At 35.8% G+C, this 57,671-nt stretch carries 50 protein-coding genes (1 of these 50 running past the window's edge); 23 read left to right on the top strand and 27 right to left on the bottom strand.

Translation table 11 applies throughout. The annotated features are described in order from the left end of the window. The 9 genes from ACRD7B_RS03385 to ACRD7B_RS03345 form a co-directional block, all read left to right on the top strand. Window positions 1-2,676: the 3' portion of a TonB-dependent receptor gene (locus ACRD7B_RS03385; RefSeq protein WP_430823059.1), read on the top strand. Its footprint begins 66 nt before the window's first position; the window shows 2,676 of its 2,742 coding nt (coding positions 67-2,742); the start codon falls outside the window, past its left edge; the stop codon is at window positions 2,674-2,676. A gap of 24 nt (window positions 2,677-2,700) precedes the next feature. Beyond that, window positions 2,701-3,873: a DUF4876 domain-containing protein gene (locus ACRD7B_RS03380; protein ID WP_430823058.1), complete on the top strand. Its 1,173-nt coding sequence runs from the start codon at window positions 2,701-2,703 to the stop codon at window positions 3,871-3,873. Window positions 3,874-3,929: 56 nt separating this feature from the next. Next, window positions 3,930-5,396 carry a DUF6850 family outer membrane beta-barrel protein gene (locus tag ACRD7B_RS03375; protein ID WP_430823057.1) on the top strand — a complete coding sequence of 489 codons (1,467 nt, stop codon included), beginning with the start codon at window positions 3,930-3,932 and terminating at the stop codon, window positions 5,394-5,396. Between the two features lie 3 nt (window positions 5,397-5,399). Continuing rightward, window positions 5,400-6,284: an ABC transporter ATP-binding protein gene (locus ACRD7B_RS03370; protein ID WP_430823056.1), complete on the top strand. Its 885-nt coding sequence runs from the start codon at window positions 5,400-5,402 to the stop codon at window positions 6,282-6,284. Window positions 6,285-6,287: 3 nt separating this feature from the next. Next, window positions 6,288-6,959 carry a hypothetical protein gene (locus tag ACRD7B_RS03365; RefSeq protein ID WP_430823055.1) on the top strand — a complete coding sequence of 224 codons (672 nt, stop codon included), beginning with the start codon at window positions 6,288-6,290 and terminating at the stop codon, window positions 6,957-6,959. Between the two features lie 118 nt (window positions 6,960-7,077). Next, window positions 7,078-8,292, top strand: coding sequence for a DUF4857 domain-containing protein (locus ACRD7B_RS03360; protein ID WP_430823054.1), 1,215 nt, complete (start codon window positions 7,078-7,080; stop codon window positions 8,290-8,292). Between the two features lie 20 nt (window positions 8,293-8,312). Beyond that, entirely contained in the window at window positions 8,313-8,840 is a 528-nt protein-coding gene (locus ACRD7B_RS03355; protein ID WP_430823053.1) for a hypothetical protein, read from the top strand. Window position 8,841: 1 nt separating this feature from the next. Beyond that, window positions 8,842-9,369 carry a PepSY-associated TM helix domain-containing protein gene (locus ACRD7B_RS03350; protein ID WP_430823052.1) on the top strand — a complete coding sequence of 176 codons (528 nt, stop codon included), beginning with the start codon at window positions 8,842-8,844 and terminating at the stop codon, window positions 9,367-9,369. 266 nt (window positions 9,370-9,635) lie between these two features. After that, a complete protein-coding gene (locus ACRD7B_RS03345) occupies window positions 9,636-11,333 on the top strand; it encodes a Na/Pi cotransporter family protein (RefSeq protein ID WP_430823051.1) in 1,698 nt (565 codons plus the stop codon). A gap of 72 nt (window positions 11,334-11,405) precedes the next feature. Here the strand turns inward: ACRD7B_RS03345 and ACRD7B_RS03340 are convergent, their stop codons facing one another. The 4 genes from ACRD7B_RS03340 to rsmA form a co-directional block, all read right to left on the bottom strand. After that, the gene (locus ACRD7B_RS03340; protein WP_430823050.1) at window positions 11,406-12,113 is read right to left on the bottom strand and encodes an SIMPL domain-containing protein; all 708 of its coding nucleotides are present in this window, start codon (window positions 12,111-12,113) and stop codon (window positions 11,406-11,408) included. A 63-nt stretch (window positions 12,114-12,176) separates the two neighbouring features. Continuing rightward, window positions 12,177-12,776, bottom strand: coding sequence for a class I SAM-dependent methyltransferase (locus tag ACRD7B_RS03335; protein ID WP_430823049.1), 600 nt, complete (start codon window positions 12,774-12,776; stop codon window positions 12,177-12,179). Window positions 12,777-12,855: 79 nt separating this feature from the next. Further along, window positions 12,856-14,226 (bottom strand): magnesium transporter, encoded by a 1,371-nt coding sequence (mgtE, locus tag ACRD7B_RS03330; protein WP_430823048.1) that lies wholly within the window; start codon window positions 14,224-14,226, stop codon window positions 12,856-12,858. 25 nt (window positions 14,227-14,251) lie between these two features. Next, a complete protein-coding gene (gene rsmA, locus ACRD7B_RS03325) occupies window positions 14,252-15,058 on the bottom strand; it encodes a 16S rRNA (adenine(1518)-N(6)/adenine(1519)-N(6))-dimethyltransferase RsmA (protein ID WP_430823047.1) in 807 nt (268 codons plus the stop codon). A gap of 143 nt (window positions 15,059-15,201) precedes the next feature. Here rsmA and ACRD7B_RS03320 point away from each other — a divergent pair, with 143 nt between their 5' ends. The 4 genes from ACRD7B_RS03320 to ACRD7B_RS03305 all read left to right on the top strand — a co-directional run bounded on the left by ACRD7B_RS03320 (window position 15,202) and on the right by ACRD7B_RS03305 (window position 19,533). After that, entirely contained in the window at window positions 15,202-16,218 is a 1,017-nt protein-coding gene (locus tag ACRD7B_RS03320) for a lysylphosphatidylglycerol synthase transmembrane domain-containing protein (RefSeq protein ID WP_430823046.1), read from the top strand. Continuing rightward, entirely contained in the window at window positions 16,184-17,155 is a 972-nt protein-coding gene (locus ACRD7B_RS03315; RefSeq protein WP_430823045.1) for a hypothetical protein, read from the top strand. Before ACRD7B_RS03320 ends, ACRD7B_RS03315 begins: the two co-directional genes overlap by 35 nt. Window positions 17,156-17,242: 87 nt before the next feature. Next, complete coding sequence (locus ACRD7B_RS03310; RefSeq protein WP_430823044.1) at window positions 17,243-18,307, top strand: HU family DNA-binding protein; 1,065 nt, start codon at window positions 17,243-17,245, stop codon at window positions 18,305-18,307. Window positions 18,308-18,432: 125 nt separating this feature from the next. Then, complete coding sequence (locus ACRD7B_RS03305) at window positions 18,433-19,533, top strand: glycosyltransferase (protein ID WP_430823043.1); 1,101 nt, start codon at window positions 18,433-18,435, stop codon at window positions 19,531-19,533. A gap of 77 nt (window positions 19,534-19,610) precedes the next feature. Here the strand turns inward: ACRD7B_RS03305 and ACRD7B_RS03300 are convergent, their stop codons facing one another. From ACRD7B_RS03300 to ACRD7B_RS03285, 4 genes are all read right to left on the bottom strand, one after another. After that, a complete protein-coding gene (locus ACRD7B_RS03300; RefSeq protein ID WP_430823042.1) occupies window positions 19,611-20,699 on the bottom strand; it encodes a 3-oxoacyl-ACP synthase III family protein in 1,089 nt (362 codons plus the stop codon). 18 nt (window positions 20,700-20,717) lie between these two features. Beyond that, window positions 20,718-21,491, bottom strand: a complete 774-nt coding sequence (locus tag ACRD7B_RS03295) for a UDP-2,3-diacylglucosamine diphosphatase (RefSeq protein WP_430823041.1) — start codon at window positions 21,489-21,491, stop codon at window positions 20,718-20,720. Window positions 21,492-21,713: 222 nt separating this feature from the next. Next, complete coding sequence (locus ACRD7B_RS03290; protein WP_430823040.1) at window positions 21,714-22,868, bottom strand: redoxin domain-containing protein; 1,155 nt, start codon at window positions 22,866-22,868, stop codon at window positions 21,714-21,716. A 145-nt stretch (window positions 22,869-23,013) separates the two neighbouring features. Then, a complete protein-coding gene (locus ACRD7B_RS03285; RefSeq protein WP_430823039.1) occupies window positions 23,014-24,141 on the bottom strand; it encodes a TlpA family protein disulfide reductase in 1,128 nt (375 codons plus the stop codon). Between the two features lie 209 nt (window positions 24,142-24,350). On the opposite strand from ACRD7B_RS03285, the gene ACRD7B_RS03280 reads away from it, so the two are divergent. The 3 genes from ACRD7B_RS03280 to ACRD7B_RS03270 all read left to right on the top strand — a co-directional run bounded on the left by ACRD7B_RS03280 (window position 24,351) and on the right by ACRD7B_RS03270 (window position 27,327). Next, window positions 24,351-26,003 carry an AMP-binding protein gene (locus ACRD7B_RS03280; RefSeq protein ID WP_430823038.1) on the top strand — a complete coding sequence of 551 codons (1,653 nt, stop codon included), beginning with the start codon at window positions 24,351-24,353 and terminating at the stop codon, window positions 26,001-26,003. A 29-nt stretch (window positions 26,004-26,032) separates the two neighbouring features. Next, window positions 26,033-26,701, top strand: a complete 669-nt coding sequence (locus ACRD7B_RS03275; protein ID WP_430823037.1) for a hypothetical protein — start codon at window positions 26,033-26,035, stop codon at window positions 26,699-26,701. Window positions 26,702-26,784: 83 nt separating this feature from the next. Next, window positions 26,785-27,327 carry a DUF1697 domain-containing protein gene (locus ACRD7B_RS03270; RefSeq protein WP_430823036.1) on the top strand — a complete coding sequence of 181 codons (543 nt, stop codon included), beginning with the start codon at window positions 26,785-26,787 and terminating at the stop codon, window positions 27,325-27,327. Between the two features lie 124 nt (window positions 27,328-27,451). On the opposite strand, the gene ACRD7B_RS03265 is transcribed toward ACRD7B_RS03270, so the two are convergent. The 11 genes from ACRD7B_RS03265 to ACRD7B_RS03215 form a co-directional block, all read right to left on the bottom strand. Further along, a complete protein-coding gene (locus ACRD7B_RS03265) occupies window positions 27,452-29,377 on the bottom strand; it encodes a methyl-accepting chemotaxis protein (RefSeq protein ID WP_430823035.1) in 1,926 nt (641 codons plus the stop codon). 46 nt (window positions 29,378-29,423) lie between these two features. Beyond that, window positions 29,424-30,155, bottom strand: coding sequence for a hypothetical protein (locus ACRD7B_RS03260; RefSeq protein WP_430823034.1), 732 nt, complete (start codon window positions 30,153-30,155; stop codon window positions 29,424-29,426). A 54-nt stretch (window positions 30,156-30,209) separates the two neighbouring features. Further along, entirely contained in the window at window positions 30,210-30,632 is a 423-nt protein-coding gene (locus ACRD7B_RS03255; protein ID WP_430823033.1) for a response regulator, read from the bottom strand. A 101-nt stretch (window positions 30,633-30,733) separates the two neighbouring features. Continuing rightward, window positions 30,734-31,384 (bottom strand): response regulator transcription factor, encoded by a 651-nt coding sequence (locus ACRD7B_RS03250; protein ID WP_430823032.1) that lies wholly within the window; start codon window positions 31,382-31,384, stop codon window positions 30,734-30,736. 9 nt (window positions 31,385-31,393) lie between these two features. After that, complete coding sequence (locus ACRD7B_RS03245) at window positions 31,394-32,656, bottom strand: PAS domain-containing sensor histidine kinase (RefSeq protein ID WP_430823031.1); 1,263 nt, start codon at window positions 32,654-32,656, stop codon at window positions 31,394-31,396. 506 nt (window positions 32,657-33,162) lie between these two features. Then, window positions 33,163-33,744 (bottom strand): TlpA family protein disulfide reductase, encoded by a 582-nt coding sequence (locus tag ACRD7B_RS03240; protein ID WP_430823030.1) that lies wholly within the window; start codon window positions 33,742-33,744, stop codon window positions 33,163-33,165. A gap of 11 nt (window positions 33,745-33,755) precedes the next feature. Further along, entirely contained in the window at window positions 33,756-34,481 is a 726-nt protein-coding gene (locus tag ACRD7B_RS03235) for a hypothetical protein (protein ID WP_430823029.1), read from the bottom strand. Between the two features lie 9 nt (window positions 34,482-34,490). Next, window positions 34,491-35,156, bottom strand: a complete 666-nt coding sequence (locus ACRD7B_RS03230) for an ABC transporter ATP-binding protein (protein WP_430823028.1) — start codon at window positions 35,154-35,156, stop codon at window positions 34,491-34,493. Then, the gene (locus ACRD7B_RS03225) at window positions 35,128-36,690 is read right to left on the bottom strand and encodes a carboxypeptidase-like regulatory domain-containing protein (protein WP_430823027.1); all 1,563 of its coding nucleotides are present in this window, start codon (window positions 36,688-36,690) and stop codon (window positions 35,128-35,130) included. Before ACRD7B_RS03225 ends, ACRD7B_RS03230 begins: the two co-directional genes overlap by 29 nt. Then, window positions 36,687-37,628, bottom strand: a complete 942-nt coding sequence (locus ACRD7B_RS03220) for a FecR family protein (protein ID WP_430823026.1) — start codon at window positions 37,626-37,628, stop codon at window positions 36,687-36,689. The genes ACRD7B_RS03225 and ACRD7B_RS03220 overlap by 4 nt, the downstream gene beginning before the upstream one ends. 62 nt (window positions 37,629-37,690) lie before the next feature. Next, the gene (locus tag ACRD7B_RS03215) at window positions 37,691-38,272 is read right to left on the bottom strand and encodes an RNA polymerase sigma factor (RefSeq protein WP_430823025.1); all 582 of its coding nucleotides are present in this window, start codon (window positions 38,270-38,272) and stop codon (window positions 37,691-37,693) included. A 234-nt stretch (window positions 38,273-38,506) separates the two neighbouring features. Between ACRD7B_RS03215 and ACRD7B_RS03210 the strand changes: the two genes are divergently transcribed. After that, window positions 38,507-38,752: a hypothetical protein gene (locus tag ACRD7B_RS03210; RefSeq protein ID WP_430823024.1), complete on the top strand. Its 246-nt coding sequence runs from the start codon at window positions 38,507-38,509 to the stop codon at window positions 38,750-38,752. 14 nt (window positions 38,753-38,766) lie between these two features. On the opposite strand, the gene ACRD7B_RS03205 is transcribed toward ACRD7B_RS03210, so the two are convergent. The 5 genes from ACRD7B_RS03205 to ACRD7B_RS03185 form a co-directional block, all read right to left on the bottom strand. Further along, on the bottom strand, window positions 38,767-41,262 hold the full coding sequence (locus tag ACRD7B_RS03205) for a TonB-dependent receptor plug domain-containing protein (protein ID WP_430823023.1): 2,496 nt from the start codon (window positions 41,260-41,262) through the stop codon (window positions 38,767-38,769). Between the two features lie 7 nt (window positions 41,263-41,269). Continuing rightward, entirely contained in the window at window positions 41,270-42,157 is an 888-nt protein-coding gene (locus tag ACRD7B_RS03200) for a FecR family protein (RefSeq protein ID WP_430823022.1), read from the bottom strand. Then, window positions 42,154-42,642: an RNA polymerase sigma factor gene (locus ACRD7B_RS03195; RefSeq protein WP_430823021.1), complete on the bottom strand. Its 489-nt coding sequence runs from the start codon at window positions 42,640-42,642 to the stop codon at window positions 42,154-42,156. The genes ACRD7B_RS03200 and ACRD7B_RS03195 overlap by 4 nt, the downstream gene beginning before the upstream one ends. A 171-nt stretch (window positions 42,643-42,813) precedes the next feature. Beyond that, window positions 42,814-43,749 (bottom strand): hypothetical protein, encoded by a 936-nt coding sequence (locus ACRD7B_RS03190; RefSeq protein WP_430823020.1) that lies wholly within the window; start codon window positions 43,747-43,749, stop codon window positions 42,814-42,816. 226 nt (window positions 43,750-43,975) lie between these two features. Continuing rightward, window positions 43,976-46,093 (bottom strand): M3 family metallopeptidase, encoded by a 2,118-nt coding sequence (locus tag ACRD7B_RS03185; RefSeq protein ID WP_430823019.1) that lies wholly within the window; start codon window positions 46,091-46,093, stop codon window positions 43,976-43,978. 278 nt (window positions 46,094-46,371) lie between these two features. Between ACRD7B_RS03185 and lipA the strand changes: the two genes are divergently transcribed. From lipA to recJ, 3 genes are all read left to right on the top strand, one after another. Then, the gene (gene lipA, locus ACRD7B_RS03180) at window positions 46,372-47,238 is read left to right on the top strand and encodes a lipoyl synthase (protein WP_430823018.1); all 867 of its coding nucleotides are present in this window, start codon (window positions 46,372-46,374) and stop codon (window positions 47,236-47,238) included. A gap of 5 nt (window positions 47,239-47,243) precedes the next feature. After that, window positions 47,244-47,951 carry a lipoyl(octanoyl) transferase LipB gene (gene lipB / locus ACRD7B_RS03175; protein WP_430823017.1) on the top strand — a complete coding sequence of 236 codons (708 nt, stop codon included), beginning with the start codon at window positions 47,244-47,246 and terminating at the stop codon, window positions 47,949-47,951. A gap of 129 nt (window positions 47,952-48,080) precedes the next feature. Beyond that, on the top strand, window positions 48,081-49,802 hold the full coding sequence (gene recJ / locus ACRD7B_RS03170) for a single-stranded-DNA-specific exonuclease RecJ (RefSeq protein ID WP_430823016.1): 1,722 nt from the start codon (window positions 48,081-48,083) through the stop codon (window positions 49,800-49,802). Between the two features lie 400 nt (window positions 49,803-50,202). Here the strand turns inward: recJ and ACRD7B_RS03165 are convergent, their stop codons facing one another. Genes ACRD7B_RS03165 through ACRD7B_RS03155 form a run of 3 tightly spaced genes read right to left on the bottom strand, consistent with a single transcriptional unit; the run spans window position 50,203 to window position 53,190 of the window. Beyond that, the gene (locus ACRD7B_RS03165) at window positions 50,203-51,387 is read right to left on the bottom strand and encodes an FMN-binding protein (RefSeq protein ID WP_430823015.1); all 1,185 of its coding nucleotides are present in this window, start codon (window positions 51,385-51,387) and stop codon (window positions 50,203-50,205) included. Window positions 51,388-51,394: 7 nt separating this feature from the next. Continuing rightward, complete coding sequence (locus ACRD7B_RS03160; protein ID WP_430823014.1) at window positions 51,395-51,691, bottom strand: hypothetical protein; 297 nt, start codon at window positions 51,689-51,691, stop codon at window positions 51,395-51,397. 11 nt (window positions 51,692-51,702) lie between these two features. Next, the gene (locus ACRD7B_RS03155) at window positions 51,703-53,190 is read right to left on the bottom strand and encodes a reductive dehalogenase (protein ID WP_430823013.1); all 1,488 of its coding nucleotides are present in this window, start codon (window positions 53,188-53,190) and stop codon (window positions 51,703-51,705) included. Between the two features lie 139 nt (window positions 53,191-53,329). Here ACRD7B_RS03155 and ACRD7B_RS03150 point away from each other — a divergent pair, with 139 nt between their 5' ends. The 3 genes from ACRD7B_RS03150 to ACRD7B_RS03140 all read left to right on the top strand — a co-directional run bounded on the left by ACRD7B_RS03150 (window position 53,330) and on the right by ACRD7B_RS03140 (window position 57,452). Beyond that, entirely contained in the window at window positions 53,330-53,761 is a 432-nt protein-coding gene (locus ACRD7B_RS03150; protein ID WP_430823012.1) for a MarR family winged helix-turn-helix transcriptional regulator, read from the top strand. Continuing rightward, window positions 53,754-54,296: a WG repeat-containing protein gene (locus tag ACRD7B_RS03145; RefSeq protein WP_430823011.1), complete on the top strand. Its 543-nt coding sequence runs from the start codon at window positions 53,754-53,756 to the stop codon at window positions 54,294-54,296. Before ACRD7B_RS03150 ends, ACRD7B_RS03145 begins: the two co-directional genes overlap by 8 nt. Before the next feature lie 228 nt (window positions 54,297-54,524). Next, window positions 54,525-57,452: a M16 family metallopeptidase gene (locus tag ACRD7B_RS03140; protein ID WP_430823010.1), complete on the top strand. Its 2,928-nt coding sequence runs from the start codon at window positions 54,525-54,527 to the stop codon at window positions 57,450-57,452. Window positions 57,453-57,671 lie beyond the last annotated feature (219 nt).

The following is a 57,671-nucleotide window of genomic DNA, read 5'->3' as shown; positions in this document are numbered from 1 at the left end:
TCAGTTGAAGGAATTGTCTTAGATGCACAGACAAAACAAGCAATCCCATATTGTAGTGTTGTTTTAAACAACGAATCATTAGGGTGTATCACTGATTTAAAAGGTCAATTTAGTTTAGCAATACCACAAGTTAATGAGGTGCGTATTACTATCAGATGTTTATCGTACCAATCGATGGATACGCTTATAAAAATTCCTACTGCCCCAATTATTATAAAATTACCACGACAAACTTTAGCATTGCCTGATATTAACGTAATCGCTAAAACCAATGCACAGATTAGTTCATCTTCATTAATTGATCAAACGGCCTTACAACATATTCAACCCTCATCGTTAACTGAAGTATTACAATTACTACCCGGAGGATTAACACAAGATCCGAATATGAGTAGTCCCAATAAAATTAGCTTACGACAAGTAGGTTCAGACAATAACACCTCTATGGGTGTTAATATTATTATTGATAAAATCCCACAAAACAATGACGGAAACCTTCAACGCTCCTTCCACAGTGATAATGATATAAGCGATAATAATACGGTTGGCATAGGTCATGATTTACGCCAAATTAGTACTGATGATATTGAAAAGGTAGAAGTAATTACTGGAATTCCTTCTGCAAAATATGGTGATTTAACTTCTGGAGCCATCATTATTACACCCAAATCGGGTTTAACGCAATGGGTAGGACGTTTTAAAACGGATATCAAAAACAAGTTATTTTCACTTAATAAAGGATTGCAAATATCAGATAGAGGAGGATATATTAATCTAGGACTTGATTACCTCGATTATACCAGTGATCCACGCAATCCACTTAATAACTATCAACGTATTACGTCATCTCTTCGTTATAAAAAACAATTTAAAATTTATGGTAAAAATTTAATTACAAAGCTTAATCTAAGGTATATAAAAACTATTGACAGTGAAAAATCTGATCCCGAATTAAATAATGGAAAAGAGGATTATTATACTGCTGATTATCAAAAAATAAATGCATCATTTAACGCTGATTATTACATTCAGAGCAAGGTGATCGATAAGCTAAGTTTTGATGTATCTTATGCAATAACACGTGATGTTCTTGAACGTAGTAAATTCATTTCTGTAAATGGACCTTTGCCACAACCAATAAGTGTTAATGAAGGTGTTCATAAGGCTGTTTATCTACCTTCTCAATATCAGGCTTACATTAAAATTGATGGCAAACCGCAAGATATCTATGCAAATCTAAACTTAGATAAAGCTTTTAAATTAAGTAGTACTCACCATAAGTTATTAATCGGGACGAATGTTTCATCCGTTAAAAATAGTGGACAGGGAGAAATATATGATGTTACTCGCCCTTTATCAAGTAGCACTAAATCAAGTCGTCCTAGAAATTTTAATGATATTCCAGCTTTAACAAAATTCTTCGTTTTTATTGAAGATGATATCAGTTTTAAGCTTGGAAATTATTCTTTTAATACAAAGATTGGACTAAGAAGTTCACAGCTTTTAGGTATTGATGCTGCTTATACTTTAAGTAATAAAGTGTATCTCGATCCGCGTATTAATGCTCGGATAAATCTGCCTGCTATTAAATCCGGACAATCCAATGTACAATTATGGTTAGGTTTTGGATACGGTGTACATACTAAGTTACCTATTACGTATCACCTCTATCCTCACGATGTTTATTCTGATATTATTGAACTAAATTATTTCTCACAAAATCCTGATTTAAGAACAATTTACACGAGAACCTTTATTGATAAGCCTGTCAACCATTTGTTAGAAGCATCTCGAAATGAGAAAAAGGAACTATCATTGGGAGTTAACTGGAATGGGTTTAATCTTAATACTACACTTTTTCATGAATACATGGATACTGGCTTTACCTCAGAAAGGGTATATCGCTCACTAACTTACAACCGTTACAATCCATCATCATTATCATCAGAAGGATTAACAGCTCCACCGACCCTAAATCAATTTGATTACAATGCGAAAAAAACATTTGATGGTATAACTAACTATACCAATGGTAGTATTGTAGACAAGAAAGGCATTGAATATTCCATGTCATTTCCTAAAATTAATACTTTATACACACAGATAAGCTTGATTGGTGCTTGGTTTAAAACCTATTACTCAAGTAAGGTTATAGATACAGATCATCCTAATGTGGTATTATTCAATGAGGAGTATCCATATGTTGGATATTATGGTGCTACAAATTATAAAAAGGAACAGTTTAATACCAACTTCAGATTTGATACTCACATTCCATTATTACGAATGATATTTACGCTTGATACACAAGCGGTTTGGTATTATAATCGAAAAATTGAATGGCAATCGGAATACCCTTTATATTATATGGATAGTGACGAAATTATCCATGATTATAAAGTAACGGATGCTGATGATCCAAGCTTACGACATTTAATGCTGTCATTCAATGATCATTATTTTGATAATGATCCAATACCCCTTTCACTGGACATGCATATAAAAATGACAAAAGAAATTGGCGAACATTTACGAGTAGCTTTTTATGTTAATCGTTTACTCAGCTATTATCAATCCTATACAGATAAATATGGTCGTCAATTGGAACGAAAATCTAATACAATCGGTGGGCCTTCAAGCCTCTATTTTGGAGCAGAACTTAAATTGAGAATATAATATTAAAACAAATATTTATTAGTTATGAAAAAAACATTTTTATTACAGCTATTACTTGCTATCGCTATTATGACCACATGTTATTCGTGTGAAGATGATGAAGTAACACCAGTAACTACTTTAGAAATTCAGGTTACTATTCCTGACGAATTAGTAGAGGAAGAAAAAGAAGGTTTAAATGTAACATTGAGCAGTCAATCGACCAATAAAACATATACTGGAGTAACAGACTTGAATGGCTATGTACAAATTGTGGTGAATGAGGGCATTTATAACCTACAAGTTAATAGTAACATGGAATATGCTACTTCCTATTTAGTTGGTTCCATCGAAAACTTAAGTGTTATTGGTGCAACACAAAAAGAATCTGTCGATTTGATGGTAAGTATTGTGAGTAACTCCTGGGTGCTTAAAGAGCTTTATTTTACAGGTTCAAGAACGCCAGAAGATAAATCATATTATAAAGACAAGTATTTTGAATTAGTTAATAACTCAGATGTTCCATTATATGCCGATGGTATTTCTTTGTGTGAGTCAGATGGGGGAACTTATAGTGATGTATATGAATGGGAATCAATAGTTAGTCTCAACGATGCTTTTGTTGCTGGTACGGTGTATACAATACCTGGGGATGGTGATGATTACCTTATACAACCAGGAGAAAGTGTCATATTAGCTGATTTAGCGATTAATCATACTTTGGAGAATGCTAATTCGTATGATTTAAGCCATGCTGATTTTGAATGGTACGATGAGCATAAATTGGATAGTGATGTACCTGAAGTGCCAAACATGATAAAGAATTTTTCATACTCAGCTTCAATTTGGACACCTCATAACCGTGGTTTCAAGTCTTATGTAATTTTCAAGGCAGAAGGTTCAATGGAAAGCTTTATCACCAATAATACCATTGAAGGTCAAACTGCATCGGGCATACCAAAGTTTCGAGTTAAAGTACCAAATGATTTGATTCTAGATGCCGTTGAGATGAGCACACCAACTAGTTTTACAACTAAAGTATTGTCTTCGTCTTTAGATGCTGGATGGGCGCATTGTGGTGATGAAGGTACAGAACGCTATGGAAAATGTGTACGTCGTAAAGTTGAAAAAGTAGTAGATGGTCGTAAGGTGTATCAGGATACAAATAATTCGACCAATGATTTTGAGGCAACTGTAACACCAATGCCAGGTAAATAATGAAAAATAAGCTATTACAAAATTATGCAATAGTAGCTTTATTTATAATAGCAAACATGCCATTTTCACTACTGTCACAATCAGTAGTGAAAGTGGCTGATTTGCAGTTTTCCAAACAAGTAGTTGATTCAGTTTGGTTAAGTAACCCAGCTATGCAGGATGGATTGTACCATTCCTCTTTTTATGATTTGCAGTTGAAATTAAATCGTTGGAAGCATTCGAAGTTGAATAATCCAATACATGGAAATAAATCCAATACATGGCAGCTAAATATCGAATCGTACAATATAAAGAACAATACAACCTTATTTAGCAAGGTTTATTACAAAAAGGGTAATACCGAAAATGTACAATGGAATAATGTGGATTTAATCGAAGAGATTGGCCCATATTGGGTGGCGGACACAACCAAAGGAACAAATGAATTTGAACATTACTTTTTTAACGGTGGTATTGCCCATCGTTTTGAGAAATTAACATTGGCAATTGAAGGGAGTTTTTTGGCAAAAATTCTTTATAAAACGGTTAATCCGAGAGTTAAAAATATATCCAATTCAATCAGAATAGTACCTGGTATTAAATATAATACAAGTCGATATTCTAGTGGATTTAGTATTGGTTTTGAAAGTTACAAGCAAGATTCAGATACCCGTATTTATGATGATAGCGGGAGAAAAGATTTTTTCTATATGCTTGAGGGATTAGGTTACTATGACTATAAACTATCACAAACAGCATCGAGCTATGGTATTTATTATGCCATGCAAAAATGGTCAGCAAACATGCAAATTCGCCCAATAGTTAAGGGTATTTATGCAAATATATTATTTCAACAAAGTATAAATGAGATGGGTATGAGTGATATTATTCCTAACATTTATCGCTTTGAGAATATTCATTTTAAAGCTGGTTGGCAAAACAAAACTGATAACTCGGAATTTCGTCTTGGACTAAAAGGCGAGCACCGGAAAGGGAACGGAAAAGAACGGGTTTACGAAACAGTGATTATTGAGCCCAATACAGATTTAACTGACAAACGATTACTTACTGAAAGTGATAATTATAGTAAAAAAACAGATGTTCTTACACTCGAAGCTATGTTGTCTTCCAAACGACAAGTGAAAGTTAAGTACATTTTAAAAGCGTTTTACCAGATGGGTCAATATAATGAAGACTATCTGGATGTGAGTGTTTTAAAATACAATTTTAATAAATGGCAAGTTAAATCATATATTCAGTACCATTTAAATGACTCATTTATTGAATTTGTAGCTAGTTATCTGAATTACAATACAACAAATGCCAGTTTAAAAGGCTTACCTGATACTAAAGTGAGCAGCGATTTAATCTTACCATATTTTCAATTTATCAGTGCGGCATATTCTCAATATCAATTCGAATTCAAATACAATTATCAGTTGAGAAACAGCAGTACAATTTGCCTGGCACTTAAATATGAAAATGCCAATTCAACACAAATAAATAATCAACAGACATCTATTCATTTAGCTTATATTTTTTAAACTATGCAAGCAATAGTACAATGTAAAAACCTCACTCATTATTATGGTAAGCGCTGTATTTATGAGAATTTAAATTTTGAAATTCCTAAAGGTCGTATTCTTGGGCTTCTTGGAAAAAATGGAACAGGGAAAACAACCACCATAAATATACTTAATGGCTATTTAAAACCGCGTAGTGGCGAGTGTTTGATGTTTGGAGAAAACTCAGCTAAACTATCGCCTGAGACCAAACAAAAAGTCGGTTTATTGATAGAAGGGCATGTACAGTATCCTTTCATGAATATTGCTGAGATAGAGAAATATTACTCAGCTTTTTATCCGAAATGGAAAAAAGAAGCTTATTGGGATTTAATGAAATTATTGAAAGTTGACCCCAAACAAAAGCTGTCGCAGATGTCGTGTGGTCAAAAATCTCAAGTGGCGCTTGGATTAATTTTGGCACAAGATGCTGAACTTTTGATATTGGACGATTTCTCAATGGGACTTGACCCAGGCTATCGTGTATTGTTTGTTGATTTTTTGAGTGAGTATGCTCGAGCCGAAGAAAAAACTGTATTTGTTACTTCGCATATTATTCAAGATATGGAGCGCTTGATAGATGATTGCATGATCATGGATTATGGCCGTATTATTCTTCAAATGCCAGTTAAAGACTTGTTGGAAAATTTTCGTCGTTACCGTTTTAAAAGTAAAGGGATAAGTGCTTTTGATCATTTAAAAGATTTATATCATCCGGTATCCATAAAAGGACAAACTGAGGTTTATTCGATGCTAAGCAAGTCAGAAGTAGCTAAGTTGCTCAGCCAAAGTGGAATTAATGATATAGAAATCAAGGAGGAGAAACTAACGCTTGAAGAAGCTTTTATTGGCTTAACCGGAAAATACTAAAAAATGGAAAAAGCACTTTTATATAAGGAATGGAAAAAGACACGCATCTTCTCCATTAGCATTGCATTGGTCGCCATTGTTTTATCGGCTTATATCATGCTGAAAGCAGGACGTTCATTTCGTATTGCTGGGATGGAGCATTTGTGGGATGTTATTGTTAATCGAAAACAATTCATTTTTAAAGAATTAAAATATTTCCCGATTGCTGCTGGTTTATGTATTGGATTTGCTCAGTATTTTCCAGAGATAGTTCAAAAACGTATTAAGCTGTCGCTTCATTTACCATTAAATGAAAATAAAGTTGTGATGTTGATGCATACGTATGGAATGGGTGTTTTGCTATGTGTATTTTTCATTCAGATGTTAGCATTTACTATTTTCTCGAGTATTTATTTCCCATTTGAGTTTATGCTTAATTCATTACAAACCATTGCTCCATGGTACCTTGCTGGTTTTGTTACCTATATGTTTGTTGCTATGATTTGTTTAGAGCCTGTTTGGAATAGGCGCGGAATTAATTCACTCCTGGCTATCGGTACAATTTATCTGTTTTTGTTGTCGGGTACACCAGCAGCATATGAACATACAATGTGTTTATTCTTGATTGTAAGTCTATGGATTTTTCCGTTTGGACTATTATCTATCAAACGTTTTAAAGAAGGTAAACAAGGCTAATAAATAAGAAAATATGAAACGAGCCATGATTACAATTTCTCACACAGGAGAATGATTATTTTTCAGGCGAGTTCCATCCCGATAGCTATCGGGAGGCAATAGAAAAAAATATAATCATATGAAACTTATAAGATATTCAATAATAATATTAGCCACCTTAATTTTGGCATGGCAAATACCTAGTTTGTATCATATTGTATCTGATACATCTGGTAAAAATGTATTTACATATTACAGTTCTATCGAAGAGGCTTTTTGTTCCATCGATTTTGATGAAAAAGAAAATAAGCTCGTACGGAGTAACCTAAATAATGGCAAGGTTTATTCCGAAACAGATTTTGATAGTATTTTACCATTATTCTATTATCGACAATTATTGTCTGATGGACGCTTCCCTGATTCTATAAATGGTAAAGCCATATCAACCAAAGAAATAAATGCAAGTAATTTCTTTTACAGGTATAATGCCAAAGACAAGAATACACCTTCGATACCAATTTATACTTTATTCGAATCGTTTTCAGGACGTGTTAAATTGGAGATGCCAGGCGACGTATTTCGTATAACGAATTCTATTGAGTTTATAAATCCAATAACAAATGAGGTTGATCAAGAAAAGTCAGCACGTTTTATGCGCGTTTTTGAGCAAAGTAGTTTTGTATTTCCTGCGCGTGCTGCCTATGGTAATCCAAGTACACGTAAGCCATACGACGAGGGTTATTTCATAATAGATAATAAGGGGCAAATATTTCACCTGAAAATGGTTAATGGTAAGCCGTTTCTTCGTAACACTAATTTTCCTGAAGGCATCAACCCGGTTTTTATCGCTACACAAGAACCAAACGATAAGAGTTTTTATGCCTTTGTATTCGATGATAAAAACAAGGTTTATATTATAACAACTGATGGTTATAAGGTGGTACAAATTAAAACTCCTTTGTTTGATTTAAACAAGGATCGAATGATGGTTATGGCTAATCCCTTATACTGGAATGTTAATATTTTGTCGGTCAGAGGTAAAGAATCGTATGCTCTAAAGGCAAGTACAAAAGAAATAGTGGATAGTTTATCAATCTTACGACCCGTTGAGGAAGATTTTATTCTTTCATATGTTCTACCATTTGAACTCAGATTTAAATCAGGATCGAGTGATTACATAAAACCATTTATAAAGTTTGCCAAAATCTGGGTTTTACTAATTAATGTTTTATTGGCTATAAGTTATGGTTGGTTTGCAAGTAACAAAAATGGTAAATGGCCACTGTTCAATACTGTATGGATAATTCTAACAGGTCTATTTGGTTTAATACCCAGTATAATTTTTAAAAATTAAAAATTCCAAAATAAAGTCTTATGAAGAACGTAGTATTAATAATGTTATCGCTTGTAATAATTGTTGCATGCGGTCAAAAACAAAACAAAAAATCAGTAAAGGAAACTGAGCCAAAAGCTTTGGTATTGGATGTAACGCAAGTTTTACAAAATGCAGTAGACAATATTGATAAAGAAGTGGTTTTTAGGGGTTGGGTGAGTCATGTTTGCAAGCATTCCGGTCGACGTTGCTTTATCAAATCAGAGGATGGAAGTGTTTCTATACGTGTTGAAGCTGGTGGTAAAATCAATGGTTTTAATAAAGAACTTACAGGTACTCAAATGAAAGTTCAGGGAATACTTAAAGTGAAGAAATTATCGACACAATATATGGATGAGTGGCAAGCAAAACTTGAGGCCCAGGAGAATGATATTGAAGATGGTGGTGAACATTGTAGTGCAGAACTTGATAATATCAATGAGATGCGTGATTGGATGAAAGAGCACAACAAAGATTATTATCCAATATACTATGTAAATGGAATCGACTATGAAGTTTTAGGGGAATAATATGAACACTAAAAATATGCGTAAATGGCTCAGGAACATTCATCGTGACCTGGGCTATTTTTTTGTTGGCATTGTATTAATTTATGGAATATCAGGTATTTTACTTAACCACAAAATAACCGCTTACTCAACAGATAAACGGCAAGTTTATATTAGCAGTAATTTAAATAAGGACGAACTGGCAAGTTATTGGAAAAAGCAAAATCCTGATTTACAGTTGAAAAATATAATGTCTCAAAAAGGAGGGATGCAATTGTACTTGCAAGGTGGTATAGGTCATTATATTAGTTCATCCGGACAGTTAAATTACGAAACATACGACAGAAGTCTCTTGATTGATTTTGTGCATCGTTTACACTATAACACTATTAAAGGATGGAAATACATGGCTGATTTTTTTGCTATTTCACTTGTATTCTTTGCTATTTCGGGACTCTTTCTTAGTCGAGGAAAACATAGTTTTTCAAAACGTGGTAAATGGTTTACACTTATAGGTCTAATAATTACATGTGTATTCTTCTTCTGTTAATAGCACCATTTCGTTGGATAAGTTAATTTGATAACTGGGCCTAGAATAGTTTCAGAATAGAACATTTTGCTTTAGTATCATTTCATCTTCAGAACTGATACTAAAGTAATTTTATATAGGCCTTATGTAGAAAGGTTCTGAACTAAGGTTCTAATTGTCAAAAAATATTAAATCAAGGTTACCTAAAGGTTATTAAATTGAAAATTTTAAGATATTTGAGCTTTCAATTTTAATCAATCAATTAGTTCGAAAACTTAGGTTTAGTTATGAATTATTCATTCTTTGATCTGCTCACTCTTATTGGTTCCTTAGGATTATTTCTTTTCGGAATGAAGATGATGAGTGAGGCTCTTCAGAAGGTTGCTGGCTCACGAATGCGAAAGATACTTTCAGCCATGACCTCAAATCGCTTTCTTGGTGTTGTGACAGGATTTTTGGTGACAACTATTATTCAGTCATCGTCGGCAACTACCGTTATGGTGGTTAGTTTTGTTAATGCTGGTTTAATGACTTTAGTTGAATCCATAGGTGTAATTATGGGTGCTAACATCGGAACCACCGTTACGGGATGGATCATTACATTGTTTGGCTTTAAGGTTAATATTAGTGCTTATGCACTGCCAATGATTGGTTTGGGCTTGCCATTAATCTTTTCAAAAAACTCAACACGACGTTCTTGGGGTGAATTTATAGTTGGATTTGCCTTATTATTTCTTGGATTGGATTTCTTAAAGGGTGCAGTGCCAAATATCAAAGAAAATCCTGAAGTTCTAAGCTTTTTGCAGCACTATACTAATTTAGGTTTCGGATCTACACTTCTTTTCTTGTTTATAGGTGCGCTTCTTACGGTTGTTATTCAATCTTCTAGTGCTACCATGGCATTAACCTTTGTAATGTGTAATCAAGGTTGGATACCCTTCGAATTGGCTGCTGCTATGGTAATGGGTGAAAATATTGGTACCACTATAACGGCTAATATCGCCGCTGCTGTTGGTAATGTTTCGGCTAAGCGTGCAGCACGAGTCCATTTGTTGTTTAATATTATGGGTGTGATATGGATGTTGTGCATTTTCAATTGGTTTGTTGATGGTATAGATCAATTTGTTACAAATAAAAATGGTGTTTCACCATCTGAATCAGTATCTTCCATACCTGTTGCACTCTCATTATTCCACACATCGTTTAATATTCTTAATGTGCTTATTTTTATATGGTTTGTGCCATTATTTAATAAGGCAGTTATAAAAATGGTTCCTTCACAAGAAAATGATGGTGATGAAGAATTCCGATTGAAGTTTATTACAACAGGCATGTTGTCAACTTCTGAATTATCGATATTACAAGCGCGCAAAGAAATACATTGGTTTGGTGATTTAACTTATAAGATGTTTGGTATGGTGCGCAAATTAATGGGTACCAAAAAGGATAGTAAATTCACGAAGAAGTTTGCTCGAATTGAAAAATACGAAGGCATTTCTGATAATGTTGAGCTTGAAATTGCTAATTATCTAACACAGGTCAATCAGGGTAAACTTAGTTTAATTGGTCGCAGACGTGTTAGAGCGATGCTTAAGCTGGTTGATGATTTAGAAAGTATTGGCGATAGTAATTATAACCTGGCTCGTACCATAAATCGCATGCGAAATGCAAATGTTGATTTTGGTGAAGGTATTTTAACCAAGTTAGAATTGATGTTTAATTTGGTAGATGAAGCCTTAATTGTTATGCTCGAAAACCTTAATGAGGCTAATGAGGAGACCAATATAGAAAAGGCAAAATTCATTGAAACGGAGATAAATAACTACCGTAATCAATTGAAAATTGAACATTTAGATAACATTAAGAATAAGGTATATACCTATGAAGCAGGTATTATTTTTAATGATTTATTTTCGGAGTGTGAAAAATTGGGTGATTATGTGATTAACGTTAGCGAAGCGCTTTCAGAGATTAATCCTCAGTAAAAAATATAACTTTTTATAATACAAAAGCCACACTTCTATTGAAGTGTGGCTTTTGTGTTATAATGTAGTGGCTTATTCTATAATAAATCGAGCCATTATTTCGTATTCCAGTTTTAGCTTTTGAAACTCTACAATTACATTGTTAGTTTTAAAATTACTATCGCTACTAACCTTCATTAGCATATTGGCTTCCATGTTATTAGTTCGAGCAGCATAGTAATTTCTATTCTCTTGCATGTAAATAACTTTACCTGCCCTTTGACCAACAGCTTCAAGTAATTTCGAAGCTTTATTTTTGGCTGCCTTGGCTGCGTTTACTTTTACTTCCTGTCGGTATTCTTCTATTTTAGAATGGTCAAGTTTGGCAATGGTAATATTGGAGATATTCAATTTTTCCAGTTCTGTGAATATTTTCGCAACAGTCTCCCCATCATGCGCAATTAGTTCAAATTCTTTCGATGAATAGATGTCTGATTTTTTATGCCAGTAAGATTTAAAATTACTTGTAAAATCAATTACAGAAACATCATCCTTCATATTTAAACCAATATTTTTTAATGACTTAAGCATATCTTGCTCTAGTTTTTCAAGTGATGTTTTGGCTTTATTATCTTTTTCGCTGATGACAACTTTCAAATATATCATATCCGGAACGATTTCCATTTCAGCTTTACCATTAATCTCAATATAAGGCTGATCGATAAAGTTTTTCGTACCAACTTGAGCAATAATTGGTAATAAAATCAATAATAGCGAAGCAATTGAAATAATACGTTTCATAAGTTATTTAATTAGTGTTAGGTAATCTTACAACCAAATATCGTGCAAAAAATATTTACATTCTTAATCTATTTTCTGACCTTCAAAAATATGAATTGCGGCTTCTCCTAAATGGCCTTCACCCTCATTTAGTTTAGTGGTGAAACTTGAATTATTTATGATATTAAAACCCTTCAAACTATTTTCAAAGCTGGACTGAGAATAGAGCCAATCTATATTTTTTGGCCCGCCACTTTTATAAGCTAATTGTGTTGTATGAAAACCAACTATAAATAGTTTACCATTTGGTTTTAAACTCTTTGTTAATTGCTTAATCATTTCAAAAAAGGAATCAAGTGGCATGTGAAGGAAAACACAAGCAATGCAGTCGTAGAAGTTACTAGGAGCTTCATAAGTACTTACATCCTGAACGATATAGTTTATTTCAACTTGGTTTTGCTTAGCTAATTTTTCGGCTTTAAATTTACCTTCTTCACTAAAATCAATGGCCGTTACTTGCCATCCTAATTTTGCCGCGTATACAGCATTTCTACCTTCACCCTCACCTGGTAATAGTATTTTGCCAGGTTTTTCACGAAGAAGAAATTCTTTTAGCACTTCATTAACTTGCTGACCATAAAAGAACGTTTCTTCCTTGAAACGGGTATTCCACATTTCATTCATACTGTTTCTATAAGGTTATTACTTTAGATAATAACAGTGCAACGTACAAATGGTTAAAATACCATTTTTATGTACCTGTTTATAAGCCGTTGAACATGGCAAAGAAAATACTACCAATGGTAAGGTACATAAACATGCCAATGATGTCGTTTAGAGTAGTCACGAAGGGACCCGTAGCTACTGCTGGATCAATTTTTAAGCGGTTTAATAAGAGTGGTACAAAGGTGCCAAATAAGCTGGCAAATATAACAACCGAGAACATGGCTGCAGTCACTGTTATTACTAAGGCCATATCGGCTCCTACGGCCATATTATAAATAAATATAAGTGCCGAAAGAATGGTTGCATTGAGTAAAGCAATGAACAACTCTTTGAATAGTTTAGACCAAGTAGTGTCTAATCCAAGATTACCCGAAGCAAGAGATTGTACGACGATTGCAGATGATTGAATTCCCACATTACCACCCATCGCAGCAATCAGACCCATAAAAAAGGCTAATTCAGGATGTTCATCTAAGATACCAACAAAGCCTCCAACCACACGAGAACCTAATATTCCACCAAATAATCCAATTAGCAACCAAGGAATACGTGCTCTTGTATGAACGAATACGCCGTCAGAAGCTTCAACATCGTTGGTAATACCAGAAGCCAATTGGTAATCTTTTTCGGCTTCTTCACGAATAACGTCGACCACATCATCAATGGTAATTCTTCCAACAAGACGCCCCACAGAATCGATAACCGGTAAAGCCACCAAATCATATTTGTCCATGATGTTACTAACATCTTCACCATCAACATCGACTTTAACCGAGATCACATCTGAATTGTAGATGTCTTTTACAATGGAATCAACCGGGCTTAACAACATGCGCTTTAATGAGAGCGTCCCTTTTAACAAACCATCACTATCAACAACATATACGTAATATACCTCATCAATCTCTTCTGCCTGACGACGCATGCTTCGCAAACAGGTTGGTATGTTCCAATTTTCTTTAACCTTGATAAGTTCTTTGGCCATCAATCCACCCGCCGTATCTTCGTCGTAGTTAAGAAGGTCAGCAATATCTCCAGCAGTGGAAACATCATCAAGATGTGAAAGTATTTCTTGTTGACGTTTATCATCCATTTCACCGATTACATCTGCCGCATCATCGGAATCCATATTATCGATGAAACGTTTAGCGATAACTTCACTCGGAAGACTTTCCAGGAACTTTTTACGATCGTCTTCTTCTAATTCAGTTAGAACATCGGCAGCCGTATCATCGTCAATAAGAAAGTAGATGAACTTGGCTTCTTCAATGGTTAATTCTTCATATATTTCAGCAATATCTGCAGGGTGTAAATCTTGCAATAAGGCAGATAAAGCCTCTTCATCCTTTGCTTGGATAAGTTCGTGCAAGTTTTCGAGATACTCTCTGGTTAATTCAAAATTTACCATATTGCTGAAATTATTATGGGTTCATTTATACGTTCGGATTGGATTCAATCATTTTTGTGAGTTCGATAAAGTCATCCACACTCATTTGCTCCGGTCGACGTGTTAAATACACATGATCTGCTATGGCTTCGCGATTAAAATCGATTACTTTAATCGAATTACGAATGGCTTTACGGCGATGGTGAAAAATAGCTTTTACCACTTGTACAAAAAGTTTCTCATTACAATCGATGGTTTCATTATCCTTACGTATCAATCGAATAACTCCTGATCTTACTTTTGGAGGAGGATTAAATACATGTGGCTCAACCGTAAATAAATATTCAATATCATAAAAGGCCTGCAATAAAACACTTAATACACCATAAACTTTTGAGCCCGGACCAGAAGCAATACGCTCGGCTACTTCTTTTTGTAACATTCCCACTACCTCCGGAATTTGATTACGGTTTTCGAAAACTTTGAAAAACAGAGGGCCAGATATATTATATGGAAAATTACCAATCAGAGAAAAAGGTGTTTTAAACAAATCACCCATATCCATCTTCAGAAAATCCTTGTAGAGTATACGTTGATCCAATTCGGGATAATGCGCAGTTAGGTATTCAACTGATTCGATATCTAGTTCAACAACCTTAAGGTCGATGTTTGGTCGCTTGACGAGGTATTGTGTTAGTACCCCCGTTCCTGGTCCAACTTCCACAACTTGGTTTTGCGATACAGATAGGCTTTCAGCAATGCGCTCAGCAATACTAAGGTCTGTAAGAAAATGTTGTCCAAGATGCTTTTTTGCTTTTACCATGTCTCTGTCATCTGTTTTATTTTGCCTCATTTAGCCTGATGAAGGCCGTGTTAAGCCTTTGGCCTGTGCAAAACATTTTGTTATCTTGCGGCGCTTTAATTGGCCGCAAAGGTATGTAATCAAAAGTTATTGCGCGCTTATGAAGGTACCTAATTTTTTAAATTCGATCAATTTTGAAGAAGCTCCTTTCCAAAACGATACAATATGTTTTATTCCCCGTTTTTGGAATTCTCATAATCTGGCATTTATACAAAGACCAAAAAGCGGATGAAATAGCTGATGTTCTTCGAAATGATATGAACTTCTTTTGGGTAGGTTTATCCATTATTCTTGGAATTCTAAGTCACGTGAGTAGGGCAATGCGTTGGCAATTGTTGTTAGAGCCAGTTGAGAAAAAGCCGAGGTTTAATAATACATTTTGGGTCGTAATGACGGGGTATCTCGCAAATTTGGTTTTTCCTCGCATGGGTGAAGTATCGCGGTGTGGCGTATTGAGCAAGTACGAAAAAATGTCATTTACTCGTGTTATTGGTACTGTTGTTGCTGAACGCTTGGTTGATGTTTTTGTACTGGGATTAATCGCATTATCAGTTTTGGTTTTACAATTTGATTTGATCACTTATTTTTTTGGTGAATATCTTAATATAGATTCCTTTGCAACAGTTCTTTCGTCTCCGATTTTTTATGGCTTATTAATATCGATTGGTATTGTCATTTTTGTCTTCTTCAAATTCTCTGATCAATTAAAGATGCTTAAACAAGTCAAGAGTTTGTGGTTAAAATTTGCTGATGGTTTAGGATCGATACGCAAAATAAAAAATAAGCCTGCATTTGTCTTTCATACTATTTTCATATGGCTGATGTACTTTTTAATGATTTACGTTTGTTTCTTTAGTATGGAATCAACCGCTTCGTTGACAATACATGCAGGAATAACCATATTGCTTACCGGAAGTTTGGGCATGCTGGCACCGGTTCAAGGTGGCATTGGCCCCTGGCACTTTATGGTGATTGCTACTTTAAAACTTTATGGCGTTGATGCGCATGAAGCTGGTATCTTTGCTTTGGTTGTTCATGCCGCGCAAAATGCCATGATTATTGTGGTTGGATTATTAGCTTTTGTTATGTTGCCTATTCTCAATAAATCGAATGGTAATGCCGAAACTAAACTTGAACAAAGCACTATTTAATCGTTTAGTAATAATTATCTTGGCACTATTGGCGTATGCTTTTATTGCCATACGCCTGCTTCATTTCGAGCATTGGTCTACGTTGGGTAATGTACTTTCGTATAAGAATCTTAATTTTTGGTACCTTGGTCTGCTAACCGTACTATTTGTGTTTAATGTGTTTACTGCATCTAAGCAGTGGCAGGTACTTATAGCACCTTACCTTAAACTCGATATTACTAAAGCTATTCGTCAATATTTGGCAGGCTGTTTATCTGCAATTGGTTCACCTGCACGATTAGCCGAACCTGGAGGCAGAATGGTGCTACTTCCAAAGGAACATCGCTTAAATGCTGTTATAATGACCACCGTTGGTGGAATGATTCAAAACATGATCATTTTTTTGTTTGGGATTCTGGTTCTGATTTTTTTTCAAGCGAATTTGATTCGCTTAGATAATATCAAATTATTTACTGACAACCGAATTTACTTTGCTTTGTTGATAAGCGTTATAGTCATATTGTTTGTAATTTTTAAACGATTTATTTTTAGAAACTCAAAAGTGCGTTATTGGATTTTAAAATTAAAAAAGCTTCGATTATTGGTTTGGTCAAAAGCCTTTTTTTGGACCAGTTTGAGGTATTTAATTTATAATTTTCAATTGTTTGTATGCTTTAAGTTATTTGGGTTAGACATACATTTCTTTGATTTTATCTTATATAGTCCAATCTACTTTTTGTTCATAACGCTCATACCATCATTTTTTCTGGCAGATTTGGGCATTCGCGGAAGCGTATCTCTTTTTGTTTTCAATCATTATGAGGCACAAATGCCCTTAATTTTATTGGCTATTTTTTCCCTTTGGTTGATCAATGTGGTTGTTCCTGCACTTCTTGGCACCATCATTCTTTCCACAAATTCATATGGTAAAAGACGATATTCGGATGGAAAAGTGTAAAAATAGAAGCAAGGTTTACTTCTTTATTAGAAATCTGATTATCTTTAAGCCTTGAATACTAATTGCTAACCTGATCTAGTAAAGAGCATGGAAAAACATATACTCTCCTTAATTAAAGAGAATAACCGGGTTATCATTCCTAACTTTGGTGCATTCATTATTGCTAAGGAAAATGGTTTTACTATTTTATTCAATAATTTTTTGAGCTTCAACGATGGCTTGTTGATCGACCATGTGGTTGAACACGACAAAGTTTCGAAAGAAGAGGCCAACAAACTAGTGGATAATTATGTGGACACCTTAAAAGAAAAACTTGATTCGGAAGGTCGCTATGAGATTCAAGGTTTAGGTTTGTTTACTAAAGATGCCTCTGGCATTTTGCGTTTTTCTCAAGCCGATGATATTAATGGTGTAGAAGAATCGGAAAAAACAGAAAATACCTTATTGGATATTGATGCTGATTCAACAGAGGATGTTAAGGAGGTAGAAGAAGGTATTTCAGAGGAAACTGAAGAGATAGATATTCTGAAAGAAACTCCTTTGGTTGAGGTTGAAAATGAGACGACAAAAGTTGAAGACAAGCCAAAAGAACCGATTATTAAAAAGGTAGAATCTACAAGTACTAGTTCTTCTTCACATTCATACATCGAAGAGGATAATAGCAAACGAAACCGATCTATATTCATTTTTGCAATTATCATAATTGCTTTGGCAGTTATGGCCGTTTATTTTGTGTTTTTCCACAAAAAGAAGGAGGAAGTTAAAAAACCTGCCAAAACGGAGAAGGTGATACCTAAGGTAAAAGAGAAAAAAGTAGTTACTAAACCAAAACAAGAAGATGGTATTGTTGCTGGCCCTGAAACTAAAAAGGTAGAAAAGGCAAAGACAAAAACGGTTGTTCCAAAAGCTGTGGTTAATAATGCTAAGCCACACCATTTGATAGTTGGTAGTTTCAAGGATACGAATAATGCGGATAAATATTTGGCGAAGTTACGTGGAATGGGATATGCGAATTGTATGGCTATTCAAAGTAACACAATGACTTTGATAAGTATTGAATCATTTGCGAAAGTATACGAAGCACAGACTAAGCAAGAAGAGTTGCTGGAGAAGCATAAGATGGAAAGTTGGATTTTAACCAAGCGTAAATAAAAGTATGATACTATCAGAATGAGATAGTTTTTAATAGATAAGATTAGGGAACGGTTCTTTATTGGTGTAACACTATAAAGAACCGTTCTTCATTTAACTGAATTTCTTTTCACATCAATTTTATAATGATATTAGCTACAGTCGCAGTTATTGGTTTGTCATTGGCCTATCTTCTTCAGATGGAGTATTGGCGTAAATTATGGTTGAATGAACCAATATTTGAGGCTGAAACTACGATCGAAGAGGTAAGGGTTTCAGTTATTATTCCCTATCGAAATGAAGAAACAAATCTGAAACAATTGCTTGATTCTTTGGCTTCACAAACTTATGGCAACTGGGAGTTAATCTTGGTAAACGATCATTCGGAGGATAATGGGGAGTTAATTTGTAAGCAATATCAATCAAAAATACCTGTAACTGTTCATTTGCTTAATAATACCAGGCATGGTAAAAAAGAAGCCTTAAAAATGGGTGCTTTAAAGGCAAATTATGAGTTATTAGTAACGAGTGATGCTGATTGTATACTGCAGCCTAATTGGCTTAAAACTATCAGTCATTTTTATCAGAAAACAAAAGCTGATTTAATTATTGGTGGAGTCCAATTGTTTTCTTCAAATAATAAGTTGGGTCAATTTCAAGTAATGGAAATGGCAGCTCTACAACTAAGTGGTGCTGCAGCTGCTATTAGCGGTAAGCCTATAATGATGAATGGGGCTAACATGGCTTGTACAAAGGCATTCTACTTAAAGGCTAAGCTAAAAACTGAGCTTGCATCAGGCGATGACATGTTTTTACTGGAAGAGGCTAAGCGTTACAACATGAAAATTAACTATTTGAAATCGCCAGAAAGCATTGTTTATAGTAGTGTGCAAAAATCTTTTGCTCAGATGCTTTCACAAAAAGCACGCTGGGCGGCTAAAGCAAAGTCATACTCCGATAAGCATATTATAAAGATTGGTGTATTAACTTTCGCTATGAATTTGTGCTTATTTGCTTTAATCATTGGATCGTTTATTAGTCCTACTATAAGCGTTTTTTTGCTCGGATTGATTGTAATAAAGCTGATAGCTGATGTACGATTATTAAATAGTGCTTATGGTTATTTTGCCTATCCGATTTGCGTTAAAGAATTATTGATTGGGCAATTGCTCTATCCTTTTTATATGTTGTTAGTCTTGATTTATCCCATCTTTAAACCGCTGAAATGGAAAAATAGGAAGGTATGATTTTCATAAATTTTAAGGTATAAAAAAAGCAGTTCCCAATGTTGAAAACTGCCCTTAGTTGTATCGTATTTTTTCAGTTACGGCATCTTATACATAAAAGCATTGATATTCATACCAGCCCCAACCGAAGTCATCATTACATAATCACCGCTGTTTAATTCATGTCCTTCCAACTCGTTTCGTTGAATTAAATCGAAGAGCGTTGGAACCGTTGCAACACTGCTATTTCCTAAGGTTCCAATTGTCATTGGCATAACTGAATAATCAACATTACGCTCGCCATACAAACGGAATAAACGTTTCAGAATTGCTTCATCCATCTTGGCATTTGCCTGGTGAATCAATACTTTTTTAACATCACTGAGGTGAAGCTCATTCTTGTCAAGACACTCTTTTGCTAATTGCGGAACGTTAGTAAGTGCATAGTTGTACAAGCGGCGACCATACATCTTTAAAAATAGATTCTCACCTTTCAATTCAGGATTGTAAGGCTCATCCATTCTTAATAAATCGATGTGCTCAGCAGTGTCGGTTTGTGTAGCATGTTTTAAAATGCCAACCGGCTCATCACTTTCACGCGCTTCGAGCAACACAGCTCCTGCACCATCGGCAAATATCATCGAGTCGCGATCATGAGGCTCCATAGCACGGCTTAAGGTATCGGCCCCAATTACCAAGGCACTTTTGGCATCACCTGATTTAATATAGTAGTTGGCTTGAATCATAGCTTGAGTCCAACCAGGGCAACCGAAGGTAATATCGTAGGCAACCGTTTTAGGATTTTTAATGCCTAATTTATGTTTAACCCTCGAAGCTAATGTTGGCAGAATATCAGGGTAAATGGTACCATGCCGCATGTCTCCTAAATTGTGTGCTACAATGATGTAGTCAAGTTTTTCAGGATCAAAATTAGCTTGTTCCAAAGCTTTTTTTCCTGCAAACATGGCCAAATCTGAAGTGACATGATTTTTTTCGGCACATCTACGTTGAGCTATGTCGGTGATCGACTCAAACTTCTCAACAATTTCTTTTCCTGGAGTTTCAATGACTGTGCCATCTTCATTATAAAAACGATTATCGGCAAAGTCGATATTCTCAACTACAATGGGAGGAATGTAACTTCCTGAACCGGTTGCCACAGCATAAATCCCTGTTTTTGATTCCATGTTTAATTCTTTTCTATATCAAACTTTTTGTTCTTGTTCGAAATACTTTAATTCCACAGAATGCCCGTTAAAAACGGCGTAGGAAAACAGTTTTATCCAATCGCCTAAAAACAGTAACTGACTCTTGGGTCCCACACTGACCGTTCGAGCCACATGTCTGTGACCAAAAATAAAGTAATCGATTTGATTCTCATTCGCCACGTCCTTAGCATAAAGAACTGACCATTCTTTATCATCACCAAGGTAATGGCTTCCGTATGTTTTATTGTTTTTTTCTCTACTCTTACCCGACCAAAAATCGGCTACACCAATACCAATATTAGGATGAACCATAGCAAAGAGCCATTGCGCAAATTTATTGGTAAATACTGATTTAAGGAAGTTATAATGCTTATCGTAATCACCTAGTCCATCGCCGTGAGCCAGGTAAAACGTTTTACCTTCAATGGTTTTAATCTGTGGCTCGCGATGTACTTGAACGCCACATTCCTCACTTAAATAATCGAATATCCAGATATCGTGATTACCCGTGAAAAAATGCACTGGAATACCACTGTCTGTAATTTCGGAGAGTTTACCTAAAAAGCGTGTAAAACCACGTGGGATCACCTTCTTATATTCGAACCAGAAATCGAATATATCACCCATTAAATAGATTTCTTCAGCATCCTGCTTAATGGCATCTAACCATTGAACGAAGCGCATCTCATGTCTGCGGTGATCTTTTATTCCGGCAGCACCCAGATGGACATCTGAAGCAAAATATATTTTTTTAGCCTCTGAAAGTGGCATGTGTTTTATGTTAACTAATTAGGTGTAATCAGGCACAAAGATATCAGAAAAATCAGGTTTCTACCAAATTAATACAAAGCTCATGTTTTGGTTTCGAATAGATGACGATTATATTCTGTAATTCAGAACTTCTAATGCCTTACTTATTTGAATTAGTGATGTTTAAATTAAAAAGCCGCTCACGAAAACGAAAGCGGCTTTTTTTAAATATTTTAACTTGTATTAATATAGTTCAGATAATTTGTCGGAAAGGCGGTTGCCAAAAAGATTTTTACCGATTATTTCACCTTCGGCGCTAATCAAATAATTAGCAGGTAAATTTTGAACGTTGTAAAGCCTTGCCGGGTGAGATTCAGTATAACGTAGGTCGCTTACATTGATCCAGGGAAGTTCGTCATTAACAATTGCGCTTTCCCATAATACCTTACTACGATCAAGTGAAACCTGATAAATCTCAAATCCTTTGTTATTGTACTTTTTGTACATTTTTTTCAGATGATTGTTTTCTTTGCGTGATGCTTCATCCCATGATGCCCAAAATGATAACAACACAGTTTTACCTTTTAATGATGATAGTTTAATTTTGTTTCCTTTTACATCAGCTTCTTCAATATCAGGAAAACCGGCGGTTGCATTGTTCATAAGGTATTCCTTCATTTTAGCCTGCTTTTGCTGTGATATTACATTTAAAACAAAACTTTCAAGATGTTTTGCTCTTTCTGAATGTGGGTAATATACTTTTAGACTAGTAGCCAGTGTTGAAAAATAAACCTGATCTTGTTTGTCCATCACATTCATAACTTGTGAATTATCATTCAGGCGCTGAAATAAGGCATAGTAGCCAGCATATGAGCGTGGGTTATCCATAATAAACTGACCTACATATGTTTTATGTTCTGTAATTAATTGGTTATATTCCTTAACTAATTCTTCTTTGCCTTGTTTATCGCTTGTTTTGTAATCTACAATAATACGTTCCATCTCAATATTTAACTTGCGCATTTTGCGATTAAATATTTGAACATACACCGATCCATATGAATTCATCAGTTGATAACTTTCTTCAAGATTAGCAGCATCGGCCGATACTTCAATGTTTTCAACAGAATCGGCCAATAGTGTTAGGTAATTGCTGTCATTAAATTTCAAAAGGAAGAAAGTAGGCTCCATTAAGCGATCACCCTTAAAACTGAACTGACCTTTCTTATTAAGTTTAACCGAGTCGATTGTAGTGGTTTCGTTAAGATCCATTTTTTGAATATACAATACCTTATCAGCACCATTTTCAATAGTACCACTTATTTTGTACATGTTTTTGTTAGTACACGCACTTACCAACACCACAATTAATACTAGTAATAGACTCTGCTTCATCATTATAATTTTGTTTTTCTTTCATGACTGATACAGTCACGGTAATTTGCTCAAATATAGGATTAATTCTTTAATCCTGTTTCTAACTTTTTTTTACTTCTCGTAATACTTTTTTATGTCTTGAATTAACTTATTCGTCAAAGATCAATTAAAAGTATTCATTTAACGTATTGGTTAAACTGTTTAAATCCTTATTTTTTGCAATGATAATGCCGTCTTTATCAACCAATAAAAAGGTTGGAAGGGAATTTAATCCTAGATCACTATACACAGCTGATTTTTCTCCTTTTAGGTCGGATAAATGCCAGTAGGGCAGGTTATCTTCTTTTATGGCTTTTTTCCATTTTTCTTTGTCCGTATCGAGCGATATCATACAAATTTCAAGACCTTTCAAACGGTAAGGACGACTCCACCTTCGTAATTGTTTGGTGAATATTCGACTTGACTCGTTTTGTGAATTCCATAAAACGAAAAGTGTGTTTTTATCTTTAAAGCTGGATAGTGCAATTGGATCGCCCCATGCATTTGGCACGCTGATATCTGGTAAAGGCCTGCCCGGGTTCGAAACAGATGTGTATGTCATCCAACGTCGAAGTGAATCAACACGCATATGAAAATTATTTACGGGTTGATAGTTGGCATATTTCTGGTATAAGAGCTCATCAATGCGATAATAGATTTCGGCATCTTTATTATAATCAAATAGCAAATGATTACCTGCTTTAAGTTGAACCAGTAGCAGAGGTAAAATAGAGTTACTATGCTTTTCAATCAATAGCTGAATACGTGATTGACAATCATTTTTAGAATTTTCGATTAAGCGAAAAACAGAATCTCTATGATATTCAAAATCAGTACTTAAAAGTGAATCGGGGAAGTTAGATGCTTGTTTATTAATGAACTCTTCAAATTGATTAACAAGTTGATTAGCTTTCCAAAGTGTCTGTGTTTCATGATTGCCATCTATTGTTAATTCTTTTTTATTTTCGACAATAGCGCTAGGCATAGCATCACTTATGATGAGAGGAATTTTTTTGTTATCGTTGATTCGAAGTTCAAAAATGCCGGTTAATACAGTATCTGAACGAAAGGCCCAAAGTTGCAGATCTTCATCAAATGCTGCCACATCAGACAGCGTATAACCATTCTTGAGTTGAAATAATTCAACTTTAGTAATGGATAAAGCATCTGAACTAAAAGTAAGAAATGGTGTTTTTTGTGGTTTTGAACACGACCAAACTTGGAGAACAAGAATGGCAATAAGGGCTTTCTTCATGAGTACATGTTTTCAACAAAAATATAAAATTAGAGCTTTAGTTCAGCTTATTAAAAACGAAAGAGTCCTGAAATGTTAATTATTTATTACCTTAGGTTGGCATTTTTTGAACAAGATGGCACGAAAATAGCTTTGTAAGATGCTTTTGGTCATTTTAAAATTACCTTTTAAAGCAATAAATCAATTAGTTAGAAAATAAAATCTTCGTTATGGAAGGCAATGGATATTTAAGTTTAGTTGAGAAGACATTAAAAAACAATAAAGAATTTGTTGCATTTAGCGACTTTCAAGGTGAATCTATCACATATGCTCAAGTGGGCGAGCGCATTGTAGGCATACACCAATTATATAAAGAACTCGGGATTGCCAAAGGTGATAAAGTTGCTGTGATTGGTAGAAATATGACCAGTTGGGCAGTGGTGTATTTGGGAACTATAAGCTATGGAGCAGTTATCGTACCTATTCTTCCCGATTTTAATTCGTCGGATATACATCACATCGTCAATCACTCTGAATCGAAATTGCTGTTCAGTACCGATTTATTGTACGATAAGCTTGACGAAACTAAAATGGCGAAGATTAAAGGGATCGTGTCCATTAATCAATGTACTACACTTTACGATAATACGGATGGGGTTTTAAAAAAGGCTGTGGAAAAAGCACAAGCTTTATTTAAAGGTGACGGAAAAAGCTTTAGTGATGACCAGCTTAGCTTCCCCGAAATTCCTGCTGACGATTTACTTGTACTCTCATATACTTCGGGTACTTCAGGCTTTTCTAAAGGTGTATTAATTCCGCACCGAAGCATTTGGTCAAACATTACTTATTCGAGCGAGCATTTGATTCTGAAACCACAGGAGCGTGTTGTTTCTTTCTTACCATTGGCACATGTGTTTGGTTGTTTATTCGAGTTTTTATGGCCTTTTGTAATGGGTTGCCATACAACATTTTTAACACGAACACCTTCACCCCAGGTGATTACTCAGGCATTTAGAGAAGTAAAGCCTCATATTATTTTGTCGGTACCATTGATTCTTGAAAAGATATTTAAGAAACGAGTTCAGCCCCAATTGGAAGATACCAAGGTAAAAGCCATGTTGATGATACCAGGACTTAACAAGGTGGTGTACTCAAAAATCAAGAAAAAGCTTATTGAGGTATTTGGTGGAGAATTCCGTGAAATGATTATTGGTGGAGCTGCGTTAAATAAGGATGTTGAGGTTTTCTTGCGTAAGATTGGCTTTCCGTTTACCATTGGATATGGAATGACAGAATGTGGTCCTTTGATTAGTTATGCGCCATGGACCGAATCGCGTCCATACTCTGCTGGCAAGCTTGTTGATCGAATGGAGGTAAAGATTGACTCAGACGATCCTTATAATAAGGTAGGTGAAATTATGGTGAAGGGTGAAAATACCTTGTTAGGATATTATAAAAACCAGGAAGCCACCGATGAAATATTCGATGAAGACGGTTGGCTGCATACGGGCGATCTGGGTGTCATTGATGACGATAATTTTATCTACATAAAGGGACGAAGTAAGAATATGCTCTTGGGAGCTTCGGGGCAGAATATTTATCCTGAGGAGATAGAAGCAACTATCACATCGATGGAATATGTGCAAGAGTGTTTGGTACGCGACCATGATGGTAAACTGGAAGCTTTAGTATATCCCGATTATGAGGCTACGGATGGAGAAGGCTTAAACCAACAACAGATTGAAGCAAAACTGGATGACATAAAAAAGGAAGTAAATAAGATATTACCTGCATTCATGAACATACAGATGATCACGCTTTTCCCTGAGGAGTTTGAGAAGACCCCAAAGAAGAGTATTAAGCGTTATAAGTATGTGAAGTAGGGAGGAATCTTTACCTAATTGATTATCTGATGAGATACATATTTTCTTTATTTTTTATTTTCTATTCAGTCACTGTTGTTGCTCAAATTGCTATTATAAAGGATGTTGATGGTTATACTAACGTTCGTAGTAAAGCGTCATTAGAATCTGATATTATTTTTAAGATTAAAGATAATAAAGCATTTTGGTATGATCATAGTGTGAAGGATACAACTGATTGGATACTAGTATATATTCCTAAAAATGATTTTTCACTTGGTTGTTCAGATTATAATTTGATTGAAGGATTCATTCATAAATCTCGGTTATTGCCAATAAGAGGTCTTGATGAGTACACTAATTCTGATTTTAAGTTCTCGTATGTGCTAGGTTCATTTAACTCAACTAATAGGGTAATTGAAAAAATAAGTAATAGGTCTATTAAGTTGATAGATGGCCAGTCTTTTTGGGGTACTGATGGAGAATTACCTACTGTAGAGATAAAATCGATAAATGTTAATTTGAAAGGATTGGACATAGAAATTCATAAAGCATTCTATAATAACCTATTCGAGTGTGATAATGATTTTACCATTTATGAGCAGAACGAAACATTTTTCATTTATCAAGATAATAGTGATGGCGCTGGTTATTATCAAGTGCTTTGGGTAATAAATAAAAATGGGCTTATTCAAAGATTGGTAGGAACAATATATTAGCATATTCGTGTGACTGGAGAAGATGGATTTGTGAAGGATGGATATAGTTCTGAAAAAATAAAATAACTCATTATAAATATCTAATGACCAAATACATCGCATTACTCAGGGGCATCAACGTTGGTGGAAAACGAAAAATTCTGATGGCTGACTTGAAAGAGCTATTTAAGAACATGGGCTATTCTGATATTTCAACTTATATTCAGTCGGGTAACGTTGTATTTTCTTCAACGAAGAAGGAAAGTAATGTAAATCTGGCTGATAAAATTGAAAAGGCTATACTTAAAAAGTTTGGTTTCGAAGTACCAGTAATGGTTCGCACGGCACAAGAGTTTAAGAGCTTATTGGAAAGTAACCCCTATTATAAAAATGCTTCTTCTGATGTGGATCGACTTCATTTAACATTATTAAAAGAGGAACCAGCCCTGGAGGCTATCAACAAGCTTAAACAAGTTGATGTTGGGGATGATGAATTTGAGATTGTTGGTAGTAGTGTGTTTCTATATAGCACAAAACAATATAGAGACACCAAACTGGGAAATAACTTTTTTGAGAAGAAGTTAAAAGTTGGAGCTACTACTCGTAACTGGAAAACAATCTTGAAGTTAGTTGAATTATCAAGCTGATTTATTAGCACTATTCTATCATTGATTTTTTTTAACATTTTGTATGATCTTAATTCTCATAATTTGAGAATTAAGATCATATCAAAAGACATTATCAAATCAGTTATTCCAATTGATAATATTATTAAATTCTAAAATAGCTAATTGTTTCATTAAGACTTTCAGCTTGAGAAGCTAATTCCTCGGCACTTGAGGCTAATTCTTCTGCTGAAGCTGAATTTTGCTGAGTGATATTACTCAACTCCAAAATAGAAGCATTTACTTGAGTAGTTGCACTATTTTGCTCACTGCTAGCCGCTGCTATTTCATCAACCAGTTGCATGGTTTGTGTCACATCTGGTAACATCAATTCAAGCTCTTTACCAGCTTCTTCTGCTTGACTCAGGCTGTTGACTGCCCTGTTAACAATTTCATCGGCAGCCTGCTTACTACTTTCTGCCAGCTTACGAACCTCACCCGCCACTACAGCAAACCCTTTTCCGTGTTCTCCAGCTCTAGCCGCTTCCACTGCAGCATTTAGGGCAAGAATATTAGTTTGGAAAGCAATATCAGTAATAACAGAAATACGTTCTGAAATAACACGCGTCGCAGCTAAACTCTCGATGGATTTTGATTTCACATTTTCAAGTCCTTGTTTGGCTGAAGTTGATATCTTTTTTGTTGCTATGGCGTTGTTAGTATTCTGTTCTACATTGGCTGCAATTTCTTCGGTTGTAGATGAAATTTCCTCTACTGAAGCAGCTTGTTCATTTGCACCACTTGAAATTTGACTCGCTGATGAACTAAACTGAGAACTAGCTGCTGTGATATTATCTGAACCTTCCTGTATAACACGAACAACCTCCTTTATTTTATGCGTCATTCGTAGTAAGGAATCTTCTAGTATACCAATTTCATCCTTACGTGATGAATGTTTAATTTCAATGGTTAAATTACCATTAGCTATCTCACTCATCTTAGTCGTTATCATCTCAATAGGACGTGTAATACTTCGAGAGATCATAAAAACGATTGAAAGCATGACAAGCGTGCTTATAACCCCAATTATCAATATAATGAGTGATAATCTCTTAGCATCAGCCATGATCTCATCTCCTGGTATTTCTATCATTATTGACCAAGGCTTCTCTGAATTTCCCAGTTCGATGGGTGAAAAAACCCGCGCTACTGTTTTATCTAAATATTCAGATTCAGCTTCTAAAATATATACCTTACCTTGTTTTATACTGGAGGAAAGATCCTCGTTATATGCATTAAACAAAGTGTCAATTTTAGCACCTGCATAGTTATTATTGGGATGCGCTGCTACAATTTGATTATTAGTAATGATAGAGGCAAATCCAGTTTCATATACTCGTACTTGATTGTTTAAATCCTTTAGTGTTTGAAAATCAATATCGATACCTACTACGCCTAGGAAGACACCATCTTCAATAACAGGTGTTACAATTGAAATGGTGGTTTCCATATCTTTCTCAAGACCTGTAAAACTATATTCAGTTGGGTCATCAACAAATTGTTTCATAGTCTGCTTTGGTACAGCATAGTACGACTCTGAATATTCATTTAAGTCATCATCACTCACATAATTAGATTCATCAGCCCCATAACTTTGATATGATAATTCCCCATCTTCTTTAAAACAAGAGGCCGAGAAGTGACCCAACTGCTGGCCATAAATATTAGCATAATGCGCATCTTTACCATCAAATGCATTGGGTTCCCACATCGTCCATACTGCAAAGTAGTTTTCATTACTTTGCATAACCTGCTTTAGCAAATTTAACACCAATTGCCTATCGGCGTAGTCGTTTTCCTTTAACGCTAATATTAACTCGACTACCGACTCGCTTGTAGTCATTGCTTGTTCCAAATAATTTTGCACGTGCGCAGCCTCTTCCTCTCCGTATAATTTCGAGATGGTTGCAGCATCCTCCTTTGCTTTTGTTAATGTATTGTAGATGATTACACCAATTGTAATACTGAATATCAATAGAAAAACTGAAATTATATAAAAATTCAGTTTTGCATTTAATCCTAATTTTTTCATTTTTATTGTGATTTCATTTTTGATCAATTGTGTACGATAGTGCCTTTTAGAATGAGATTCCGGCTACCATAAATACACTTTCAGTGGCTGGATTAATGGCAAACATAGCGGTAAAAGGCAGAGTGATGTTATCGTAAATATGCAACTCTCGAGTGGCCGACAAACCAATATTAACAAATTCTAAGTCATCCGAATACATACTATTACCAGGACTAAATCCGGCAAACAATTTTACGTCCATCTCTCCTTTAGAAAAATTATATTGCGGCTCGAAATAGGCTGAATAAAGATTGTTACCATCTTCATCTTTATCATCACCATAAATAAATAGACCTGCTTCCAAAGCGAAACCAGTATCAAAGGCATCCCAAACTTCGAGTATCAATTCAACTGCATGAGCCGTTGTTTTTTTGTCCCAATCAAAATAGTGATGCGATACATCCATCGAGTCGATGGGGCTGAAGTAATCGTATACAGTTAGCCGAACATTTTTAATTTGATAAGATGCATATACATCAATTTCCTGAAATGGCTCTTTCGAGAATGAATATGAACTCCAGGTTCCAAATGTAAAGGCACCAACTCCATACTCAATATATGGTTGGAAGGCAGGTGAAACTGTTTGATTCGCTCCACGCCAATAAAAACGTGTCATTAAATCAGCACCAACTGACCATGGTTGATCATCGTCGGCTTGTTGCGCGTTTATGGGAATTAGGTTGAATAATAAAAATAATCCAACGACTATAAAGCCGTGGTTTTTACTTGTTGAAAACATCTGTACTAAAGATTTTTGGTATTATATATGAAATTAATAATTCACAAAACAAGCCTAAAGACCGAGGCTTAATAGTAGATTTTTAGGAAATGCCAATTGATTGCTCATAACTGTGCTCAATACATTTTCCAATTCTTCAACGATGTATTTTTTGTCCACAAAACCTTTAAAGCCAGCGCGTATAAGCTCTTCGAGGTAAACCCGATCCTTATTCAAAGTGATGGCCACCATTTTAATGTTGTGATATTGGAAATTAACTCTCTGCCCTGCAGTAATACCATTTAACTTTGGCATATTTACATCCATTAATATCACATCGGCTTCTATTAAAAGCGGGTGATTAACAATTTCACTACCGTCATTGACTGTGTCGATTACTTGATAGTTTGTTAGACTATTAAAAAAAAGTTGTAGCCCCTCAAGAAATTCAGAACAATCGTCAACCAAAATAACCTTATAAACCTTTGATTTATTCATTGGCTATTTAACGGACGTGGTGTATGTGAGGTTTCTGTGAAATCCCTATAAGTGAATAGGGTAATCCCTAAATATGCAATAGGGATTTTCCGCTTAAATCATTAGATCTTAACAAGCTGATTTTTAATGGCCCAAACAATAAGTCCTGCATTATTCTTAGCCTTAGTTCGTCGCATTAATTTTGTTTTCTGACTTTCAATGGCCTTGACACTTAAAAAGAGGGCTTCGGCAAGCTCTTTATTCGTGTATCCTTTACAAATTAATGTTAAGAGCTGTTGTTCAGTTTCACTTAGTGAGATGTTATCTATCGTCTTGCGATGGTTCGCATCCTTTTCCTTTTTCAAACTTAAGGCAACCGAATTTAAAAAATCATCTGAAAAATAAGTATGTCCGTTGTTGACTTCATGAATCGCTATAGACAGTTCATCCACGCTCATATCTTTTAAAACAAAACCCTTTGCGCCTTTAATAAAAGCTTCCTTTAAATAATTAACATCATCATGCATGGTCAGCATGATGGCTTTTATATCCTTATTCAAAACCAAACCTTCCGTAAGTGTTGATATACCATCAATAACAGGCATATCAATATCGATCAATGACACATCGTATTGTTGATTATTAAGACTATGTAACCAATCATTTCCATTGCTAAATTCGGCAACAATTTCCATATCATCATATTGATTAATCAATATTCTTAGTCCTTCCCTTACCATTTTATGGTCTTCAACAATAGCGATTTTTATCATTTAACTACTCTATAAGTCAAAACATATATTTACATCTACACCTTCACCTAGGCTCGATATGAGGTCAAATTCTCCACCAACAGTTTCAATTCGATTTATAATATTTGATAAACCAAATCCAGTTCTTTTTTTCTTCTCAAAATCAAAGCCGCAACCATTATCTTTATATTTGACGCATAAAGTGTCATTAATGTTGTCGAGATTAATGTTTATTTGCGATGGTTTTCCATATTTGACCGAGTTATTGATTAGTTCAAGTATTGCTCGATAGATGGTTAGTTCAATTAAAGGTGAATTTATATTTAATGGTTTTGCAGCAAATTTGAATTTAATGCTTGTAACTGCTTCGATATGTTTGACAAAGGAATCAATTGCAGAGACTAAGCCGTACTGCTGAAGTATTTGTGGGCTTACATTGTTAATGGTATTTCGAAGTTCCTTTATTGAACTATCCAATAGCTCTTTAAGTTTATTGCCATAAAGGGTTTTATCACTGCAATTACAATCAACCATCATGCTATGGGCATATATTTTAGCTGTTGATAACAATGGGCCAACTCCATCGTGCAACTCCTGCGCAATGCGTTGATTCTCTTTTTCTTCGGCCTGCATCATGGTTTCAATTATCAACCTTCTTTTTTGCTTTCGTTCAGTCAGATCCACAAAGGCACAGATGGCTGTATCTCCCAAAAATGTATGGTGAACCTCGGCACTCTTTATTTCGCCATTTTTGGTTTTAAAATCATGGTATTCTATAGGTAATTGTTTTTGAAGTTTGAATGCCTTTTTCATGATTTCTTCTGTGGACTCACCCACTTTTGTTCTATGTTTCTGATCTGGGTAAGCACATTTTAACCAATGATTGAAACTTGGTATTTCCTCCGATTCATAACCAAAGTATTTGTAGAACATTTCATTAAAATAAGGAATTTGCTTGTTTTCCTTCAAAGCAGCTACAGGTATAGGAAGGTTATCAAGAGTGTAGTTGAATTTCTTTAAGCTATCTACATGCTCCCTAACTATTTGGCTATACGATTTGAAGGTTTTGTATATGGCATATCCACCTATGGTAATTATTATTAGTGACAATAAAAAGTCAGCAAGCCAAATTACTTTACTGGTAACCATCACAGCTGGGGGTGACGAATAATCAATTTGCTCACCTGTATATAATTGCATAAATATAAAAAAGTAAACCACTACTGAAATATTAATGCACAAGGCAAACCATTTTCTGAAGTAAAATGTGGTTAAGCCAAATATTAATATCATAAAATATTGAGAACCACCAAAAAAACCAAGGTTATATATACTAAAGAGGTTGCAGTATAATAGAATAAAAAGCAAGAGTACTTTCTTAACATTTATACCAAGCTTTAACTTTTGTAATATTAAAAGCAACAAGCTAATGATTACTAAAGTATTGACTATTGTCATTATAGAAAAAAGGTTGCGCTCAAAATATATCCCATAAATTAAAAGCGGCCCAAGTAAAATTGTAAATACACGAGAAGTAAAGTCAATAATATCTTCTCGGACTGTATTAAAGGAATTTACAACATCTTTAAAAGTATAATCTATTCCCAAGGTATCACGTATTAATTTTGACTATAAGATGCTTGGTTAACGGTTAGATCATCGATTAGTTTCAATAAGCTAAAATAAATGACCAATTGGACACTTATAATATGTACATCCTATTATTTTGTAGCTAAGTAATTGATCGACCATACTTATTAACTGCCAGCATTATGCTGTTGAACGATTAATTTAATTATCTAAAATCTTTTATTAAGGAAGTTTTCACCTTTCAATATTTCACTAAGTTTTGCCTCTAAGGCTTCAATAGATTGTTTCGAAAACCCAGCTTTGTAATAAATTAGCTCACCATTCTTAATAATGAGGTTGGTTGGTAAGGCTTGTGGTTTTTGACCTTTTTTAAAGCTTTCATCTGGATTTAATTCAAACAGGTATTTCATCAATGGCTTTTGTTCGTAAAGTTGAAAATAGCTGAATTCGTGCTTTTGAAGATCTATCCATTCGTTCACTTCATTTTTCTTTTCACCATTAATAGCGAGAAATAAAACCCCTTCCTGCTCATACTTATCAAGCAGTTTGTTGAGGTGTGGTATTTCGCGCTGGCAAGGCTGACACCATGTTGCCCAAAGATTGATAACGAGAATCTTTGCATCTTTTTCATCGCTTAAAAAATCATCTTGCTCAAGTATGCTTCTAATGGGTTCATCAATGCTTTCATAATTTCTAAAAAATTGATTTTTATGCCATTTGGTGAGTGCTGTATTGCTAAAAATAATAATGGCAAAACCTAAGCTAATGAGGTAGGGTAGAAGAGCTTTCATACTTAATATTTTTAGATAAGGGCTTTGAGTTTTATAATACGATATAGTACAACACTTGCAATACAAATATAGAGTGTACTAATTAGCATTTGTTGTAAATCTAATATTTCGCTCCCCACCAGATTAGTAAATGATTTTAGAGGAAAATAGTTAATTAATTGTTCATGTTCTTTTCGTAACAAGCTAAGCATCCAACGTTCGAGCAACCAGTAAAAGAGTAGAGGTAAAACAAGCAGATGATTCCAGCGAATGGTTGAAAGTAAAGCGGCAAAAGTACCTAAGCCAAATAACATGAGTTGCATTGAAATTATCAAGTTATAATCGCTAGCCATAAATAATTGCCAGGGCCAAACTGTAAAGAATAAACCGCTTACAGAGCACGCTGTAAAACTGATCATTGAAAACAGGAGACTATATAAAGTAATTTGTAAAATTAGATAGCAAAATAATTGGTGGCGATTGATACCAAAACTAAGTAACATACTGTAATACCCACAACGAAATAAATGTACGTAATGCTGTAAAAGCCATATCATAAAGAACAGTCCTACTATCGAAGAAGATAACATTTGTGTACTTACCTGACGAGCTAAATCTTTACCTTCGAGCATATCGTTACTGGCTAGATAATAATTCAGCAGACTTAAGATACCTAGTACAATAAGTAAGTTGAATAGCGGTAAATAAAAACGTTTACCTTTTATAAAGTTGAGTTCATTTCTAAATATAGTTGTCATGAAGAGGAGCTATGCATTTAATAGTTCGAGTATATCAGTTTTATCATCCTTAAGTTCAGAGGAAGTTAGTTCGTTTGCTATTTGTCCATTTTTTAGGATGATTATTTGTGCCTCATCATCTCCTAATTCACCAATAATGTGTGTTGATAAACAAATGGTTTTACCCTCGCTTAATAGTTGAGATATTAGCTGCCGCAGTTTATCCATACCCAAGGGGTCAAGTCCGTTGAATGGTTCATCCCAAAGCAATAAACTTGGATTACCTATTAGAGATGATATTATTGCCAAACGCTTACGCATTCCAACTGATAAGGCCTTAAAGCATTTATCGATTTGCTTATCCATTTCCCAAAAATGCAGCCATTGTTGTATTTCATCCACAGATGTGTTTTTAATGGATGCGGCTACATGCAAAATTTGCATCACAGTTAAGTTGCCCTCGGTATTGAATGGTTCGCATACAAGGCCTATTTCATCTCTGTTTATTTCCACAGTACCTTCATCGGGAATTAATAAACCATTGATACAATTGAAGAGGGTTGATTTACCGGAACCATTGGCTCCGGCAAATACAAATAGTTTGGGTTGGGTAATCTCAAAATTAATATCGGCCAAGGCTACTTGATCACCAAAGCGATGATGAAGCTTACTTACTTTCAACATTATCTTCTCCATTTTCTTCAAATTGTAATTCAAGTGATTTATCCCACTCTAAGTCTATAATGGCAGTACCAGGCAGCGGTTTTAGTTTTACCATGTTGTAATTAGCCCAGAAATGCGGATCGTAAGGGTATTTCTTTTCCAGAGTTTTTTCATCTCGAGCCAGTTTCTCACGAAATCGGATGCGTTCCTGTTGTTTTTTTTCTGTTATAATATTGGTAACCACCAGCACTTCTTCAGCCCATTGTTGAGATTCTACTTCTTGTTCTTCATCGTGATTATCCGGGTTTTTAGTGACCCAAGATTTTGCGTTGGGATAGGTTCGCCCTTTGATGTATTTCAAATAATACTTACCATCAATTTTCTGATAACTTCGTGTGCTTTGAGAAAGGATACCATCTTTCCAATATTTGGCCATTTTACCTTTCAGTTGCCAGATATAATCCAACTTAACGATGGCTAAATCATTTGAATTTATATAAATGTAACCGCCATCCCACGATTTATTTGGACCAGTTTTACGTTTACCTCCCCCCATCATTTCAGGAATGTAAGTATAGGTGTATTTTACTTTGTACACTTTCATTGTATCCAACCATAGGGCACCTTCAAATTCATAATCGAACTTTTCCAGATCAACAAGTGGCCTATACCACCATTCACTTTTGTAGTTGCGAACAGAATTACGATTGTAGCATTTGTAGTAGATATTGCGATGTCCAAAAATTTTTTCCCAGTACTTAGATGCAAGTTCCCACTTTTTATCGCGAGGAATTAGATAGTTGGTGCTTCGGCGCATTTGCTCCACTTTAATTTTTGTGCTTTCCATGGTGGCATCAATACCTTTATCTTCAATCAAAAGGGCTGCTTCAATGAGATTAACAAAGGTAGTGTCGCGCATACCTGTTTGTCGATAAAAGGCTTCCATTTGGCAGGTCTTGCGATGGTAGTTGCGTTTGATTTTTTTAGTGGCTTGTCGAACCAGTTCTTTGGCTGTGTTTCCGTTTGGTAACACCAGTACTTCGTTTAGGTTGTATGGTTTCGGGCGGAGTTTTACTATCAAGCCTAAGGTATCCGTTTGGGGTATTATTAGCGTTGTATCTGCATAACCCATGCATGAAAACTGCAGTTCCAGTCCTGATAATACCTGAGGGACGTTTACTTCGAATTGACCAATTTCGTTGGTGATGGTGCCAGTTCCCCAATCTTTTTGCAGGATGTGGGCAAAGGGTAGAGTTTCTCCACTCTTGGCATCTACCATCTTACCACTCATTAATAGTGTATTGTTGGTAATGCTTGTTACAATCAGACTTTTGTCCGATTGTTGTATGTCGAGCTGTGCTAAGCGCGATAATTCTTTAAGGTAGTTGCTAAGCTCCAAAGAATCCACAGGTGGGATAATACTATCTGATAAGTCAACCCTATCTTTACTAAAGCATAACTCTAGTTTGTACTTGGATGCTACTTGATTGAGAGTTTCTTCAACAGTTGTTGTTTGTGCATATAAAGTACTAGTCAACAGAACAACAAGAAGGATTAAATATTTCATAAGCTAAGGTATAAGGTTTGGTTATTCTCAGAAAGATTTAGTTGTAAGGTTAGGGCAATTACTTTTAGTGCATCTTGCGCTTTGGTTTGCGACAAGGTTCCACTAAATCGTAAAGATTCTAGTTGACGATTCTTTAATTCGATATTAGTAGTATAGTGCTGTTTAAGAATTGGAAGCATTTCTTTTAGAGTAGCATTATCAAAACGAAGGATACCACTTGCCCATGAAGATACATTCTCATTGATGGCTACCTTCTTTGATATCGCGCCATTTGAGTAAATAGCTTTTTCTCCGGGTTGTAATAATTCCTTTGAAGCAAATAATCCATGTGCTTTAAAGGAAACTTTTCCTTCATCCAGAAATAATATGTCAGCACAGTGTTTATTGCTTTGAAGTGTGAATTTTGTACCAAGTACTTTTGTTTTGGTTTCAGCTGTTTCAACAATAAATGGTTTGTTTTTATTTGATACAACTTCAAAATAGGCCTTCCCCTGGAGCTGTACTTTTCTTGTAGAGTTTTTAAATGTATCAGGGTATTGAAGCACGCTACCTTCAGCAAGAACAACTCTGGTACCATCATTTAGTATCAGTTCAGTTTTTTCATGAGCTACAAATGTATTTCGTGTTTCCTGTTGAAATAGTTGAAGGGTAAGCAATGATGCAAAGCAGATTATAAGTATGGCAGCGGCATAAGATGTTCGTTTGATAAACATACGACGCGCCATCCGTTTATTAATTGCTAAAAGTGCTTTTTCGGTATCAGCTTTAAAATTAGCTTTTTTAATTTTTGAACTAAGCCAGGTTTGACGGATAGATTTATAATAGTCTTCGTTATTGGCGGATTCAGCGCGCCAAAGATTAAGCGTTTCCCCTTCTGCTTTACTTGCTTTTCCTTCAAGAACGGCAATAATTATATGTATAGGCGCTTCGTCTCTCATGGCTTTTTATTATTAAGAGAGATGCCAAAGTTAATACCCCTAAAAGAGTTGAGGAATTTTTATTATAAGTTAAAAAATGCAAGTAGTATTGGCAGTTGCTTTAGAACATGAGCAAGATCGTTTCTTAATTTTTTAAGAGCGATGCTCATTTGATTTTCAACTGTTTTTATTGAGATGTTGAGGTAATTTGCTATTTCCTGATTACTCAATCCTTCTTGTCGTCGCATCAGAAATATATCGCGGCATTTTTGTGGCAATTGATTAATGGCTTTATTGATGATCGGTTTAATTTTATTCCATTGTTCTTGTTCGTTATCTGTCCATTCCTCTGGAAGAAGTAAGGCATAGGTAGATTCAACTTCAGACGTTTTCTTTTCCCATTTACGTATTCGTAAGCACTCATTATAAACACTTCGGTGTATGTATGCTTTGAAGCTTTTAGGTATTTGATAGTTTTTTCGCTTCTCCCATAAATACATAAAGGTATTCTGAACCGCTTCTTCCGCCAAAGATTCATCATTTAGGAAGTTAAACGCAAAACGACAGAGACTTTGGTAATACTTTCGAAACAAGGTGTCGAATGCATCTCTGTTACCATTTTTTAGCGAGAGTAGCGTTTGTTGGTCGTTTTCTTTCAGTTCCATCTATGTGGGTTAAGCGATCTAAAGTAAGTAAATATTGGCCGAATTATAAAAGTTTACATATTGGATTTTAATCCAATTTTTGGACTATTCTTTTATGTGGAAATAATGAAGCGTGATTATCCAACATTTTTTCACGTTTGTGTAAGAGATTTATAGCTTCGTCATTATCATGCCTTTGGAATTATTATAGCTCAAAATAATGCTTACTTTTGAATCGTTACTTAGTAGAGATAAATGAAAACAAGCAGCGCATATCAACAAATTGTAAAGTGGCAAAAGGCACGTAATATCTGCCTTGGCGATCAGGTTCGTTTCTTTCACAAAGGGCGACGCAAATCGGGTTACCTCACTGGCTTCGATATGGAGCACTCCCCCTTAAGGTTAATAGTACGCTATGTTAATACACTTGGATTTATGCAGGTGGTTACTGTTGAACCAGATGCTGTGATTACAAAAATGGAATCACTTCAGGTTGTTTAAAGCTAGATTTACAATTAAAGCTTAATCTTAAGGTATAAGAGTGGCGTAAATGGCACGGCATCATTATTTAAATAAACCGTACTTAATTGATAAAAGGGCACCCGCTCAAAATTACTAAACTTCACATTGTCATAATCAAATAGGTTAAGAATAGATAGGCCTATTTCGCCCGTAAATTTTTCTCTTGACAGTTTATAAATCAGCGAAGCATCCATTCGATTATAATCGGGCTCGATGTAATTGTAGTTTTGCCCATCGGATAGTTTCTCATAGAAGGGGAATCCACTGCCATAGATATAACTTGCTGATAAATGAAAAGGGCCTAAATTTAACAATGCGGCTGTTTTAAATTCATGCCTTTGATCCTGTGGTGATCTGCGGTATTCTTGATCTCTGAAGTAGGGGAAGAGTTCTTCTGTTTTTGAAAGACTATATCCTGCCCATATTGAATGCCCTTTAAAATCTTGTTTGGCATAAAAGTCAAGGCCATAACTTCGGCTCGTGCCATTAAAAATGTAATCTTCCCTTTTGTAACGAATAAAGCGTGTGAGGCCATTATTTTTCTTGTGGAACCCATCGATACTAAAAAGAAATTTACCTTTGTTATAGGCTGCTCCTGCCACCCAATGTTCCGATTCCATAACAGGTACGTCGTTATAGCCGGCAACCGTCCAGGTGTAGCGGTAATTGTCGTTATCCACTACCGAACTCTTAACCAAAAACTGGTGGTATCTGCCCCATGATGCATTTAATTTAATTCGTCCCGATGCGCGCACCGAAATGCTTAGTCGTGGGTCGATGTATGCTTTTTGCATGTGGGTTGGGTAATTAAAACGTAATCCCCCTTTTAAACTAATGCTTCTATTAAGCTGAAATTCATCTTGTATGAAAAAATTAAGTCGATTAATTCGACTTATCATGTCGATGTATTTTATATCAAAAGTATCTTCATTAAGAACCACAGTGTTTTGGACCAGGCCAATTCCACTATTTAAAGTATGTTTTTCATTTAATAAAAATTTGTTGTTCCATTCAGCATTGAGCTCATTTACATCATTTTTAGCGTATAAATCCTTACGAGTGCTACTTGCATCAAAACGTTTAAACTCAGCAATAACTTTTTGTTTGTATTGCGAGTTAAGTTGTGAGAAACTGAGTTTTAGGTCAGATGAGTGCCCCTTTTCCCAGGTTTTGCCATAGTAAATGGATCCCCCGATTTGTGTTGATTCTTCTTGAGTACTTTGTATTATATCGGTGTTTGGTCTTGTTTGTTTCGCATCAAACGAAAAATCGTCGCCGGCAGCAAATAAACTGACAAAGAACAAATCTTTATTATCGCCCTGAAAAGTATACTTAAAGTTAGCATCGCGAAAATCGTAATCCGGTGTTTGCACTTCAATAGGATATTGTTGATTCGGACTATTGTTATTAAACGACCCTAAATCGCTTGCCTTAAATAAGTCGTAATAGGTTTGGCGATAAGCCAGCATCACCGAGGATTTTTGCTTGATGGGAAACTCAAGCATGGTGTTGAGCGTTTGGTTATTAATGAAGAAGTTAAAATGAGGGTGATGCTTGTTGCCATTCTTTCCACTAATGTTAACGATACCACCAATCATGTCTTCGTTACTAGCATCGTAACCACCTTTTAAAACTTCTACATTTTTTGCCAGATAAGGATTGACGGCACTGATGTTATCGTTAAAGTTTTTTAATCCCCAAATGGTAAAACCATCAAAAAGTACGCGACTTGTACCTTCGGGACTCCCCCAAATAATAAGATCGTTTGGCTGTTCTCCAGCAGCTAAAATACCTGGTTGCAAGCGTAAAAGGTTAAATACCGAATTATCGCCATTACCTGGTAAGTAATTGGCTATGTTATGATTTAATTTGGTTAGTCCTGATGATTCGCCAAGTTGTGTTGCTGTTGCAACAATGTTATTAGTGACTGTCACTTCGGGCAAACCAACCAGCGAAGGTGTAAGTTCGATGAGGTGATTTTTACCAGCCACCAAAATGGTATCGATTATATAACAGCCCAGATGAGACGCTCTCACATGAAACACGCTATCGCTCTGCGATGTAAAACTGAATACCCCTTTTACATCGCTTACGGCTTGAAAATCGTTGGCTGCGATATGTGAAAAGGGCAGAGGTTCTTTTGTGCCTGCTTCAACTATCTTTCCAATCAGTTGATAGTTTTTTACTTGTACAATTACCTCGCGTGGAAAAATAAGATAAACGTTGTTGTTTACTTCAAATTCAAAAGGTAGATCTTTTAGTATACTGCTTAGTGCATCCCTTGGAGAAGCAAACTCCTGAGTTATACTAATAAGGTGCTTCGATAAAAGCTGATCGTTGTACGAAAATTGCAGATTATATTCGCTACGCCAATCAAGCAGTAATTCGTTTAGGGGTTTATTATTACAATCCACCTTCAGTTTTTGCGCGTAAGTAACTGAGGTGGAGAAAAAAAGAAATAATACAAATGTAACGAATACCCTATTCACTCATTATTTATTGGTTCACTATATAAACGCCATTTTGCTTTGTATATTTCATTCCAAATGAACGGCATACGAGGTTCAAAACATCTTCGTGGGGTAAATCTCGCGTGAAATTGCCAGTATACAAATTATTGGAATCATCCTTGTACTTGATATTGATGCCATATTGACGTTCGATCTCTTCAAACACCAATGCCAGTGGGTGGCCGGTAAATGTAAACTTTCCATCCTGCCATGAAATAGTTTCGCTGGTATCAATGTCTTCACGACTGATAACATTACCATCGCTTTTAACCTCAGCTTCTTGGTTGGGCAATATATCAGCAGATTTCCCGCTTTCAACGCTAACTACTCTAACTTTACCCGTAAAGCAGGTTACCTTATATTCGTTTCGGCGCGAGTAAATATTAAAACTTGTGCCCAATACTATGGTTCGGCCTTGAGCGGAATTGACTTCGAACGATTCACCTTTTTGTACTTTAAAAAAAGCTTCACCCTCGAATTGAACCTGACGGTTAAAACGCCACCAGTATGGTTTGTATTTTATGGCCGAACTGGCATTAAGCTCAACACTTGATCCATCGGGCAAGAAGGCTGTTAAATGCTGTCCTGATTGCGCTTCAATGGTTTTGGTATATAAAGAGAAAAATGCTGTAGTGCTTAATGTTACAACTAATACAGCCGCAACTGCCATAAAAACAGTTGATAATTTGCGAACCTTGTTTTCAGGTTTAAGAGTGATTGTGTTTGAAGGATCTTTCTGTTCATCTTTAATAGCAGCAGACAACTCACTCCAAACATCCTCCTTCGATTTCGAGAAAGGAAGCTCAATCTCTGGTAAGGACTTCATGAAGTCTTCATCAGATAATTGATCGTTATGTTGTTTAAAGTTTTTCATTGTACTGTTAGTGCTGTTCTTAAAAATTGTAATGCGTTTTTCATTCTTTTTTCGACTGCTTTAACGCTTAACTCCAGTCGGTCGGCTATTTCGTGATATTTAAGCTCATCCATTCGGCTTAGCAGGAATACCTCTCTTTGTTTGTCGGGCATTTTCTTTAGTGCCTTTTCGTATGTGCCTTTCAGTTCTTTGTAAGCCAGCTCCTCTTCAGGGCTTTGTTCATTTGTATTGTCCGGCGGTTTCATTACGTACTCTTGCTCAATTTTGCTGCGCCTATATTTACTTACGAAAGCGTCCTTGGCCATTTTATAGAGTAAGCCAATTAACTCTTTGGGCCGCTTGTCCGGTTGTTTTTCCCAGAGCTTCATAAAGGTATCCTGAGCAATGTCGGTTGCCAGTTCAGCATCACCACATTTGTAATAAATGAAATTACGTAGTGGCTCAAAATGCTCGTCGAACAAACTTTTAAATTCTTCCCGCGTCAAGATGTTGAATATTGATGATATGGCTAAGATAAAAAAGAAATTGATGGATTGAAATATTGATGTGCTATTATCATCAAGCTCTTTTGTTATTGATTATTTTTGGATTAAAACCCGAAGAAAAACTTTTTTTTCTCCGGGCTTTTCTTGTTCATGAGCTGAACGGGAATTTGTTTAAGAATCTTTATTCTGATCTTGTTTCCTTTGTCTGTGGCGTTTTCCAATTTCAAATTCTTTGGTTCCTTCGGCTGTTGTCAATGTTGCTATATTGTCACACTTTCCATCTCCATAGTTTATTACGCCAAACTCAACACCATTCTTAGTTAAAGTTATTTCTCCGGCAACGATATATCTGCATTCGCCATTCTTAACCAAAGCTGTTGTTATTTCGCGGTTGTATGAGTTACCATCTGAATCTTCGCAATTGGTGTATCCGGTAATGTTGATAACATCGTCGGAATGATCAAAAGGAGTGTCCATACCTGCAACCCAGGTTCTGGTTTTTTCAGCTGTACGTTCAATAACGGTTCCGTCTTCAGGTAAAGTAAAGCTCATATCACGAACGATGTTTACCTTATATTCGTCTTTCAGGAATGTTTTAATGCTTGTTCCGGCAATGGCAACATCATCAACACTAAAATCAATAAATGTAACTGTGCGAGTTGCGCCATTTTCTCTGCGCGGGCCTGACATCACTATCTCAATAATACCTGCTATTACACGACCATTGGTCAATTCGGTTCCTTCACCATAATTTAAAGTAATGGTTCTTGGGTAGCCACCTTCTTCTTTAACAATGTGTATATCCGGGCATTTTCCCCAACGGTAACGGTTTCTGTATTTGTGCTGATCGCCTGCTTTTAGTTCAAGGTCGCTTGCTTCGAATGCTGCAGAAGCTACTTCAATATCCGATCCTGTAAATAAATCAACTTCGTAATCGGCGGCTTCGGTTACATCATCTAAACTAGCTTCAGTTACAATTACCGATTCGGTAGTTGTTTTCAGGTCAACTTCATTTAGTTGGTCTTCCGGCAATAAGTTGTCGTTTTTGTTACAGGCTGTAAGGGCTACTAAAACCGCTATTCCTATTGTTACTAATACATTTTTCATGGTATCTTAATTTTAAGTTTGTATTGTCAATTCATAAGCATACCGTTTGAAAAGAGTTTTACCCTACCAAAAAAATGAAATAAATTTTAAGATATTCTTTAAGGCGCTGAATTAGAGGCGGAAAATTAATTGGTTTTTTTAAAAAAGTGTGCTAGGTGGGTTTAATATGACAAAAAAAGGGCTGCCGTGTGGCAGCCCTTAAATTTGATAGTATTTTTAAAAAAGTTTACTCTAAACCTCTTTGTCTTAACAAGGCTTCAATTTTTGGCTCACGACCACGGAAGTTTTTATACATTTCCATGGCTTCAACGGTTCCACCTCTTTCAAGTATGTTTTCGCGGAAAGCTTTAGCCGTTGCTTGATCGTAAAGACTTGTTTCCTTAAATGCCTCAAAAGCATCAGCATCTAACACACCCGACCAAATGTAGCTATAGTAACCGGCAGTGTAACCACTACTTGCAAATATGTGCATGAAGTAAGTTGACTTATAGCGCGAGATAATCTCTGGCATTAAACCAATACCTGCTAAATAGTCTTCCTCAAACTTATTCACATCAATGTCTTTAACTTCTGTTTGCGTATGGTAGTTCATATCCAATAAAGCAGCCGCTAAATATTCAGTTGTTGCAAATCCTTGGTTAAAGTGACCACTGTTCTTTAACTTCTCGATTAATGCATCAGGAATAACTTCGCCAGTTTCGTAGTGGCGAGCATATTCTTTCATAACAGCAGGATCGCCCGCCCAGTTTTCCATCACTTGCGATGGTAGTTCAACAAAATCGCGTGGAACTGAAGTACCCGATAAACCTTTGTAAGTACAATCGCTCAACAATTGGTGCAAACCATGGCCAAACTCATGGAAAAGGGTAGAGGCCTCATCGAAGCTTAATAAAGCTGGTTTATCACCTACTGGTTTCGAAAAGTTACAAACGATGGTAACAACCGGAGGAACATTTTCTCCATTGACCCTGCTTTGCTTACGGAAAACACCACACCAGGCACCTTGTTTTTTGGTAGCTCGCGGATGCCAATCCATATAAAGAATACCTTTGTGCGAGCCGTCTGCTTCGGTTACTTTAAAAACTTGCGCATCAGGATGAGGTTTCGGAAAATCGCTTTTGATTTCTTCAAATTGTAGTCCCCATAATTTGGTAGCTACATTAAATGCACCATCACGAACATTGTTTAATTCAAAATAAGGACGCACTTCATTTTCATCAAGATCATATCTTTCCTGACGTACTTTCTCAGCATAATACCACCAATCCCATGAGGCCAATTTAAATCCGCCTTTTTCACGATCAATGATCTTTTGCATGTCTTCACGTTCCTTTTTTGCAACCGGAATTGCTCTTTCCCAAAGCTCCTCCAACAAGCCATACACCTTATCGGTAGTATTAGCCATGCGCTCTTCAAGTACATAGTCGGCATAGTTGTTATACCCTAGTAAATTAGCTTTTTGAACACGCAGGTTTACAATTTCTTCGATTAATTCTTTATTATCAAATTCATTGTTGTTATTACCACGCATGTAATAACCTTTGTACAACTGCTCGCGCAATTCACGCTTATCGGCATATGAAAGGAAAGGTAGCATACTTGGTTTTTGTGTTGTGAAAACCCATTTACCTTCTAAGCCCATTTCCTTAGCTGTTTCGCTTGCTCCAATAACTGATGATTCAGGTAGACCTGCTAAATCAGCTTCATTTTCGATAACTAATTTAAAGTTGTTTGTTTCCTTCAATACGTTAGTCGAGAATGAATTGAAAAGTTCTGATAAGCGAGAATTAATTTTTCGTAATTCTGTCTTTTTAGCTTCGTCTAAGCTAACACCGCTGCGCACAAATCCCTTGTAGGTATCTTTCAATAGCATTTGTTGTTCGCCATTAAGCTCTAACTCATCTTTTTGATCGTAAACTACTTTTACACGTGCGAATAGTTCAGGGTTTAGACTAATGTCGTCGCCATGTGCACTCATTTTTTGGCCTACTTCCTGAGCAATTGCCATAACACCTTCTGTACCGTGGGCACTTTTCAGGCTATAGTATACCGATAATACTTCCGACAATGATTTACCCGCGTTATCTAAGGCAACAATTGTGTTTTCGAAAGTAGCCGCTTCTTTATTCGTGATGATAGCTTCTACTTCTTGTTTATGTTCTGCCATGGCTTTGTCGATAGCTGGCATATAGTGCTCTGCTTTAATTTGCTCAAAAGGAGGCACATTAAAAGGTGTTTCGTACTTACTCATAAGAGGATTAGAATCACTTTCGGTTTTTTGCGGTGCTTGGCAGGCACTGAATAATAATGCTGCCAGCAATACAAATGTTGATGTTATTCGCATTTTAGTTGTTGATTATAAGTGGATAAATAAAATAGTTGTTCATTTTAATGGCAATATACTTCAATTAAAAATTAGCACATATGATAAAAAGCAATTAGTAATTTTACGTTAGATAGCTAGCTTTTGCTTGAACATTGTTAGGGTATGGCTGTTCTTGTACGACATACTGCTTTCATGGTTGCATTTTGCGCTTATGAATTTGCAAACAAAGTTCATATTTTTGAACGTTTATTTTAAGTAATATTGCTGCGTGATAATGCTTATAAATTGCTGAAAACATGGTTAAGATAAAAAGTAAGGTGTCAAAACCTGATTGGCTTAAAATACAATTGCCGAATACTACTGACTATAAGTGGATGAATAACGTCATCCGTGATAATAAACTACATACTATTTGTACGAGTGGTAAATGTCCGAATGCCGCCGAATGTTGGAGTAATGGAACAGCTACTTTTATGATATTGGGCGATATATGTACCAGAGCTTGTAAGTTTTGTAATGTAAAAACGGGCAAGCCAAATCCTACAGATGTAAAGGAACCCTTGCGCATTGCCCGCTCTATTAAAATAATGAAGTTGCGCCACGCGGTTATTACATCGGTTGATCGTGATGATTTGGAAGATGGAGGAGCTGGTATTTGGGCCCAGACTATTACGGAAACCAAAGCTTTAAATCCGGATACCACAATGGAGGTTTTAATTCCTGACTTTAACGGATTACATCATTTAATTCAGCAGGTAATTGATGCCAAGCCGGAGGTAATTTCGCATAATCTTGAGACGGTTCGTCGTTTAACACCAGTTATTCGTACCAAAGCCAAATACGATTTGAGTTTAAAAGTATTGAAATATATTTCGGATAGTGGTATGGTTACCAAGTCGGGCATTATGCTTGGCTTGGGTGAAAAAGAAGAAGAAGTATTTGAGGTGATGGATGATTTATTAGCAGCTGGTGTAACGGTTATGACCATTGGTCAATACTTGCAGCCAACACAGAATCATTTGCCTGTTTCGGAGTATGTAACACCTGAGCAATTTAAAAAGTACGAGCAGGTTGGTTTAGAAAAAGGATTTAAATATGTTGAAAGCGGACCACTGGTTCGTTCATCGTATCATGCCGAAAAACACATTAACGCTTTAAAATAACAGCCATGAGTAAATCAATCGCTAAGTTCGAAGATCTTGGAGTTAAGGATTACAAGGAAGTTTGGGATTATCAGGAGCAATTATTTGCCGAAGTGGTTGATGTAAAATTACACAATCGTGACAATCCAAATGATCTGAAACCAATTACCAGTCACTTGCTTTATGTTGAGCATCCCCATGTATATACCTTGGGTAAGAGTGGTGTTCAAAATAACCTTTTAATCAACGATCAGTTTTTAAAGCAGATTAACGCCACATTTTATAAGATTAACCGTGGTGGCGATATTACTTATCATGGCCCTGGTCAATTGGTGGGATATCCAATCTTCGATTTGGAAGAAATGAACTTACAGGTAAAAAGCTATATTCATAATCTGGAAGAAGCCATTATTCAAACCATTGCCGAATATGGTATTACAGGTACACGTCTGGATGGTTCTACCGGAGTGTGGTTAGATGTAGGTGTTGCAGGTAAAACTCGAAAAATATGTGCCATTGGTGTTAAAGCCAGTCGTTATGTTTCGATGCATGGTTTTGCCTTAAATGTAAATACCGACTTAAATTATTTTAATCATATCAATCCTTGTGGTTTTGTTGATAAAGGAGTTACTTCGTTGCAAAAGGAGCTAGGAAAGGCAGTTGATATGGAAGAGCTCAAAACAATTTTACTGGAAAAAATATCGCTTATTTTTAATTTGGAATTAAGCAAGTGAACCTTAAACGAATAAGTTGATTTTTTGCCCGTATTCTTTTTTTATTTTATTAACAATTACACTAAGCGTTTTTGATTTAAGTTTTTTTTTAGAAACATTTAGGATCACAAAAGAGGGCAACAAAGGGAGATGGAAAAAAGATGGAGCATAAAACCCGAGGGTGATCTGAAAATAGCAGGTCATTTATGCGAGGTGCTTAATATTAGTCATGAGTTAGCAAACCTGTTAGTTCAGAGGGGGATAACAACTTATGATGAGGCCAAGTCCTTTTTTCGTCCAAAATTAACTGATCTTCATAATCCGTTTCTGATGACGGATATGGAAAAGGCGGTTCACCGAATTGTTAAAGCTTTTGATAAAAATGAACGTATATTAATATATGGCGATTACGATGTGGACGGAACCACAAGTGTCGCTCTTGTTTATTCATTCCTACGTTTTCATCATTCAAATCTCGAATATTACATTCCTAATCGTTACGAGGAAGGCTATGGTATTTCCTACAAAGGCATTGATTATGCCGTTGAAAAGGGTATTACCTTGGTTATTGCCTTGGATTGTGGCATAAAAGCGGTTGATAAAGTTGCTTATGCACAAGAGAAAGGGATTGAGTTTATCATTTGTGATCACCATACGCCTGGTGATACCTTGCCCGATGCGACCGCTTGCTTGGATCCTAAACGTGATGACTGCAATTATCCAGAGAAAAATTTATCGGGATGTGGAGTTGGTTTTAAGCTGATGCAGGCTTTTTGTCGTTTCAAAGATTATAAGGAGTCGAAATTATACGACCTTCTTGATTTAGTGGCGGTGAGCATTGCATCTGACATTGTACCCATTACTGGTGAGAATAGAATATTGGCATATTACGGTTTGCTAAAATTAAATTCCGATCCGGGAATAGGTTTAAAATCGATCATTAAGATTGCCGGTATGGAAGGTCGTGAGATTGCCATAAGTGACATTGTTTTCAAGATTGGTCCCCGAATTAATGCGGCTGGCCGTATTGATGCCGGAAGTGATGCTGTAGAGTTATTGGCCTGTAATGAAGAAAGTGAGCACCTTGTAAAAGGAATGAGCGAAAACATTGATGCCAGCAATGAAACACGTAAGGATTTAGATAGAAGCATTACCATTGAAGCACACGATTTAATAGCCAATAATGAAGAAATGTTGAAAAAGAAATCAACGGTTCTTTATGATAAGGATTGGCACAAAGGCGTGATAGGAATTGTGGCATCTCGTTTAACAGAGTCGTTCTATCGCCCTACAGTTATCCTAACTGAATCAAAGGGGTTGGCTACCGGAAGTGCACGTTCGGTTGAGGGTTTTGATTTATATAAAGCCATTGATTCATGCAGCGATTTGCTCGAGAATTTTGGAGGCCATATGTATGCCGCAGGTTTAACGCTCAAAATTGAGAATATACCAGAGTTTCAGAGACGATTTGAACAATACGTGGAGGATAACATATTACCAGATCAATTGATTCCTCAAATTGATATTGATTCGGTCTTGCACTTAAAAGATATCAATAAAAAGTTTTTCCGTATTCTTAAGCAGTTTCGCCCTTTTGGACCGGGCAATATGAAACCTGTTTTCACAACCGAAAATGTGTTTGATTATGGCACCAGTAAAACGGTTGGTAAAGACAAGGATCATCTTAAGTTGGAATTAATAGAAGAGCACTCAGCAGCTATTAAACAAGGAATTGCTTTCTCAATGGGGCATGCCTTGGATAAGATAAAAGAGAATAAGCCTTTTGATATTTGTTATACGGTTGAGGAGAACTACTATAATGGCGTTACTACTCTGCAAGTGATGTTGAAAGATTTAAAGTTTAAGGACTAAATTCTCGTATTTTTAACTTATTTGTATGCATTCCAAATAACTCCATTTCTAATTTTCCACCACTTATTTCTTTAATAGGGGGTGGATGAGTAAAAAGAGTCATTTTTTTGCTAAAAGCACTCAAAAAATAGGGGTTCAGTCTGATTTTTCAATAAACAACATTGTTAAAAACTGTTAACAATAGGGGTTAAATGTAAATTTTTACTTTTGGTACTTTTTCAATCATCTAAGTATGAGCGCTATTAAGTAATATTTCTCTTGCATTACTGCAATTTATCTCTATATTTAGTCTCTGGAAAAATTACCCTTTCCCTTAAATCAGATAAAAATCCAAATGAGAAAAGGTCCTGTGTTCACAGGATCTTTTCGCGTATTATAAGGTATAGTTGTGTTTATTCTTTCAAGAATTGTGCTTCTTGCCAATTCCCTCTTCCTGTAATGTGTCGATTTGGGAGTATTTTTCATTTTTCGTGTTGAGTTTCTTTCTTAATGTGATGGATGAATTAATGATTTCACCCACTGGACACAGATAACGGCACCATGGTCGGTGAATAATAAGTGAAGCAACAAGCGATAAAGCCAAAAGAATAAAAACAACATCATTAGCGGTGAAATCAAATAGGGCACTAAAGATGGTGTAGTCTACTAGCTTTGGCGATCGAAAAAGAAAAGCGACAGCAAGAGCAATCCAAGTTAATAGTTTTGGGAGCCATACTAGGTTTGCATGATAGGTTTTATTGGCCTTGCTTAGTTTACTTAAAGCATCTTGCGTGCATCCCATTGGGCATACCCCATTGCAAAAGAAATTTTCTTTTCGGCTGATGATGATGATTACGCTTGATACGACGATGAGGTAAAAGGCAATATTAACTCCTAAAGATGGTAACCAGCCGAAAAACAGTGCAACTATTCGGCTTAATCCAATGGACTGGTTATACAAGAAACCAAGTATAAGAATACTTAAAATTGATATTAAGATTTGTAGGTGCTTTCGTTTTACTCTTTTAAAAAATATGGGTAAGCAATAGATAATGATAAGAGCTAGCACGGTGATTTCTGCGATACCAAAAACATAATTATTTTCTGAATTTGTCAGTGTTTTTTGTTTTCCAAAGATATTTTGATAGTATTTCTCCATGGCTTTTAATACACCTTCTTTAATTGCATTTGATGAAAGGGTAGCGCCGGTTACAGCGTCTACCCCATATATATAATCTTCGTTGTGTACCGTGGCATTGATGTATTGTTCCAGGTAATTCGCCTTTCTTAGTTTCTTAAGATAAGAGGAGGTTTCGTTATCATCTACAATATACAGTTGCTTTACTATTCCTTGCTTATTAATTTTAATCGCTAGCTGAACTGGTCCGCCATACCCTTTAGCTTCCGAAGTGATTAGAATTAAAGAATCCTTAATCACATAGGTATCTTCGGCATGTGCATGCAAATATTTTGCATCAACACCAATGGCTTCAACCAGCTTAGCTTGACTGTTTTCTTTCTGGATGTAATAGCCAATAATCCAAAGTGCTATTAAGCTGATATAAGCAATTGCTTTAACATACTTATTTTTGAAAAGTTGATTCATTTTTTGACTACTTAACTTTTAAAATGAACCTTCTGAGAACAACTCCAATAATAATTAAAGTAACAGAGAAAAATCCCAAGAAATAGATGCCTGCCCTGCTTTCATCTTCACCTATTAATGTGAAGCCTGCTGCTATGGTTAAATTAATTGTCAGCCAGTAAGTAATAATTAATAACCATTTCGGAATTGTAAGTTCTATGTTCTTGTCTTTAAAATAATAGTGTAATCCAATTACGAATGTAAAGAGAAGTATACCCTGCAACATCCAAAATAAAGGACCAAATATGGTTGATTGTAGTAACATTGTCTTTTGTGTTATTCCCAGTTATTATTAAAGTCGCACCACTCTTCTGATCGCAGCCATTCAGGCCCATTGTGATACGTGGCATTTGAACCATCGGGTTCGGGCAAGAATTCGTGAGCATCGGGATATTCAAAGAAACTCTTCTGCATAGCTAACATTGCGGTAGAGACAGCTCCAGTGGGATCGCGCGGATCCAGCTCTCTTGCCAAAGTATGTATCCAATTGTTTTTTCGCGAATAAGGACAAACCGCCAAACAAACGCGACAGCCTCTTGAATGGCTTGTGGCAACAGTGTTCCAAACAGTCAGGCATTTGTCCTGATTAATACGCCACCGTTTGTATCCTCTAATAATTTGATTGGGTTCATCATCGAATGATATGGCTCCACTTGGGCATGTATCTGCACATATTTTACATTTATTGCAAAACTCGCGTATGCCCACCTTGATTGGTTTGTCAGGTTCCAATTCAATATTGGTGGTAATTGCTGCAATTCGTGTATTGGCGCCTAATTCGGGCGTGATAACAATACCATTTCGACCTAATTCACCCAAACCCGCATCTACAGCCAAAGGAGGAATAATAACTTCGTAAGAGGTCGGAGGAATATGTGGTCTGGCAGCATATCCTATGTGGCGAATAAATGCATCCAACTTACCGCTTATCCACCTAAGTTTTGAATAAGCATCGTACGAAGATCCGTAAGTTGGATTCGCATACATCGAGTCCCATTCGTGCGGAACGGCAAATACAATGGCATATTTCCAATGTTTCGGCACTTCAAATTTGGTCTTGCCAACACCGCGTAACTTACCTTGATAAACCCAGTCAGGATTAAGCTTGGTGATTCCAACCAACGTTGCTCCAAAGCTGTAGGCTATTTTCTTGATTAGTTCTGATGCATGCTTGGGTGTTTTAAAGGGTAGTTGTTGGTGCTTAATTCCTCTAAAATCCCATTCTTCTGGCGGAGAGGTAGGTTCATCCGGAAAGCGTGCGCCATGTTTGCCATATAAAGCGCTGGCATGCGCAGCCGACCAGGCATCAGCCAATATATATTTCTCTTTAACATCTTTCCAGTTAACCCTTTGCTGTTTGGCTCTTTCCAACGATAGTTCATATTCGCTTAAGGCTTCTGGATGTGCTTGGTAATAACTTTTAATAGGTTCTGGAAGTTTTTCAATGCCATCGCTAAAAGCCCAGCGTTGTTCCTCTTCCTTATTATAGATTAACTTGAATAACTCTCTATTTCTGTTAAAGATATTTTCTTCATAATTAATACGTCGTGTCGCTCCTTGAATATCGTGTACCGCTTCATCGGTTTCGAAGGGTTTGCGATTAAAGAATTGACCATCTCCGTATTTTTCTCTCTCCCAACCAGTATTCGATGATGTATCTTTTCCAGCTTCGTACCCAGCAACTGCTGATCCGGCTAAAGCCACCGACCCACTTGCTAAACTGCCCCACTTGATGAAATTACGGCGTGAAATCTTTTGTTTCATAGTTGTTAATGTAAAGCATATTAGAAAACTACATTAGTTACAAATGAAACTAATTGCTTTTTGTTTCTATAATTTATTCTCCTTTATTTTGATTTATATTTGCAATTCATTTTTAGACTAATTCTAAAGTAGCTTGTTTATGTATGTTTTTCAGGATTCAATTGGGCGATTAGCAGGGGAGGTATCGAGGCATATTGGTCGTGCGCTGGTAAAGGCTTTTGCGGAAAAAGGTTATGACATATCGGCAAAGGAATGGGGAGCTCTTTCTTACCTTTATAATAATAAGGGCATGAACCAAAATGCCATTAAGAATGCTGTAGGCTTAGATAAGGTTGGTGTTAAACGACTGGTTGATAGCTTGGAACAGAAAAAGATGGTAAAACGTAAGGTAAGCCTATCTGACAAGCGCAATTATGTGCTAAACTTAACCAAGTTTGGTAATGACAGCTACACCCAGCTTTCATTAATAGCAGATGAGGTATTGCTTATAGCGAGTAAGGATATTGAAAAGAAAGAAATAACTGCTGCATTGGATGTTTTAAAACGCTTTATTACAAATTTAGATGAATAGATTTATTAGTAATATGTTGAAGATATATTGCATTGTAGCACTTATGTTTGTGCTATTTTTAGCATGCAGTAGTAAAAATACTGTGTTGGTAAAGATTCATGAGGGAGAATATGATGAGCTTGGTGTTAAGAGTGGTTATATCAATTTTAAAGGTGATACTATTATTTCGCTCGATAGTTACCATTACTGTTACACAGATACCTTTAAAAAATATGCCATAGTTCTTAAACATGGAGGCGGATGCGTTGCAATTGATCAAAATGAGAATGAACTCTTTGAAGTATATTGGTGTGATAATGGTCCTGATATTATTAGTGACGGATTGTTTCGAATCAGAAAAAACGGTAAAGTAGGATTCGCCAATGATGAGGGTCAAATTGTAATAGAACCAATATATGAATGTGCTACTCCTTTTAAAAATGGCTTAGCAAAAGTGACATACGATTGTAGTTTGAAAAAGGAGGAAGAACATACCAAAATGGAAAGTGATAGTTGGTTTTATATTGATTATACTGGAAATCTTATACAAGAGTAATACAAGTCTTTACAATAGTAAAGTAGACAATATTATTTAACCTATGAAACTCCTGTTATCTATTTCTATATGCCTTTTTAATATTGGATAATAGTAGTTACTTAGCTGTTTGTTTGCAGGTTGAAATTTAGGCATCTCAATTGATTAATTTAAATAAAACATTTATAATTGGTTTTATATTAATTATAAATATTTATCTTCAAGGGTCTAAACAAACAAACTAAACTCATGAAATTTACATTCACACTTGCCTTAATAGGCATCATGGCACTATTCTCGTGCCAACAACCAAGCTACAAAACTTCTCAAAAAACAGATCCTAACGGATATTCTTACGAAGAAGTAAGCAACGATCCTTACAATGCCAGAATCTATACATTAGACAATGGATTAAAGGTGTATTTGACCCGCAACCTCGATCAGCCTCGTATTGCAGCCCTAATTGGTGTTAAAGCGGGTTCAACTTACGAAGATCCGAATGCAACAGGATTGGCTCATTACATGGAGCACATGATGTTTAAAGGTACTTCTAGTGTAGGTACTACCGACTGGGAGAAAGAAAAAGTGCTTTTGGAGCAGATTTCTGATTTGTTCGAAAAACACAGAGTTACCAAAGATGCTGCTGAGAAAAAAGCGCTGTATGCCAGTATCGATAGTTTATCGCAATTGGCAGCTACTTACGTGGCGACTAATGAGTATGATAAATTGAATACTTCAATGGGTGCATCGCAAGTTAATGCTGGTACATCATATGAGTCGACTGTGTATATGTGCGAAGTTCCAAAGAATGAGTTGGAACGTTGGGCAAAATTGGAGAAGGAACGTTTTACAAGTTTAGTATTGCGTTTATTCCATACTGAACTAGAGACTGTTTATGAAGAGTTCAATATGTATCAGGACATGGATGGACAGCGTGCTTTCAAAAGTTTAATGGCAGGTTTATTCGAAAACCATCCGTACGGACGTGATATTATTGGTTTTCCTGAGCATTTAAAGAGTCCTTCGATGGAAGAGATTTATAAGTTCAAGGATAAGTTCTACATTCCTAATAACATGGCTATTACTTTAGCCGGAGATTTGGAGTTTGATGCTACTATTAAGTTGGTCGACAACTACTTTGGTAAGATGGAGAAAAAGCCATTCGCTGAACCTCAATTGGCCAAAGAAGATCCTATAACTGCTCCAATAGTAAAAGAAGTTTTTGGCCCTGATGCTGAAAGTATGGAATTAGCATTCCGTTTTGACGGCGTTGGTAGCCAGGATGAATTGATGGTAGATTTAATTAGTTCTATTCTTTCGAACGGACAAGCTGGTTTAATTGATTTGAATCTGGTTCAAAAGCAGAAGGTATTAAGTGCTTCCTCAGGTGCATGGTTTATGCGCGACTATGGTATGCATTTCTTTAGTGGCAAGCCACGTGAAGGACAGACCCTTGATGAGGTAAAAGACTTACTATTAGCCGAATTAGATAAAGTGAAAAAAGGTGAGTTTGACGATTGGGTAATTGAAGCCATAGTTAATAAATCACGTCTTGACTTTATGCAGGCTCTTGAGTATCCATTTTATTCAGCTTATTCGTTAATGAATGAGTTTACCAGTGGTCAGTCGCATGCTGATGTACTAGCTTCGTTGGACGAAATGAAGAAGATTACCAAAGAGCAGGTAATGGCTTTTGCCAATGAAAAATATGGCGACAATTATGTGTTGGTTAATAAGCGTACAGGTGAAAATAGTGCTTTGGTGAAAGTTGAGAAACCTGAAATTACTGCTGTTCCAATTAATCGTGAGTTACAGTCTGATTTTGCAAAATCATTCCTGGCGGAAGAAATAAGCGATATCGATCCTGTTTTTGTTGATTTCAAATCAAAGTTACATACCAAGGAGTTGAAACCTGGTTTAGATTTCTATCACTCAAATAACGAAACCAACGGTTTATTTCAGTTGAATTATGTCATTGACATGGGAAAAATTAATAACCTCCAATTCCCTTTGGCAGTTGATTACTTAAAGTTATTAGGTACGGATAAATTTACCCCTGAAGATTTACGTAAAGAGTTGTTCCGTTATGGATTAACATTCAATGTAAATGCCGGTAACGAACGTTGCTATGTATCCATTTCTGGATTAGATGAGCAATTGGATAAGGGCGTTGAGATATTGGAGCACATTATAAATAATGCAAAAGCAGATGACGAAACGTACGATGAATTTGTAAAAGGTATCTTAAAGAAACGCGAAGATGCTAAAAAGAATCAAGGGCGTATATTTAGCGCAATGGTTGATTTTGGTATTTATGGCGAAACTTCTCCAGGAAAGTACTTACTCAGTGCTGATGATATGTCAAATATTAAGCCAAGCACCCTAACAGAGCAGCTTAAGAATATGACATCGTTTGAGCATAAGATCTACTATTACGGACCATCTTCAAGCGATAAGGTTGTAGGTATTCTTAATCAATATCACACCACTCCTGACGAATTAGCTGCTTTGCCAGAAGCCATTGATTATGAGATGCGCAACGATGAAGTTTCGAATGTATATGTTGTTGATTACGATATTAGCCAGGCAAATATTTTATTATTGTCGAAGGATAAAACGTTTGATCCGTCGATAATGCCGTATGCCGAGGTATTTAATAGCTATTTTGGATCAGGCTTATCATCCGTTGTTTTCCAGGAGATTCGCGAATCAAAAGCCCTTGCTTATTCGGCTGGAGCTGGTTATGTAAATGCGCGTTACGCTGGTAAAGACAATTTTATCTATGGTAATTTGGGAACTCAGGCAGATAAGTTGAGCATTGCCACTGAAACTCTTACGCAATTGATGAATGAGATGCCTCGCGCAGAAACTCAATTTAATCAGGCTTGTGAAGGTATAGTGAAGCAATTAAACACGGAGCGAATTACTAACAAGCGTTTGTTTTGGTCTTATATGAACAATATGGATCGCGGTTTCGATTACGATATTCGTAAGGATGTATATGAGAAGGCAAATTCAATTACTTTAGATGAATTTGAGCAGTTCTTTAACGAGCACATCAAAGGAAAAAATTATACTTACATGGTGCTTGGTCGTAAAGCTGATTTAGACAAGAATGCCCTAAATAAACTGGGTAAAGTTCACGAAGTAGCATTAGAAGATATTTTTGGATACTAACAGCGATTATCTATTAATTAGATAATTATTGGGGACTGTCATTGGGCAGTCCCTTTTTTGATATTTAAGGAGGAATTGTAAAAGGAGTGGCTCTCTTTTTACAAATTGCCAATAAAGAGCCGCTCCTTATTATACCAATTGTATTCCAAAATGATTGATAAATCATTTTGCTAATTACAATGGTTAATGCCGATACAAAAGCACAGATTGATTTTTTTA

The sequence above is a fragment of the Carboxylicivirga fragile genome, assembly GCF_050589805.1.
Taxonomy (GTDB): domain Bacteria; phylum Bacteroidota; class Bacteroidia; order Bacteroidales; family Marinilabiliaceae; genus Carboxylicivirga; species Carboxylicivirga fragile.
This window is presented reverse-complemented; position numbering and strand designations above follow the sequence as displayed.

Bases quoted from the DNA above. Each gene is read 5' to 3' on its own strand.
- ACRD7B_RS03345 (WP_430823051.1), top strand. From the start codon at position 9,636: ATGAATTATTCATTCTTTGATCTGCTCACTCTTATTGGTTCCTTAGGA.
- recJ (WP_430823016.1), top strand. From the start codon at position 48,081: ATGGAAAAAAGATGGAGCATAAAACCCGAGGGTGATCTGAAAATAGCA.
- ACRD7B_RS03150 (WP_430823012.1), top strand. From the start codon at position 53,330: ATGTATGTTTTTCAGGATTCAATTGGGCGATTAGCAGGGGAGGTATCG.
- ACRD7B_RS03235 (WP_430823029.1), bottom strand. From the start codon at position 34,481: ATGACAACTATATTTAGAAATGAACTCAACTTTATAAAAGGTAAACGT.
- ACRD7B_RS03140 (WP_430823010.1), top strand. From the start codon at position 54,525: ATGAAATTTACATTCACACTTGCCTTAATAGGCATCATGGCACTATTC.
- ACRD7B_RS03240 (WP_430823030.1), bottom strand. From the start codon at position 33,744: ATGAAAGCTCTTCTACCCTACCTCATTAGCTTAGGTTTTGCCATTATT.
- ACRD7B_RS03285 (WP_430823039.1), bottom strand. From the start codon at position 24,141: ATGAAGAAAGCCCTTATTGCCATTCTTGTTCTCCAAGTTTGGTCGTGT.
- lipB (WP_430823017.1), top strand. From the start codon at position 47,244: ATGAGTAAATCAATCGCTAAGTTCGAAGATCTTGGAGTTAAGGATTAC.
- ACRD7B_RS03340 (WP_430823050.1), bottom strand. From the start codon at position 12,113: ATGAAACGTATTATTTCAATTGCTTCGCTATTATTGATTTTATTACCA.
- ACRD7B_RS03270 (WP_430823036.1), top strand. From the start codon at position 26,785: ATGACCAAATACATCGCATTACTCAGGGGCATCAACGTTGGTGGAAAA.
- ACRD7B_RS03280 (WP_430823038.1), top strand. From the start codon at position 24,351: ATGGAAGGCAATGGATATTTAAGTTTAGTTGAGAAGACATTAAAAAAC.
- ACRD7B_RS03300 (WP_430823042.1), bottom strand. From the start codon at position 20,699: ATGGAATCAAAAACAGGGATTTATGCTGTGGCAACCGGTTCAGGAAGT.
- ACRD7B_RS03375 (WP_430823057.1), top strand. From the start codon at position 3,930: ATGCCATTTTCACTACTGTCACAATCAGTAGTGAAAGTGGCTGATTTG.
- ACRD7B_RS03190 (WP_430823020.1), bottom strand. From the start codon at position 43,749: ATGAAAAATGTATTAGTAACAATAGGAATAGCGGTTTTAGTAGCCCTT.
- ACRD7B_RS03185 (WP_430823019.1), bottom strand. From the start codon at position 46,093: ATGCGAATAACATCAACATTTGTATTGCTGGCAGCATTATTATTCAGT.
- ACRD7B_RS03160 (WP_430823014.1), bottom strand. From the start codon at position 51,691: ATGTTACTACAATCAACCATATTTGGTCCTTTATTTTGGATGTTGCAG.
- ACRD7B_RS03155 (WP_430823013.1), bottom strand. From the start codon at position 53,190: ATGAAACAAAAGATTTCACGCCGTAATTTCATCAAGTGGGGCAGTTTA.
- ACRD7B_RS03255 (WP_430823033.1), bottom strand. From the start codon at position 30,632: ATGAATAAATCAAAGGTTTATAAGGTTATTTTGGTTGACGATTGTTCT.
- ACRD7B_RS03225 (WP_430823027.1), bottom strand. From the start codon at position 36,690: ATGAAATATTTAATCCTTCTTGTTGTTCTGTTGACTAGTACTTTATAT.
- ACRD7B_RS03365 (WP_430823055.1), top strand. From the start codon at position 6,288: ATGGAAAAAGCACTTTTATATAAGGAATGGAAAAAGACACGCATCTTC.
- ACRD7B_RS03380 (WP_430823058.1), top strand. From the start codon at position 2,701: ATGAAAAAAACATTTTTATTACAGCTATTACTTGCTATCGCTATTATG.
- rsmA (WP_430823047.1), bottom strand. From the start codon at position 15,058: ATGAGGCAAAATAAAACAGATGACAGAGACATGGTAAAAGCAAAAAAG.
- mgtE (WP_430823048.1), bottom strand. From the start codon at position 14,226: ATGGTAAATTTTGAATTAACCAGAGAGTATCTCGAAAACTTGCACGAA.
- ACRD7B_RS03250 (WP_430823032.1), bottom strand. From the start codon at position 31,384: ATGATAAAAATCGCTATTGTTGAAGACCATAAAATGGTAAGGGAAGGA.
- ACRD7B_RS03290 (WP_430823040.1), bottom strand. From the start codon at position 22,868: ATGATGAAGCAGAGTCTATTACTAGTATTAATTGTGGTGTTGGTAAGT.
- ACRD7B_RS03315 (WP_430823045.1), top strand. From the start codon at position 16,184: ATGCCGAAACTAAACTTGAACAAAGCACTATTTAATCGTTTAGTAATA.
- ACRD7B_RS03360 (WP_430823054.1), top strand. From the start codon at position 7,078: ATGAAACTTATAAGATATTCAATAATAATATTAGCCACCTTAATTTTG.
- ACRD7B_RS03210 (WP_430823024.1), top strand. From the start codon at position 38,507: ATGAAAACAAGCAGCGCATATCAACAAATTGTAAAGTGGCAAAAGGCA.
- ACRD7B_RS03145 (WP_430823011.1), top strand. From the start codon at position 53,754: ATGAATAGATTTATTAGTAATATGTTGAAGATATATTGCATTGTAGCA.
- ACRD7B_RS03350 (WP_430823052.1), top strand. From the start codon at position 8,842: ATGAACACTAAAAATATGCGTAAATGGCTCAGGAACATTCATCGTGAC.
- ACRD7B_RS03305 (WP_430823043.1), top strand. From the start codon at position 18,433: ATGATATTAGCTACAGTCGCAGTTATTGGTTTGTCATTGGCCTATCTT.
- ACRD7B_RS03200 (WP_430823022.1), bottom strand. From the start codon at position 42,157: ATGAAAAACTTTAAACAACATAACGATCAATTATCTGATGAAGACTTC.
- ACRD7B_RS03165 (WP_430823015.1), bottom strand. From the start codon at position 51,387: ATGAATCAACTTTTCAAAAATAAGTATGTTAAAGCAATTGCTTATATC.
- ACRD7B_RS03310 (WP_430823044.1), top strand. From the start codon at position 17,243: ATGGAAAAACATATACTCTCCTTAATTAAAGAGAATAACCGGGTTATC.
- ACRD7B_RS03230 (WP_430823028.1), bottom strand. From the start codon at position 35,156: ATGGAGAAGATAATGTTGAAAGTAAGTAAGCTTCATCATCGCTTTGGT.
- ACRD7B_RS03265 (WP_430823035.1), bottom strand. From the start codon at position 29,377: ATGAAAAAATTAGGATTAAATGCAAAACTGAATTTTTATATAATTTCA.
- ACRD7B_RS03220 (WP_430823026.1), bottom strand. From the start codon at position 37,628: ATGAGAGACGAAGCGCCTATACATATAATTATTGCCGTTCTTGAAGGA.
- ACRD7B_RS03260 (WP_430823034.1), bottom strand. From the start codon at position 30,155: ATGTTTTCAACAAGTAAAAACCACGGCTTTATAGTCGTTGGATTATTT.
- ACRD7B_RS03275 (WP_430823037.1), top strand. From the start codon at position 26,033: ATGAGATACATATTTTCTTTATTTTTTATTTTCTATTCAGTCACTGTT.
- ACRD7B_RS03355 (WP_430823053.1), top strand. From the start codon at position 8,313: ATGAAGAACGTAGTATTAATAATGTTATCGCTTGTAATAATTGTTGCA.
- ACRD7B_RS03295 (WP_430823041.1), bottom strand. From the start codon at position 21,491: ATGCCACTTTCAGAGGCTAAAAAAATATATTTTGCTTCAGATGTCCAT.
- ACRD7B_RS03335 (WP_430823049.1), bottom strand. From the start codon at position 12,776: ATGAATGAAATGTGGAATACCCGTTTCAAGGAAGAAACGTTCTTTTAT.
- lipA (WP_430823018.1), top strand. From the start codon at position 46,372: ATGGTTAAGATAAAAAGTAAGGTGTCAAAACCTGATTGGCTTAAAATA.
- ACRD7B_RS03215 (WP_430823025.1), bottom strand. From the start codon at position 38,272: ATGGAACTGAAAGAAAACGACCAACAAACGCTACTCTCGCTAAAAAAT.
- ACRD7B_RS03245 (WP_430823031.1), bottom strand. From the start codon at position 32,656: ATGATATTAATATTTGGCTTAACCACATTTTACTTCAGAAAATGGTTT.
- ACRD7B_RS03370 (WP_430823056.1), top strand. From the start codon at position 5,400: ATGCAAGCAATAGTACAATGTAAAAACCTCACTCATTATTATGGTAAG.